This is a genomic window from Clostridium thailandense (assembly GCF_019207025.1).
Classification (GTDB): Bacteria; Bacillota; Clostridia; order Clostridiales; family Clostridiaceae; genus Clostridium_AM; species Clostridium_AM thailandense.
Genome location: NZ_JAEEGC010000049.1, coordinates 1 through 57,671 on the forward strand (window position 1 = coordinate 1; position 57,671 = coordinate 57,671).

Genomic DNA, 57,671 nt, shown 5'->3' on the forward strand with positions numbered 1-57,671 from the left:
AATGATAGGATTGACCTTGTAATAAAAATAAAAGCAAATTTAAAGAAATCTTTTCTTTAAATTTGCTTTTATTTAAAAATCAACTATAATTTAATATCAAAAAAACCTTTTTTCAAATCAAATTCAATTTCCTCTGGAGGAAACGGTTTACTGAAATAGTACCCTTGAATCCTATTACATTCCTTGTCTACCAATGACTGCAATTGGTTCTTAAACTCTACACCTTCTGCTGTAACATCCAATTCCATTTTATGTGCTAGCTTTATTATTTCACAAGTAATTAATTCTTCATAAGAATTGCTGCATAGACCATCTATAAAACTTTTATCTAACTTTAATGTATTAATAGGTAAACTCTTTAAATAATTTAATGAAGAGTAACCTGTGCCAAAATCATCTAAAGCGATTCTTAACCCCATATTTCTCAACTCATTAAGAATTCTTAAGTTAGACTCAATAGTTTCCATCATAACACTTTCTGTTATTTCTAATTCCAAATATTCTGGCTTTGTTCCTGTCTGTTCTAAAATTAATTTTACATTATCTAAGAAATCCCTATTTTGAATTTGTGTGACAGATACATTTACTGAAATAAAGTCATACGAGTATCCTTTACTTTTCCACTCTTTATTTTGTATGCAAGCCGTCTCTAAAACCCATTGGCCTATTGGAATAATCAATCCTGTATCTTCTGCTAGTTTAATAAATTCATAAGGAGAAACCCATCCAAACTTTTTACTATTCCATCTTAAAAGAGCTTCTAAGCTTACTATTTTCCCATTCTTTATATCCACCTGAGGCTGATAATGCAGCATAAGTTCATCATTCTTTATAGCATTTCTCAATTCTTTTTCCATTTCAGTTCTTCTTGATATCTGGTCATACAAGGATTTTTCAAAAAATATGTGAGAATTTTTACCTATATGTTTAGATTTATTTAATGCTATGTCTGCACTTCTTAAGATTTCCTCAAAGTTATCTCCATCATCTGGAAAAATGGCAATTCCAATGCTGCCAGATATGAAAAACTCCTTTTCATCTAGCTCCCATCTACTATTAATTAAATTGTATATTTTATTAATGCTTTCTAAAACATCTTCTTTACTTTCTACATTACGCTGTAATATTAAAAATTCATCTCCACTTGACCTAGAAACTATACAATTTTCCTTTAAATAATCCTGAAATGTTTCCCCTATTTTTCTTAACAGCTTATCACCACATTGATGTCCAAACCCATTGTTTATTCCTCTAAAGTTATCCAAATCCATGTAAATAATAGCTAACTTTAGTGAACTATCATCATACTTATTTAACTCTCTCTGGATAAAGTTCCAATTAGGTAATCCTGTTAATGGATCATAATATGCCATCTTTTCTAATTCATCATATTGAGTTCTAAGTTGATGCTCTGCACCTCTCAATTGCTGATAAACTGCTGAAAGCTCTATATAACTTTCGCTTAACTTTTTATTAACTTCCAGTTCATTTAAATGCCTAGATGCTATTTCTGAAACCAGTTTGGCTACCTTTAGAAGAAAATCTATAATTGGTTTAAGGTGTTCTCTTTTTATTACTGGAATCTCTTTAACAGCTTTTATGTATTTTTTTTCATCAAATCCAAATTGTGATCCCTGACTTCTAAAAAAATCTAAATTTGGTTCTTCTAAGAACATCTGGCTTGCAAAGATGTTTGCAAGATAACAACCATCGATCCTTATTGGGACAACTATTTGTGCTAAACCATTCTTACACTTATGAATAATATATTCCTTTTCTTCTGTCATTTTCTCTACAACAATTTTTTCATCGTTATAGCATCTTTGTCTTGTTGATTCATTTTTCATATAAAAATCTCTGCAAAGACTACCATGATCAATATTTACAAAACTTTCATCTTTAATCTCTTTAATTGTATATCCTATTCCAGTTATTGTCCCAAGACTTTCAATTAAACTATTTAAATGTTTTATATCTACAAGTTCAGAGAATTTATATTCCACAAAAACACCAGCCTTCATCCGTTCCATTTTCCATAAAAACTCCCAAATAAAAATAATTTCTAAATTTTTTACAGTATTAATTAACTTATAGACAATTAATACTTAAAAAATTAAATATTAGTACACTCATGTACATTTTACCATACTATATTATGTTTGCATATTAAAAATTTCGTTATTTTTTGTCAAATTTTAAAGGTGTTAATTGCGAATAATTATACACAATTAACACCCTAATTCATTTCAGTAATAAACTTCCAATAGCGCTTCGGCATATGGCTTTTTTGCAGATTTACATTTTTTCGATTTTCTATTGCAATAGAATTAAAATACTCTTTCCAGAGCTTTTCATAAATGCCATAGTCCTCACTCCTTGGTATTTTTTCTATATCAATAATTGACATTTCAGTAATTATCCACTTGCTTTTGTTATACAAAGCTGCTATTCCTCTTCTTCTGTCATGAATAATAAATTTTTCCGAAGAAAATCTTTGTACAAAGTGCGGCATAATTAGTTCAAGTATATTATAATCTGGTTCCATCTCTGCATAATATAAATTATTATTTAAAACTGTAAATCTTATAAAACCCAGCATTCTATGTGTTTCACTAATTATTTTTCGACTTACATTGTGAATATACATTACTGTATTATTATGCATATGCAAATCTATATCTCTGCCTATATTAAAAGCTAACTTTAAATATTTGTAAATTGCAGTATCACTTTCTTTTAATTCAGATAAAAAAACGTAAAAAATATTTTTCAACACTTCATGTGAAATCTTGTTTTTTATCGAATTATATACCTTATCGGCCTTTTTCTTGTCAGTTTTTATATATATAGTATCTATAAAAAAACTTGGAATAAAGTCTTGTTCCTTAAAAATTTCTTCAGGTTTCTCCTTTTTATAATAAGATTCATAAATGGCTGTAAGCAAACCTTCAAAACTTCCATCATAAATATAGCAAATCATACATATTTTTCCTTTACCAAAAATATTTTCTACCAAAAAATTTTAGCTTTTCAAACCTTTATATCTCACCAGTAATGCTTGTTATTGAATCTTGTGACTTATATAATATTGATTTTTCATCAAAAAATGATATTTGCGTATAATTATACCTATTAATTCCTGTTATTGCATCCTCCACCTGCTCTCTTATAAGTTCTTCTTTAAAAGTTATTTTACCATTGTATTTTCCTTTGCAAGTTATAAAATATTTTGCTCTCTTTAATGCTATACCAATCTTTCTTAAATCATCGAAATTTAAAAATTGAACTTTCCTTATCTTTACTATTTTCATAGCAGATCTTACTCCAATTCCAGGCACACGCAAAAGTAAATTATATGGAGCTAAATTAATTTCTACAGGGAAATGCTCTAAATGTCTTAATGCCCAATCAGTTTTTGGATCTAACTTCATGTCAAAGTTAGGGTTTTCATCATTTAGTAATTCACCTGCAGAAAACCCATAAAATCTCAAAAGCCAATCTGCCTGATATAACCTATGTTCTCTTATTAGAGGAGGATTTTTAATATCAGGAAGCTTCGAACTTTTTACCACTGGGACATATGCTGAATAATAAACCCTTTTCAGATTATAATGATTATACAGGCTTTCTGAAAGTTTCATAATCTGTAAATCACTTTCAGGAGTAGCACCAATTATTAACTGGCTACTTTGTCCTGCAGGCACAAATCTGTCTGCATTCCTATATATTTTTCTTTCTTCTTCTAAAATGGAAATTTCTCTTCCAATAAAAGACATAGGTTTCAGAATTTTTTCTTTATCTTTCTGTGGTGCTAAAAGCTTTAAACTTTTACTTGAAGGAAGCTCTATATTTACACTCATTCTATCTGCAAGTAACCCAGCTTTTTTTATCAAAATTTCATCTGCACCAGGTATAGCTTTTAAATGAATATATCCGTTGAACTTATGCTCATTTCTAAGTCTATCAGCTACCTCTATAATAAGTTCCATTGTATAATTAGCATTTTGTAAAACAGCAGAACTCAAAAACAATCCTTCAATGTAATTTCTTTTATAAAAATTTAATGTTAAATCTGCCACCTCTTTAGGTGTAAAAAAAGCCCTCTCAATATCATTTGAAATTCTATTTACGCAGTAAGTGCAATCGAAAGTACAATAATTTGTTAATAAAATCTTCAAAAGAGATATACATCTTCCATCTGAAGTAAAACTGTGGCATATTCCACTTTGATATCCGTTTCCTATTCCACCTTTGGTATTTTTCCTATTACTTCCACTAGATGAACATGATACATCATATTTGGCGGCTGCTGAAAGTATTCTTAACTTTTCCAATACATCCATATATACTCCCTCCTGCTATATAGTTATAATTATACCAAACATATGTTCTTATGTAAATAATATAAAAGTAAGTTTTAGTAAAATTAAAACTTACTTCCATATTAACTGTATTTTAATCAAATTTTAAATCTTTAAATTTATCTCCAAACAGTTCACCTAAGCTTACTCCTGATTCTTGAGTATCAACATATTTCTCAATATCTTCCTTTGGTTTTTCTAAAGCTTCTTTTATGCTTAAACTCATCTTTTTCGCTTCCCCATCAATGTCTAGTATCTTCACTTTTACTTTGCTTCCTATACTTAACACATCTGATGGTTTTAAAATGCGTTCTTCTGATATCTCTGAAATATGTACTAATCCTTCTATACCTGATTCTAATTCCACAAAAGCACCAAAATTTAAGAATTTTGAAATAGTTCCTTCTACTATGCTTCCTATTTTATATTCTTGTAAAACATTATTCCAAGGGTCTTCACTTACATCTTTTAATGCTAAAGAAATTCTATTATTTTCTTTATCTGTCTCCAAAACATATACTTCTACTTTATCTCCAACTGATACAACATCGGAAGGATTATTAACCTTTTTCCATGATAACTGTGAAAGATGTATTAAACCATCTACTCCACCTAAGTCAACAAAAGCTCCAAACTTTGTTAGTCTGCTTACTATGCCTTTTCTCTTTTCGCCTGATTTAATATCATTCCATAATGCTGTCTTTTTAGCCTCTAACTCTACATTTTCTACTTCTTTTCTAGACAAAACTATTTTTTCTTTGTTTCTATCAAATTCTATGACCTTTACTTCTAAAGTTTTATTTACAAATTCATTTAAATCCTTCACATAAGCTACCGAAAGTTGTGAAGCAGGTATGAAGGCTCTAATTCCTTTTATATAAGTAACTACTCCACCTTTAACCACTTCTTTTACAGTTATTTCGAAAGTAGTACCATTTTTAAATGAATTTTCAAGCTCTTCCCATACCTTTATTTTATCTGCTGCTTTTTTTGATAATAAAATATTTCCTTCTCCATCATTCATATTTAGTATGTAAACATAAATTTCATCATTTTCTTTTAAAACATCTTTAGGATTTACTTCTGGATCATCACTTATCTCATTCTTAGCTAATATTCCATCTGACATATAACCTAAATTTATTATTGCTTCGTTATCTGTTACCGATATAACCTTACCTTTTACAATTTCACCATTTCTAACTTTTTTCATTGATGCCTCTATTTCTTCCATAGCATCACTCATTGAGTTTGTTTCGTTTTCATTAACTGACATACAATTCATCTCCTTACCCAATTCATATATATAAGTTTTGTTTTTTACCTAATTTTATTCTACCACAAATAATATTTATTGGATAATTTAAGGATAAAAATTATGTTAAGTTACAATATCTCTATAAGCCTTATATCCTAAGACACCTTCTGCATTTTTAACAGCCCTTATTACTGCCTGCTCTACAACTCTTGCTGCTAATAGCCCTACAACATTAATATCTGCTTCTACTTTTCCAGTAGCCATAGTAAAAATAGTATCTCCATCGAACATTGAATGAGCAGGTCTCATAGCTCTTCCATAACCATTATGAGCCATGGAAGCCACTTTATTTATTTCTGATTTTGTGAATTTTCCATTTGTTACAACTACTCCAATAGTAGTATTTCCACTAAACAAATTTTTCTTTTCATCATACTGAGATATCATAACCCTTTCTGTATCTAAAAAAGTTCTTTTATCTTTATCTAAGGCTCCCGCAATAATCTTTCCTGTACTCGAATCAACAACATCACCAAGACAATTAACAGCAATAACTGCCCCGACCTGAAGTTCCCCAACCTGTAGTGCATAGCATCCAAGTCCTCCCTTCATAGAACTTTCAGGACCAAGTATCTTTCCTACAGTAGCACCTGTACCTGCACCTACATTACCTTCCATGCACTCATTAAATTCTGCATTTTTACAAGCTTCATATCCCATTTCTTTATCAGGCCTAATTCTATAATCTCCAATAGCTAAATCAAAAAGTACCGCTGAACATACTATAGGGACTTTGGTAACCCCCACATCAAAGCCTATGTTTTTATCTTCCAAGTACTGCATAACACCACTAGCGGCATCCAATCCAAAAGCACTTCCTCCAGCAAGAGTTACTGCATGGATTCTATCTACTAGATTCACCGGGTTTAACAAATCTGTTTCCCTAGTTCCTGGAGCTCCTCCTCTTACATCCACACCTGCCGAAGCTCCATCTTCACATATTACTACAGTGCATCCGGTAGGCCCATTTAAATTTTGTGCATTACCTATTCTTATTCCTTGTATTTCATTAAATAATATCTCTTTCATTTTATCCTCCTATTCTAGAATTTAATCTCTTAAACATTTTAATATTACAATTATCTTAAAATAAATAAAACCCTATAGAATTAGTAAAAATCAATTCTATAGGGTAAATCTCTTATTTATGTCTTATTTTATTAACAGCAGTTACTACTGCAACCGTTATTATTGTAGATATTATTGCTTCTGGAATACCATTCATTAAAGCAACTGTAGCTATTCCCTTCTTAGCAGCACTAATACTTAAATGCAATGTATTTGCATATGGTCCTAAATAGATTAAGTAAATCATTCCTAGAACCCCACAAGTATTAGTTAACGAACCAATCGCCGCTGCAACTGACATGTTGAACACCTTAAAATTAGTCTTTATAGCCTTATAAGTATAATAAGATGTCAAAGCAATAAGTACTCTTGGTAATACTGATACTATTGGATTTAAAAATACAAAAGATACTGGTGTTGGAGCTGTTATAGATTGTATTATGCTAAATATACCAAATATTAACCCAACCATACATCCTACAACTGGACCTTCTAAAATAGCTCCTATAATAACAGGAATATGCATTATAGTTGCCTTTACAGGTGGAATAGGTATAAAACCCAAACCAGTTACACCTAGTACAATTGAAATAGCTGACAGCATTCCAACTATGGCCATCTGTCTTGTGTTGAATCTTGCAGTTCTTAATCCTCTTTCCATGATTTCCTCCGTTCTTATTCCTACTTGGATATAATTCGGAATAACTTTAATAAAATATTTGTGTTCGGTTTCATAAAGGAATACCGACATTTTCATTGTATCACCTTGAAAAAAAATTTCAATATATAAATAATTAGTTTAACTTATTTAAATATACAGAATTGTGTGTAAAAGGCAAAAGGCTGTGTATCTATTAAATAAATACGCAACCTTTTATATTATTTACATAGCTCAGTAGCTATATCTGCTGCAAGCTTTGCATTATTGTAAACTAGTTTAATGTTTGATTCTAAGCTGTCTCCACCTGTTATATCCTTTATTTTAGCAAGTAAGAATGGTGTACTTTCTTTGCCTCTTATTCCTTTTTCCTCTGCTTCTTTTACTGCCTCATTAATTGCTTTAGTTATTACATCATAGTCCATTGCATCTTCTTCTGGTATTGGATTTGTAATTACCATTCCTCCATTTAATCCCAAATCCCACTTAGCTTTTATAGCGTCTGCTACTTCTTTTGCACTATCAATTCTATAATCTACGCCAAAACCGCTTTTTCTAGTATAAAATGCTGGTAATTCATTTGTACCAAAGCCTACAACAGGAACTCCATTAGTTTCTAAGTACTCTAAAGTTAATCCTAAGTCTAGTATTGATTTTGCACCTGCACAAACTACTGCTACATTTGTATGTGCTAATTCTTCAAGGTCTGCTGATATATCAAAAGTTTCTTGTGCCCCTCTGTGTACTCCTCCTATTCCGCCTGTTGCAAAAACTTTTATTCCAGCAAGAGCGGCAATTATCATAGTAGTTGCTACTGTAGTTGCTCCATCTAATTTTTTAGCAACTATGAAAGGTATATCTCTTCTGCTAGTCTTAATAACATTATTATTTTTACCCAAACGTTCAAGTTCTTCGTCAGTTACACCTACTTTTAGTCTTCCATCTAGTATAGCAATTGTAGCTGGCATAACACCTTTATCTCTTAATATTTGTTCAACCTTTTTAGCTGTTTCAACATTTTTAGGATATGGCATCCCATGAGATATTATAGTTGATTCTAATGCAACTACTGGTCTTCCTTCATCTAAGGCTTTTTTAACCTCTGGTTTTATATCTAAGTACTTTTCTAACATAATTCTAATTCCTCCATCTTTTTAATTACATTTTCATATGACATATTTGGATTTATAGTATTACTATGAGATAGTGCTAGTATAGAAGCACTCATAGCAAATTTAGCTGCATAATCTATTGAAAAATCTTTGAGTTTACTATAAGTAAGTCCTGCTACAAAAGCGTCACCTGCTCCTGTTGCATTTACCACCTTAACCTTTGGTGTCTTGATTATATCTTCATCTATTCCGTCGTTATAATAAATCCCCTCTTCTCCTAGCGTAATAAATACTCTTTTTACACCTTGGTTTAAAAAGTATTCACCACATCTTTTCAAGTCATCATTATTAACTATTTTTATGTCTGAAAGAATTTCAGCTTCAATTTTATTTGGTTTAATAGTATGAAAATTACCAATAATATTTTTTACCTTTTTTGATTTTGCTGTGGATACTGTATCCAAGAAAAATTCTGTATCTTTACTATTTGTAACAATATATTCGATAGTTTCCGCTGGTATATTGGTATCTATAATACATATATTGGAATTTTCAATTACATGCTTTTTCTTTTGGATAAATTCAACTGTCATTTTTTCAAAAACATCCATATATGCAATTGCTGCATGCATATCTCTTTCTTCATCTAATATACACAAATAAGTTGAAGTAGACTGTCCTTCAAGTATTAAAGAATGCTGCATATCCATTCCTAATACCCTTGCTTCTTCTAATATCTTATTTCCATGAAGATCATCGCCTAATGCTGTAATAAGTTTAGTCTCAGCTCCAAGTTTAGTAAGATTTTCTCCTATATTTCTGCCTACACCACCAAGAGATACCTTAACCACTCCTGGATTAGAATCTTTCATAAGTAACTTTTGATTAGGAAACCCTTGAATATCAATGTTTGCACCACCAATGATACAAACATATGGGTCTTCACTTAGTATATATCCTTTTCCTCTAATATAGCCTTTTTTCATCAAGTTAGTTATATGAACTGCAGCCGAGGAACGGGTAATACCCAAAGCATCTGAAAGATCTTTTTGTGATATCATGGGATTTTCCCTAATTAACTTTAATATTTCTTCTTCTCTATTAGTCATAAGATTCTCCTTAATACTAATATTTTTCTTAACTTTTGCTTATATTATTAATTTAAGCTTATAATAACATACTTTAATACGTTTTTCAAGCAAAAAATAAAAAGCCTAAGATATTTTATAGGCATATAATTACATAACTATTTTCTCTATAACTAATTGTATTATGTAATTCTCTTATATAAGATATCTAAAGCTTTTATAGAGAACGATACCAGAAAGTAGACTTATACAAAGGGATATGTTCTCGAAACTGAAAGCACATATAAAAACTTTTTAATCAATCTTAGCGAGGTATTTTAGAAAATCTTAGATCCTTTGATATGTCTGAGGTACGAGTTTATCAATGGTTCTTTGAAATATATGAAACTCCTCTTCCTTTCGTCCGAGGAGTAAGCGATTCGCACAAAATCAAAGATTTTGGCTCTCTGCTTAATTACTGAGCCTTAGATTGATTAAAAGTTTTTATAGTGCCGAAGTTTGGGAACATATCCCGGAGTGTAAGTCTACTTTCGGCCGTATTTCTCTATATTTGCAGTTTTAATCTCTATTAATAGGAAATCCCTCATTAAAATATTCTTTAGGATATATCAAATCTATAATTTTTTCTCTAGTACATTTACCGTCTTCCATAAATACACCTGGTATCCCCTTAAGTGACACTCTTACATTTTTAATATTAAATATGTCACATACATTTTCTATACATTCAACTACAGATTTATCCCTATCTTCTTTAACATACTTGTCTATGTCTTCACCTCTCAACCAATCAGCATCTCCTGTATAATTTTCATCAAAATTTATTACAGTGCATTTCAATTTATCTTTATCATTTCCAGATATTGAAGACATAAAAAAGGTTTTTACCATAATATCATCTAACGGCAGACTATATCCTGCAAAAATTATATGTTTAGCATTTTTCATAAGTAGTCCCATTTCAGTTTTTATTTCTTCTAATGGTGGTATACTTCTTTTTTTAGCTAAAGTCTGCATAATTAAAGGCATATCATAAGGATAAGTTATTTGACCACAATAAGGACATTCAATAGCTCCTCTTTTATGTTCACTTTCTTTTTTAGTTTTATATTTCCAATTTTTTTGAAGTCCACCCAATACCGATGGTCCAAAAACTTCAGTAGACAATCTATCCCATCTACCTCCAAAGGTAGTTATATATTTACCACATTCAGCACATATTCTTGATCCAAATATACCATGTGGAAATAATATTTTCCCTATTCTAATTATCCTAGATTGGTATTTGTAATCATTAACTCTCTTACATTGAGATTCATCCGATGTATACCATATCTCTGCTTCATCATTTCCGATTTCTGTCGACGCTATTCTAGTACCAAAATCATCAAATAGCCTTAAATTTAATCCATCCTTCATCTTCATAGGATTATCATTCTCTTCTTTATGCGCATTAAAAATATTCCACATAAGTATTGGGTCCCAGTTGAAAGACACTATTGCATAAGAATATAAATAAAACCTTCTAGTATCTCTCTTATATCCTCTTTCTTCAAAGCATTTCGATTCATCTTTCATAAGCTCTGTAAGTATTTTTGAAAGTTGATAGTAAGGCTCTACAAGATTTTTATCCATATAACCAGGTTTACTTTGTACACTAAGTCTTTCTAATTCCTCTATGAGTAAAATTAGACATCTCTTAGCACCTATTATTCTCTCAACTCTTAAAAATTCCGTTTTTCCATTACAGAATGCATTAAACCCCATACCATTATCTATAAGTTGATCTAGCATTGTAAAAAGCTCATGCATATTCAATTTTGTGTTAGTATCTATAATTGTTGTTAATGCCTTTAAATCATATATCTTAGATAACTTAGAATCCTTAATCAAATCTTCTGTTACAAGTTTTATGAATGCATTTTTCAACTTTTCATTCTTACTTTCTAAAAACGAAAAATCTCTTTTGTTTATTTTTATTACTAGTTGTATTAATTCCTTTGTTGCATATAGCCCAAGGGATTTAGTTGCTCCAGCACCCCATAATATTACCGTCTCTGGCCAATATTTTTCAGGCATTCTATCACCTCTAAAAAAATTGTGAAATACTCTTAGTTACAAATGTATGATAACCACTATTCATAATTATAATTCTACTTTCGTTCTAAAGTCTTAAATACATGTACATGCTTGTTTTCTTCATCAAGTATTCCCTCTTTAACTTCTATTACTTTCCACTCTTTTTCATCGTATTCAGGTAAAAAAGTGTCTCCTTCAATATCTTCATCTATTTCTGTTAGATACATCCTGCTTGCATAGGGAAAGAGTAATGAAAAAATTTCTTCTCCTCCTATTACAAAATATTCTTTTTCGTCTTTGATATATGACTCTAACTGTTCCTGGCTATTTATTATAGTTACTCTTTTATCATCTGACTTATAGTTTTTGTCTCTTGTTAATACTATATGATGCCTGTCTTTTAGTATTTGTGGAAGGGATTCAAAGGTTTTTCTTCCCATAATCATCGTCCTAGTTTTACTTGTAGTGACTTCTTTAAACTTTTTCAAATCATTAGGCAGATACCATGGCATTTTGTTATCTATACCTATAACATTATTTTTTGCTACAGCAACAACGAAACTTAACATTCCATTTCCTCCATTCTATATAGACACCTACGGCCGACACTTAACTTATTCTCTGGGATATATTGGCATTCTTCCGACACTATATCCCTGCGTATAAGTTAAGTGTCTAGTGTAGGTATCTATACTACAATTACATTTTTACATCCATTCCTAGTTGCAACACCCTTTAATTCTTCTATCATTTCATTATCTGGTTGAACAATTTCTATTTTTTCCGTGCGCACACCAATAGGTCTATATTTTATAAGCTTATATCTTATCTCGTTGTCTAATGATGCAATTAATTTGCTTATTTCATTTACATTATTAAAGTTATTTAAAACATTAGGCACCACTACAGTTCTAACTTCATATAGTTTATTTATACTGGCAAGATACCTTGCGTTTTTTAATACCATATCATTATCTCTTTCTGTAAGCTTTTTATGTTCATCGTTATCAAAAGACTTTATATCTAACATAACCATATCTGTTAAATCCACGAGCTCTTTATTTTTACTAAAATCTGTAGACCCATTTGTATCTACAAATATTGTAAGTCCTAATTTTCTTACCTCTTCAAATAGATCAACTAGAAATTCCTTTTGTAAAGTACATTCTCCTCCTGATACAGTAATTCCTGAAATAAAGGACTTAACTTTCGTAATCTCCTTTAATATTTCATCCACACTCATTTCTTTCGCCTTAGGGCCACAATCATTTGGGCAGCTCTTAATACATTCTCCACAGTCCTTACATTTCTCTTCATCCCATATAACTGAGCCTCCCACTATAGATATAGCATCAAATCTGCAAATAAGAACACAAGCTCCACATTGCCTGCATTTCTTAATTGTTTCTGGATTATGGCAATATAGACAGTTAAAATTGCATCCTTGGAAGAATATCGCTGTTCTGTTTCCCGGTCCATCTACCAAGCTAAAAGGAATAATTTTATTTACTAGACCTTTAAGCATCTTTTCTTACCTTTCTTTCAAGTACTCTCGAATTTTTAACTGCACCAAGTCCAAGTGCTACTGTATCTTGAAGTACTTGTTCTCCTCTATCTAGTTTCTCTATATCTGATCTTTTAACAAGATATCCTGTTATTCTTATTACATCGCTATCTGCTGAATATAAAGAAAAATATCTCATATCTTCCTTAAAGGCACCTTTTACTATATCCAATACAGCCTTGGGATTATTCTTAGCTGTAGTTTCAAATGGGAATATATCTCCAATACCCGATGGAAAATATTTATGGAATTTTGCACTTTGAGTTAAATGTATATATAATTCTGGTTCTTCTCCAATTGGTATTCTACATCCTGGGCTAGTGCCTTTATCTGTTTCAATTCCTACTTGAGCATGTAATAAAAAATGTCCTTCTGTCACTTCACAGTATGAATTAGTTCTATTGTTTACTACCTCATACATTTTTTCGATTATTGTAATTCCTAATTTATTAGCTTCTTCACTATGTCCAAATCTATCCTTTTGTTCTTCTGCTTTAAGTAAAGTGTTTACACACTCAGCGAGTCCAAACATACCAAACATAGCAGTAAATCTATCTCTACTTATTAATCTTTCCTTAACTAAAAAATTACTTTCAAAAAAACTACTTTCTTCTACAATAAATTTTATTCTTTCATCCATATAATCTGACATTTTTAACATTGTATCTGGAAGTATTTTATTTATAAATTCTTCTTTATCACTAGCTTTTTTAGCTAATGCTGCCAAGTTTAATCTAACTAAAGTATAACTTCCGCCCCCAATGTACAAACCATTATAGCAGCTTGCTATACCATAACTCTTGTACTTATCGAATTCCTTCGAAAATATTTCATCATTAGCAAAGCTTGGTTTTGCCGTAACTAGAGCTGTACTTACTGCATCTATAGCAAAATCTTCTGGAGTATTTTTACTATATTTTAATGTTATGTTAGGTATGGCTGTTTGAAGTTCCCTTTGAACCTTTAATATTATTCTTCCAGCTTTAGTTTCCATTGGTCCGATATTTGCATGGCAAAAGGAATCTGTTATTGTTCTATCTATATGCAACAAAAATAGTTTTATTGCTTTATAAGCTTCTTTCTCATCTTCTATAAAAGGATCAAGCAATGTATCAATATTGCCTATATATACAGGCATAGATGTAACTGATGGAACATGTTTGTACAAAATTAGCAAATTATTTGTTGCTTCCCATATATCCTTGGCTGATTCTAGTCCTAAAAATTCGCTGCCTTGTTTCATAAATTTTTCATAATCAGGTACTATATATCTTGGCCTATATGGAGCATTTCCTTCATTCAAGTCACATATTATACCTTCATCTCTTAACTGCTGCACTTCTGAGCTTATATTTAATACATTGAGAGTAGCCTCAGCCTCATGAGCAAGAGTTAAGACTTTTTGTTCATATGTCAACGTTTTATCTTTTACTACTTTTAAAATATTTTCCATATTGCTTCATCTCCAAATATAATTATTATTTATTATTATTTTATAATTGTTATCATATTTTTGCAAATTCTTTAATTTTCCTGAGAAGTAATTCCATAAAAATATTATTAAAAGATACAATTACACCTGTTTATAAAGCTTATAATAAAAACCTTTCTTCCTCATAAGCTCCTCATGATTACCTATTTCCTTTACTTCTCCTTTATTGAGCACTATAACCTTATCTGACTTTTTTACAGTTGACAATCTATGTGCCACTGCTATAGTGGTTCTGCCTTTCATTAATTTCTCTAATGCCTCCTGAATCAAAAACTCCGTTTCTGTATCAATATTTGAAGTAGCCTCATCCATAACTAAAATTGCAGGATTAAATACTAACGCTCTGGCAAAGGAAATAAGTTGTCTCTGTCCCATGGAAAGTGTTGTTCCTTTTTCATTTATTTTATGTTTATATTCATCATTAAAAGCTTCTATAAAATAATCTGCATTTATATATTCAGCAGCACTCTTTACCTCTTCTAAAGAAATATCTTTATTAAACAATCTTATATTAGTTTCTATATCACCAGCAAATAAAAATACATCCTGAAGTACTAAACCTATATTTTTTCTTAAAGCTTTCTTTTTTATATGTTTTATATCTATTCCGTCTATTAATATTTCACCCTTTTGATGTTCATAAAAACCGCAGATTAAATTTGTTACACTGGTTTTACCAGCTCCAGTTGCACCTACAAAAGATACTGCTTGCCCGGGCAATATTTTAAAGGAAATGTCCTTTAGTATCCAGTTTTCCTCTTCATAGGCAAACCAAACATTTCTAAACTCTATCTCCCCTGTTAATTTATCTAATTCACAAGCATCCTCCTGATCTTCTTCAACTTTTTCATTTAATATACCAAATATTCTTTCTGCAGATACCATGGAGCTTTGATAGGTATTATATTGATCTGTAAGTTCAATAATTGGTTGAAAAAGCCTGTTTATATAATTTATAAAAGCATAAATAGTCCCTACTTCTATAGTTCCTTTAACAAGTCTTATTCCTCCGTAGCCTAATATAAGTGCCAAAGATAAAGTCTTAACCACATCCATGAAGGGCCTAAAGATTCCAAAAAGAGCTATTTGCTTTAAATTTGCATTATAATATTCCTTATTTATATCTTCAAATTCTCTATATTTCTTGTTTTCCATATTAAAAATTTGAATTATTTTCATGCCTGCTATATTCTCAGACATAAAGCTATTTATTAAAGATAACTTATTTCTTATATCACTAAAAATCTTTCTTGCTTTTTTCTTAAATAAAAGGGTTACAATAAACATTAAAGGTGTTGCTAGTAAACATATAAGTGTAAGCTTTAAGTCTAAACTTAGCATAACAAAAAGTATTCCAACCATAATAAATAAATTTTGTATAAAACCTATTATAACGTCTGTAAACATATCATTTAAGGAATCCGTGTCATTAGTAGCTCTCGTCACAATTTTTCCAATAGGATTTTTATCAAAATAAGAAATAGGCAGTTTTTGTATATGAGTAAAAATTTTTTCTCTAAGGTTCATAATAATTTCCTTAGCTGTTCTCTCCAATATGTAAGTCTGAAAATAGCTCATAACAAGTTCTAAAAGCATAAATACAAAATACATTATTCCTAAAACTTTTATTCCATTTTCACATTGTTTTAAAGTCAAAGTACCAGTTATTCCTCTTTTTATATAATCATCAATAGCTATTTTTATTATATATGGTCTTGCAAGCTGAGAAGAAGATACTAAAAGAATTAAAAATAAAGACAAAAGGAAGGGCTTCCAATAGGGGCCTGCGTATTTTACAAGTTCTTTTGTTATTTCTCTATCACTATTTATAGAGGTTCTTTTATTATCCTCAAGCCTTTTGCCTTTAGAACCTCCAAAGTTAACTCCTTTTGCCATATACTCCCTCCTTATAATTCCTCAGATTCTTCCTGTGAAATCTGCTTTTTATACATTCTATAATATAATCCCTCAATTTTTATAAGCTCTGCATGAGACCCTCTCTCTATTATACTGCCTTTATTTAATACAATGATTTCATCAGCATGCTTTATGCTGGAAATCCTATGTGAAATTATTATACAGGCACTGCTTTTACAGATTTCTTTTAATCCATCTAATATATTCTTCTCTGTATTTGTATCCACCGCGGATAAACAATCATCAAATATAAGTATAGATGGCTTCTTGATTATAGCCCTAGCAATAGATATTCTTTGTTTCTGACCTCCAGATACATTTACTCCTCTTTCACCAAGTACAGTATCAAATTTATTTGGAAAATCCATAATATTATCATAAACCTGACTTATATGGGCTGACTCTTCTATATCTTTTATATCATAACTATCTTCTGAAAAACCTATATTATATTTTATTGATTGAGAAAATAAAAAATTATCCTGAGGAACATATCCTATATTATGACGAAGCTTTTCTATTGGAATTTCCGTGATATCTATACCGTCTATAAGTAATTGACCTTTCTGCTCAGGGTTATACAGCCTTAATATTAAACTCCCTAGCGTAGATTTTCCACTTCCTATTTTTCCAACTACAGCTGTGGTTTTTCCAGGTTCTATAGTTAAATTTATATTCTTTAATACAGGCTTAAACTTATTATTATAAGAAAAGGTTAAATCTCTAAATTCTATTTTTCCTCTAAGCTTAGAATTATTTAAATCAAGTTCCTCTTCTTTTTCATCAAATATTTCTGTTTTTTCATCAAATAAATTTTCTATTCTATCACTAGAAGCTTTTCCCTTTTGAATGGTGTTTACTATAACTCCTATAAATTTTATTGGTCTTACTAAAACCCCTATATAACTATTTACAGCAATAAAATCACCTATAGTTATTTGTTTTTTTAATACCAATGAGGAACCATAAACTAAAACAAATAAATATGAAATAGAACTTATAAACTCAATTAAAGGGTAAAATATTCCCCAAACTTTAACTAATTCAATATTTGTTTCATAATTTTTTTTATTTATAACTTTAAAGTTTCGGGCTTCCTCCTGCTCTTGTACAAAAGCTTTTATTACTCTAATTCCAGAAACATTTTCCTGAACCTTTTCTGTTAAATCGGAAAAGGACTCTTGAACCTTTCTAAATTTTTTATTTATTATAAGTCCAAATTTTGCAACTATAAATATTAAAATAGGTATAGGTATAAAAGCTATTAATGCAAGTCTCATATTTATAGTTTTACTCATTGCAATAATACTTAAAACCATTAGAAAAAATGTATCTATAATAAGGTTTGTACCTCTACTTAAAGCTACCCTTACAGCTTTAACATCATTTACAGATAAAGCCATCAATTCTCCTATAGTCTTTCTACTAAAAAAACTCATAGAAAGCTTTTCTAAACGTCTAAATATTTCCTTTCCCGTTTCATATTGAAATATTATTGATGCTCCCATTATTTGAAGTCTAGTAAAATAATTTAATATAAAAACAGCTGCAGCAATAATAAATATAAATAACGGATATTTACTTATATTGCTTATATTTATACTTCCAAATTGAATGCCATCAATAAGCTTCCCGGTAATTATAGGTATAGATATTTGCAAAAGATTTATAATTAGTAACGCAACAATTCCTTTTATATATCTTTTTTTATTTTTAAATACAAATTTTTTTATTCTTCCAGACATAGTCCCACCTGTCCTAGCATATTTATTTCTCTTATTAATACTTCTTTTGACATAATAATTGAATATCTAACTTTAATTATATTCTAAATAACTCAATATAGTAAATAAATAACGAAAATCAAAGTATCTTTGCCTCTTTATATTTTCTCTAAGATATATTTCAAACCTAAAAAATCCTCGTAACCATTTCATAACTACTTTTCAACGTATATGATTTATAATATTAATTATAGAAAAGTAACTTAAAGGAAGTGTATTATATATGAAAAAAGGATTATTGTCATTTTTTATTGTTTCTTCATTATTTTTTTCCTCCTGTATGGGATATTCAACGCCAACAGGACTAATTAAAGCTCCTCAAATTAATACAGGTGACAGCAATACCCAAGACCTAAAGGCCATTGTACAAAACTTTTTACCAAAAGATTCTGTATTATTAGCTCAAAATGATTTAGTTTCTGGAAAACCTATGTTAAATCTGGACTTAGATAATGACGGAGCTAATGAAATTATAGCTTTTTTCAAAATACAGGATAAGTTTGAAAAAGGATTTATTGTGCTCAAGAAAAAAAATAATAATTGGTCTAAAATATTTGAAAAAAAACAAGAATGTAATTCTATATCAAAATCTGATTTTATCAATATAGTAGATAAGGATACTAAGAGTCTACTGGTAGGTTTTCTTATTAGTGGTAACTCTGGCGCTCAATATTATTATTATACCCTTAAGGATGGTAAAATTAAGGAGTCAAGTTTAGGTTGGTGGAAACAATTTGAAATATTAAATACACCTCAGCAAAATAATAAAGGCTTTGTATTTGCTGCAATGAGTCGGGGAACAGGAAATATAGAAAATTGGGATGTAGTTAGTTTAAATGGTGAAGAAATTTGCCGTGACGAAGATGATTACCCTTCTTATGGATCAAAAATTATAGATTATTACAATAATCTTTTACAACAATATAAAGATAAAGTTAGCCCTATGTCTGGTTTGGCTTGGTACAACCTAATAGATGCACAAGTTAAAAGTAATAAGCTTAAGGAAGCTTTAACTTCTCTAGATAATTTCAATAAAATAGTCGGCACAGACACTACATCTTTTGAAATAGTTAGCCAGGACAAATTTAAATTTTTACAAGGAAAAGCCTTTAGTAAATTAAAAAGATATGAAGAAGCTTCAGCTATTTTTAATGATTTACAGACTAAATATGAAGAAAACTTATCAAATTTAACTAAAAAAAATGATAAAAATTCTTTATATTTAATTAAAGCAGCTAAATTAGACTTATTAAATATATATTTTGAAAAATATAAAATTGAGGGAGCTTTAAAGGAAAATGATAAAATTAACGAACTAAAAGCCAAAGCCTTAAATTTAAATATTTTGCAGGACTATAATAAAAATAATGGAGAAGATATAATTTATAATGAATTAGATATTAATACTGCCAAACTGCAGTTAGAAAAATTAAAACAATGATTTTGGAGTGTAATAGATATGAATGAAAAAGTTTTAGTGGTAGAAGATGAAGCTAGTATAAGAAGCTTTACCGTTATAAATCTCAGTATTAGTAATTTTGATGTAAAAGAATCCTCTTCTGGAGAGGAGGCTTTAAAAATTTGCGAAAATTATACACCAGAAGTCGCTATACTAGACATTATGATGCCTGGCATGGATGGCTACAAATTATGTGAACTATTGAGAGAAAAATTTCCTGATATAGCTATAATTATGCTTACTGCTAAATCACAAGATATGGACAAGATACTGGGCTTGAACACTGGTGCCGATGATTATATGATAAAACCTTTTAACCCTATGGAGCTTATCTCTAGGATAAGAGCTATATTAAGAAGAATAAAAAGATCTTCTGAAAATAATATGTGCAGTGATTTAATACAATGCAAAAACTTACTTTTAGATATAAACTCTCAAAAATTTTTTAAAGGTTCAAAAGAACTTCCCCTTACCCAAAGAGAATTTTCTTTAATAAAGGTTTTTATGAAAAATATAGATAAAGCTTTTAATAGAGATGAACTGCTTAACTTAGCCTGGGGCGAAGACTTTTTGGGAGATTATAAAACAGTAGACGTTCATGTGAGAAGATTAAGAGAAAAAATTGAAGAAGATTCTTCAAATCCAGAATTTATAAAAACAATTTGGGGTTATGGATACAGATTTTCTAAATCATAAATATCAGGATGTGATTATTATTGAAAAGCTTAAAAACAAGATTAATAGGCAGTCACTTTATTGCCATATTTCTTTCCATAGTTATAATAGAAATTCTTTGTTTTATAAGTATAAAAAATTATTATTATAATACCATTGAAGAAACCTTAAAAAAACAAGCTCAAACCTCTATTAATTTTTTTAATAAATACTCAGATAAAAATAATAAAGATGTTTTTTTAGAAGATATAATTGAAACTCTATCTTATACTACTAATGCACATATACAGATATTATCAAGGGATAAAGTACTAGTCGTTGATTCTTTAGGAATAAAGGCAGGCACTACTTTGAATTATCCGGATATAAACGCTGCTAATGAAAATAAGGAAACTAGATTTATAGGAGTTCCTTCCTACTCAAAGGAAAAATGTATGGGTGTATCTTATTTATTACAAAATGCAACTAGAAATAGCTCTTACATTATAAGATTAGAATCTTCTCTAAAAGATGTTGATAACTTTTTAAAAAATTTGATTATAATTTTTATTGTAATAGGTTTTTTAGTGATTGTGTTTATTTCACTTATAAGTGTGCTTATTTCAAATAGTATAATTAATCCTTTAAACAATATAATTACTACAGCTAAAGAAATGGCACAAGGAAAATTTTCTGTAAAAGCACAAAAAAAATATAACGATGAAGTGGGTACTTTAGCAGATACCTTAAATTATATGGCTAAGGAAATACTTAAAACCGACAAACTGAAAAATGATTTTATCTCTTCCGTTTCTCACGAATTAAGGACTCCTTTGACAGCTATAAAGGGTTGGGCATTAACTCTAAAAAGAAAAGAACTCATTGATGAAATTAAGAGAGAAGAAGGTCTAAATATAATCATAGAAGAAAGCGAAAGACTAACTGCTTTGGTGGAAGAACTATTAGATTTTTCTAGATTTCAATCCAATAGAATAACACTTAATATTGAAGACTTAAATTTAAGTGAGCTCCTTCATAATGCGTTAAATGAAATCCAGCCTAGAGCTAATAGAAGCAATATAATAATTATCTCTTATATTCCTACGCTTCCTTTAGTAAAAGGAGATAAAAATAGGCTAAAGCAAGTTTTTATAAATATACTAGATAACTCTTTAAAGTTCACCAAGTCAGGAGGTAGCATAACCTTGAAAGCATTTCTAGAGAACGAAAATGTAAAAGTATCTATAGAAGATAGCGGCATTGGCATAGAACCTGAACATCTTCCCCATATACTAAAAAAATTCTACAAAGGAGATACAAAAAAATCCGGAAGTGGAATCGGACTTGCTATCTGTGAAGAAATTATAAAACTTCATAATGGCAGCTTAGAAATAGAAAGTACGCTAGGGGTGGGCACTGTTGTAACTATTATATTGAAAGGTGCATAAATGGGGCTGTCGCACTTATGTAAGTACGGCAGCCCCATGGAGAGGACAGTGAATGAAAAATAATTAAAGCTTTTCTATAGCGATAGCAGAAGAAAATCAACCTTCACTGTCCTCTGTCAAATGTCCTCTTATAAAACTTTTCTTAACTGCTTTAACAAAAGTACTCCTACAATGGCAGGAATTATTTGTCCTACACATAAACTTATAGCAAGCACTTTATAAGGAACATGTATTAAAATAGATAGCCAAATAGGAACTACAAGCCCTGGTATGAAAATTATTGGAAGAATTGCAAACCAGTCATTTAGTTTCAATCTTTTAATTAGATATACAAGCCCTGATGCCATCATTCCAACTGCTGCACCTCCTAGCATATCAAAAACACCAAGTCCTCCCATTATTGTATTGCTTATAAGATTAGCAACGCCCATTGGCAATATTAAAAATGGAAATATTCCACTCAATGCATATAATGAAGTTGCTATTCTAATCTGATACTGACCAAAGGCAAAGCTTTGAGTAAAATACATAACTATTACATACATTCCGATAACTAAACCTGAAATAGCTAATTTTTTTACAGACGATATATTTTTATTTTTTGTTACATTAACTTCCATAACGACTCTCCTCTTATTTTAATAATTATTTTTTGCATACTTTACAGGATCTTCATATCCAGCTTCTTTAAAAGCCTTTAGCCTCAGCATACAACTGTCACAAACGCCACAAGCCAATTCTTCTCCTTTATAACAAGACCATGTTAGCCCATAGTCTACACCTAACTCTTTTCCGAGTTTTATCTCCTGTGATTTTGTCATATGAAGAAATGGAGCATGTATTTTAATTTTTCTTCCCTGCTCTACTGCACATACTGTTCCGTTATTAATAGCATTTTCCATTGCATTAATAAATTCTTCTCTGCAGTCAACATACCCAGAATAATCTACTTCACTTACACCAATAAATATGTCTTGAGCTCCTACTACTTCTGCATAAGATGCTGCATAGGATAAAAATATCATATTTCTTGCTGGCACATAAGTAACAGGGATTTCTTTGCTTTCTTCTTTTCCTTCTGGTACTTCTATATTTTTGTCCGTAAGAGCTGAACCACCCCACGCATTCATATTAGTAGTTACAACTATATGTTCCTTAACTCCCGCTTTCTCTGCTATATTCTTAGCACAGTTAAGCTCTTTGTCATGTCTTTGTCCATAGTCAAAGGATATTGCATAAACTTCATATCCTTCTTTTTTAGCTAAATAAACTACAGTACTAGAATCCAATCCTCCTGATAATAAAACCACTGCTTTTTTCATTATAATCCCATCCTTTCACCATAATAACAACAGCCTAAAGCTCCATTAAATTGTGCATCAGGCAAAGTGATTATCTCATCATAATCCTTCTTCAGATAAGTCTTTAAAGCATTATTTCTTGCTACCCCACCAGAAACAACAAGAGTCTTTCCATAAAACTTTTTAAGTAGAGGCTCTAGTCTCTTATATAAGGAGTAATTTACACCTGCACAAAGTCTATCTATGCTGATTCCTTCTGCAATTTTTCCAATAAGTTCTGATTCTGAAAAAACTGCACAGGTTGAATTAAGTTCCACTGGACTTTCATAATGTTCAAACATGTCATCTATTGGTATTTCTAAAACACTTGCCATGTTCTCTAAATATCTTCCACAGGATGCTGCACATTTTTCATTTAATTCTAAGTCAGTTATAATTCCTTTCTCAACCTTAACCACCTTTACATCCTGCCCACCTACATCTAAAAGAATAAAGTTTTTAAGGTTAGTTTGGAACAGCACTCCATATACGTGAGCTTTAATTTCATTAATTGGGTTAAAAAAATTTAAATCTGTATTATTTCGTCCATAACCTGTAGATACAGCCGAATCTACTTTATCTATTTCTAGTTTTTTCAAGTCTACTAGTATTTTCCCATCAAAACTGCAATAATCTCTATAAAAAGACATAGTGCTTATTTTAAACTTTTTTATTATATTGTTATTTTCCAAAAGTGCTACCTTCACTTCTCTACTACCTAAATCTATTCCAAGACGTCTCACATCTTCACCTTCTATTAATTTTCTATTGTTTATTAAATTTCTTCATATCCAAAATCATATCTAAAAATGCTTCCAATCTAAGCTTTGTTCTAGCATCCAAAAAATTCAACTTATCGCCCTCTATATTAAGAACTGGAACTTCTAGCTCATTTTTTATTACTATATCTTCTATTTGTCTATAACAAAATGCTTGTGTATAATGTATTATTCCATCTATTCTTCTGTCTTCTATTTGTTTTTTTACTTCTGCTAATCTAAATTTAATATCATAAGGATATGTGTAATCATAATATTGCTCATATATGTTTTCTGCTTTATATCCTCTTGGAAATGCAAATTCTCTTTGAATTTCGTTATACACAAAGTGTGCATCAAAATCTGAAACATAGTCATATATATCACAAGTCATTGGTGGAATCCCTATAAATCCAAGCCTTATTTTTTTATTTATAGGTTTTCTTTTTTCTATTTCTTCAATTTTATTTATAATTTCTTCTTCAAATTTTTCCACATTAGTATTAAAATCACTGCTGCTTACGTGATATAGATGATTTTCAAATCCACTTACTTTATTTGCCTCAAAAGTTAGTTCATCTAGTTTTCTTACTAAAGCTCTAGTTCTATTTAATCTTTTTCTTACCTCTTCAACTTCCTCTAGCTTTACTCCAAACATATCCATAAAACTATCCAGTGATCTTTTTATATCTTCAAGTTTATGAGTATGTGGATATGCAAAGGGATATATATTAACTCCATGCATAGACAATACTTCTTCTACTGCCTTTGTATTAGAACAATCACCTTCTGTAACTCCAACTATCTCTTTTATATTATGGTGAATACATACTCCATAAGTTCCTTTTTGCCAAGCACAACAGCTTTTCGGAAAACCTTCTTTTTCTGCTATATCAATATATTTTCCATAATCTTCTGATGTAATAAAAATATTTTTAAGATCAATAACCTCATACCCAGCTGCAATTAAAACTTCTATAGGCACCGTCGTTGTTATTCCAATCTTTTTCATGTTTCACCTCATTTAAAATTGCTTTTAATTTTTGATAATAAAAAAAGGGCATAGCCTGCCCATCAAAATACAAAACTAATTAAAAGTGCATTCAAAAATAAAAAAGAGCATGCCGCTCCCTTATATACAAAACACTTTAATTGATTAAATCCTAGTTTTGTTTATAGACAGGATGGTTACGAACTGTCTTATTTAATTTTACAAATTCTAATATATTTTAATACATCTATTTAAATAAGTCAAGAATCTGCTCTTGCTGGTTAAAAGCCTAAACGACTTTTAACCAGCTATGTTTCCTAATTTTTAAAAGATTCTGCAGAGTAAAATTGAACTGTAGTTCCATCTCTATATATTAATTGAAACTCATAAAATTGATTTATACTCGTGTCATTATATCTAATGTTTTCTACATCTTCATATTCAATTGTAAAACGTCCTTTTTCATCTGATATACATACACTGCTATACTTAATAAAGCTGTCACTAACCTTGCTTTTTTTCACTCCTTGAGAAAATTCTACAGACTCCAACTTCATCGATATTAAACAACTACAGTACATTGATTGCATTTTAATAACAATTTTTTTGCCTATAAAAGAATTTAAAAGCTGTTCTATATGTTCTCGCACCATATTATTCCTCCTATCGAATTAAAAACTCTATTCACTCATCAAATTTAATCTAATAAAAACAAAATTTATTTAAAAATTGAAAATCAATTCATTATACCACTATATTAATATAGTTTAAAATTATATTACATATAATTTTATAAAAAAGGAGCTAAATAATAGCCCCTTTACTTAACTTTCTCCAATTTCACCTTCAAATCAATGGCTTGCTTTGCTTCTGTTAAAGCATTCTCTACTTCTAGTGTATATTTCTTTTTCTGTTCCCCATCTTTTACTATGTCACTTGCCAAGCTCTCTAGTATATTTATCTTTTCTAGTTCTATCTTATAAAAATTATACCGATCTAAACAGTCGTTTATTATTTTATTTTGAACTTCAATTAATTCGTCAATAGCTCTCCTTCTAAGGTCTTTTCTATTAATTTCTTGTAATATGTCCATTCACAACTTTCCCCCTTTATTATTAGAGTTAATGTAAATTTCAAATTATTATATAATTTATTTATTATGTTATGAATTTGTGATATACTTTCGCCTCTACACATAAAAATATTTATTATTATTTTATATTCAAAATATTGCTTAGATATTCTTCTAAATTTACCTATAAAAAAAGAGGGATACTCCCTCTTTTATATATAGATACCCAAACCAGACACTTAACTTATACGCAGGGAGATATTTACATTCTGGAAGACACATTAAATACTTTTGTTATAAGTCTTAGCTCAGTATTTTAGAAAGTCTTAGAATCATTTATATGTTTGAGGTACGAGTTTATAAATGGTTCTTAGGCTTTCAAAATACTGAGCTTTAGACTTATCAAAAGTATTTATGGTGTCGGAAGAATGTAAATATCTCCCGGAGAATAAGTTAAGTGTCGGCCGTGGTTATCTATAACTATAAACTAGATTTTCTAACTATAGCATCCGTCATAATTGCAGCTCTTTTATTTTCTTTTACATCATGTACTCTAACAAAATCATATCCCTTCATAATTCCTATGACTGTAGTTGCAATAGTTCCTTCAACTCTTTCTTCTGATGGTAGATTCAAAGCATTACCAATCATTGATTTTCTTGAAGTACCTAACAATACTGAATATCCCAATTTATTTAGATCTTGTAAGTTATCCATCACAATTAGATTCTGTTCATAATTCTTAGCAAAACCTATACCTGGATCTAAAATTATGTTTTCAGGTTTTACTCCTGCTTTTAATGCTATATCTATACTTTCTTGCAAATCCTTTAAAACGTCTTCCATAAGGTTATTATAATCTCTGTTATCCCTGTTATGCATTAAGCAGCATGGGACATTATATTTTGCTGCAACTTCTGCTATATAAGTATCTTTTTTAAATCCCCATACATCATTTATCAATGCAGCACCTGCCTTTACTGCTTCTTCTGCTACTTTTCCCTTGTATGTATCTATCGAAATAGGCACATCTATTTCTTTTGATAAAGCTGTAATTATTGGAACAATTCTCTTTATCTCCTCTTCTTCTGGAACAGGTACGTGATTAGGTCTTGTAGATTCTCCCCCTATGTCAATTATGTCTGCTCCCTCTTCTATCATTTCTTTTGCATGCCTTATAGCTGCTTCTAAATTATTAAATTTTCCACCATCTGAAAAAGAGTCTGGAGTAACATTAAGTATACCCATTATATAAGTTCTTTTACCAAGTTCAAAGTCTTTTTTTCCAATTTTCATTATTTTTGTCATAGCATTTCTGGCTTTGCTTTAATATTGTATGTTAAATAGCAATTACGCCAGCTTCCCTCCTTAATTAATAATTTTCTTTTATATAATTTTCATAATATTCTTTTATATTTTCTATAATAACGTTATCATCAAGCTTCTTGTCACACAGAGTTGAAACCTTCATAACACCCATAACACTATTAGTTAGAAAAATTCCATCAGCATTCATCAAAGTATCTTTATTAAACTTTCCTTCTACGACCTCAAAATTATTTATAATAAACTTTCTCACTGTTCCGTTAAGTAGTCCACATTCAATGGATGGAGTATATATTTTATTATTTTTTATAAAATACACATTAGAAACACTGCCTTCTGATAAATTGTTTTCTACATTAAAGAATAACACCTCGTTGTATCCTTCAGTAATGCATTTATCATGTTCTAAAATATTTTCAAGGTAATTTAATGATTTTAAATAAGTAAGCCTAGAATATTGATTTCTTTTTACAGAACTTATTTTTACTTTAAAACCTTTTTCATATTGTTCCTTTGTATAATTATTCTTTCTAACAGTAAAAATAATATTTTTTTCTGTAACAACCAATTTTAAAACACAATCCATACATTTTAGCTTACTTACTGCATTTATTATATCATCTTCCTGAACTTTTCTGTTAATACCAATAACCTTTAATCCAGCATTTATTCTATTCAAATGCTCCTCAATAAATAGAGGCTTATTTTTAACTAATATGGTTTCAAAAAGGCCTCTTCCAAAATATAATCCTTGATCTAAAAAAGCACTTTCGCCATCTGCTATTTCCCCATTTAAAATTATCATAGTATTTATCACACCTTCTTACCTATAGAACCCTCATTAATGCTCTAGCTTTATCTAAGGTTTCTTCATATTCATCTTCTTTTATAGATTCCCAGGTAATTCCTCCACCTACCCCTAGATAAGCCTTTTTATCCTTCATAAGTATCGTCCTTATTACTATATTAAAATCAGCATTTCCATCAAAACCCAAATATCCTATGCATCCCGTATATATATTTCTCCTTGTAGGTTCTAACTCTTCTATGACCTCCATTGATCTAACCTTAGGAGCCCCTGTAATAGATCCACCTGGAAAACAAGCCTTTATACAATCTACTGCAGCATATTCATCTTTAAGTTCCCCTACTACTGTAGATACTAAATGAAACACAGTACTGTATTCTTCTAACTTAAACAACTCAGTAACCTTTACAGAGTAAGGCTTACAAACCTTACTTAGATCATTTCTCTCTAAATCCACAATCATTAATAACTCTGATTTATCCTTTTCGCTATTTATAAGTTCTAATTTATTTTTTAAGTCTTCCTCAGAATTTTTTCCTCTAGGTCTTGTTCCTTTTATAGGTCTTGTTTCAACGATATTATTTCTTATTTCTAAAAATCTCTCTGGTGATGATGATACAATACTAAATTCTTCAACATTCATAAAAGCAGCAAAAGGTGCTGGATTTATATGCCTTAAGTTTTTATAAACTTCATAGGGCTCTTTCGTTGTTTCACAACAAAATCTCTGTGTTAAATTTGCAATATATATATCTCCGGTTCTTATATATTGCCTAAACCTTTCAACGGTCTCTATATATTCATCTTTACCAAAGTTTGAATCAAACTCTGTATTACTTTCAATTAATTCATCATATTTAACCTTATCGCCTTTTAATATTATACCTTCTATTTCTCTAACACTATCTTCCTTTGACTTTAATATTCCTAAACCAGTAATATATGTTTTCTTCTCTAAGTTATCCATCACTACTGCGTTATCATAGAAATAAAAATAACAATCAGGTATTTTTACTTCTTCCAAAGCTATAACAGGTAATTCTTCTAATTTTCTTCCTAAATCATAGGAAAAATATCCTATGGCTCCAGCTATATATGGGAGTTCAGTATCATTTTTAACTTTATACATATCAATAAGTTTTTTAAGCTCTTCAAAAGGATCCGATTTAATTTTCTTTTCATTTATAACACAAATATCTTCTTCATACTTAAAAGTAGTAAAAGAATTTAAACCAACGATTGAATATCTTCCAAGATTTTCAGCCCCCATACCACTATCTAAAATAGAAACTGTTCTATCACTTTTAAATAATGAATAGATATCAAAGGCATCTAACTCCGTCTTTACTTCTTTAACTAAAGCCTGCATAATAAATTATCCTCCAGTTTTGTTATTTTTCTATTTAAGCTTATTGAATTCTTTTGCTTCTTCTAAAAAATTTTTAAGCATTTGATGTCCACATTCTGTTAACTCTGCTTCAGGATGAAATTGTACACCTTCAAGAAGATATTCCTTATGTCTAACTCCCATAACAACTCCCTCAGAAGTCTTACAAGTCACTCTAAGGCACTCTGGAATAGTTTCCTTATCTATTATTAGTGAATGATATCTTGTAACCTTAACTGGATTTTTAATTTTTTTAAATACTCCTGTATTTTCATGGTAAACTTCAAATACCTTTCCATGAACAGGTTCTTTTCCTTTAATTATATTTGCATTAAAAGCATATCCAATACTTTGATGCCCTAGACAAATTCCTAAGATAGGAATTTTACCACTAAACCTTCTAATTACATCCACACAGATACCAGATTGTTCAGGCGATTTAGGTCCCGGTGAGATTATAATTCCTTCTGGTTCCATTTTTTCTATATCATCTAAAGTTAGCTTGTCATTTCTACAAACTTTAACATCCTCTTTTAATTCTTCTAAATATCTTACTAGATTGTACACAAATGAATCATAGTTATCAATCATTAGAAACATAAAATCCCACTCCTATTGATATCTAGCGTATATATTTTATACACTGATTGGTTTTACTTATTATTAATGCAAATTCCCCCCTTTACAAAATACTTTTATTATATTTAAAAACAACAAAAAGCATATAGTATATTTAGTTTATCCAATTCGCAGCCACATAACTCACGTGCACTCCATAAAAGCACTTAACATCAAATCAACATTCTGCGTAAGCGGATCATCCCCAAAGCATATGTTGGAGATATCTACTATAATTTTGGATGCCTAATTAAGATTTGAGTCCTCTGCTCTTTGGAAGTGGCGAGTTACCAGAATTTCCTAACCCTACCTAGTTAAGAATTCTCATACTGTGTATACCAAAACTCTTTGACCTTCAAGGTTATTCGAGTTTTTGGATGTACATAAGCTTGTTAAGCCCTGGATAAGTCCAACTAAAATTTAGTTGTTTATACACTATATGCCTCTATTTTTAAATATCATTATTAATTAAAATTTTAATTAATAATGATATTTAACAATCTATGAACAAAGTATAACATACCATAATAAATTATATCAAGCATGAAACTAACTTATTATTAAATTATTATAGAAAATAATTCAAAAAAAGTGCTAGATAAAATTTCATCTAACACTTTTTTTAATAATTAAAATCTTAAATCTCTTTCACCCTTCTCTATTCTTTCAAGTTTTGCTATCGTTTCTCTGCGAACTCTCTCATCTGGAATATCCAATAAGTTTTTTTCTATAGTTTGAGCTCCCACGACTTTTAATTCCTCATCTGCATAATCTATTAAATATTCTTTAAAAGTTAATATTGCATTAGGCAAACAGAAATTATGGATTGTCCCACTCTTTGCAAATTCCATAAATCTATCTCCAGTTCTTCCAGCCCTATAACATGCAGTACAATAGCTTGGAATATAACCAGATTTGCAGAGATTTTTAATAATTTCAAATGGTGTACGATGATCAGCTACTTCAAATTGAGGCTTTTCATCAGAATGCTTGAGTGCATTGTTCTCTGAGTAGCTTCCAACCCCTACACACGAACCAGCACTTATCTGTGATATACCTACATCTATAACCTTATCTCTAAAGCTTGACTCTTCTCTAGTAGAAAGAATCATTCCAGTATATGGGACTGCAAGCCTTAAAACTGCTACTAATCTTATAAACTGTTCATCTGTAAGCAAGTGAGGGAACTCTTTAATATCCACTCCATCCGCTGCTCTTAATCTTGGAACTGATATGGTATGTGGACCAACTCCAGTTGCTTCCTCAAGGTGTTCAGCATGCATAAGCATTGCTACAGTATCATAATGATGATCATATAATCCATAAAGGACTCCAATTCCTACATCGTCAATTTCTGCCGCTCTTGCTCTATCCATAGCCGTTGTATGCCAATTATAATCATGCTTTGGTCCAGTAGGATGTAATCTTTCATAAGTTGACTTATGGTAAGTTTCTTGGAAAAGAGTATATGTCCCTATTTCTGCTTCTTTTAATCTTTTGTAATCCTCTATGGTAGTTGCTGCAATGTTAATATTTATACGTCTAATACTGCCATTTTTAAATTTCATCGAATAAATAGTTTTAATACAATCAATTATATAATCTAATGAACAGTTTTTAGGGTCTTCACCTGCTTCCATTACAATTCTTTTATGACCTAAAGATTCAATGTGCTCTATTTCTTGTTTTATTTCGTCCATAGTTAACTTTCTTCTTGGAAAGTCTTGGTTTGAACACTTATATCCACAGTATTTACATGAGTTAACGCAGTAATCGCTTACATATAGAGGAGCAAATAGAACTATTCTATTACCATAAATAGTTTCTTTTATCTTTCTTGCAGCCTTGAACATTTCATCCAATATATCCTTGTCTTCAATATTTAATAGGATTGCTGCTTCCCTATGTGTAAGTCCCTTACATTCTTTTGCTTTTTCTATAAGTCTCTTAACATACTCTCTGTCCTTTGCTTTCTCTTTTCCTTCTTCTATAGACTCCCTTATTTCAGAATCAATAATAAATTCTTCTGCTAAAAATTCTTTCACTTTCACTTCCTCCTCTTAATTCAAAAAATAATTTTTCTTTCCAAAAACATTAAACTTATCTTTAACCTTGGACGTGGAGTTTATAGAAATTTATCGCAAAAACAAAAGCTTTCCATAAAATACTTACATTCCAAATAAAACTTAATTTGGACGCATAAAATTTTCTTTTAAAATTATGCATAAAAGAAAATTTTTATAGTATCTTTAAGGAAAGCTAGATTATCATGCAAATTATAGATATATAAATTATATACCAACTATCTACTAAACAAATCCACATTCCCTCCAGATTAGATATTTCCTTTCTGTTAGGTTAATACGAGTATAGATAGTGTTGTTTATAAAACAAGTATCTCAGAACTACTCCAAAATCACTGAATTCATAAGCAACTAACATGGATATAATTTTATCATTAAATTTGTTAATAATCAAATTTATTATTTTACATCTAATAATATTATCTATTCATATTGTTCTCCATCTTTATTGTTGTATCCACTTTCATTATAAGCTCTTTTTTCTATAGTTTGCTTTATCTGATTTTTAGGAAATCTTGTTCCTTCTCTGAATCCTTTTTGTTTATAATTTCTTTTGTCACCTATCTTCATATATGGAACACCTCCATTATTTATCAATTTAAACTTGTTATTTGCATTATCTATAATCTCCTATTGTAATAATTATTATACTTGTACATATTACCTGTATCCATACTCCAAAATCTACATATTTTATTGCACTTTAATTCCATTTCTTACTTTTAACATAATATACTCTTAAAAGTAAAGTCGTAATAAAAGTAATTGCTAATATAAAGACAATGCTTCCTATGATGTGGTGTGGAAAATAAATCCACACAAAAGTTAAAGGTACGCATATAACAAAGTCACATACTATAAATGCCATTAAAACCATTCCCGGCTTTTTCATAAAATAATAATAATAAAATGCTATATCCCAAATTGCCAAGGAAATCATAAATATTAAATACGAAATGTTTTTAAATCCATTTTTGACTAAATCTCCGCTAAAATATTGAATATCTTCACCATTGCATATCATCCCAATAACCTGGAATAATACTCCTATGGCAAAAATAACAATGCCAGCTTTTATTAGCATTTTTGTAAACACATTACGATTTTTAAATATACCATTCATTTCAGCTACTACAGAGTTCTCTTGACCAAATTGTTCTATTGTCTTTTGGATGCTCTCTTCTTCACTTAATCCTTGTTTTTCTAAATCATCAACTTTTTCATAAAGATGATTTCTCATTTCCTCCTTCAATATTTTTGTATCTTTATCTGCATTATCAAAGTTTCCATAAATATTATCAATGTATTCATCAATTTTTGTATATCTATCAAACCTATTCATCTAATATAACCTCCATAAAATTATTCAATAAAGATTTTAAAAGCTTCCATTCTTTTACCTTATCAGAAAAAAATTTTTTTCCTTCTTCAGTAATTTTATAATACCTTCTTCTTCCACCTCCGGATCCTTCATTGTCATTCCAATATCCTTCTAAAAAATTCTTCTTTTCTAATCTTTTTAAAGATACATATAAAGTAGCCTCTTTTATTTCAAATTCTTCTTTTGATTTTTCTTTTATTTTTTTAGCAATCTCATATCCGTACATATCTCCATTTTGCAAAACACATAGTATAATCGTATCAATATAGCCCTTCAGTATTTCTTTATCAAATTCCAATAGCTAACCCTCCTTAATAAATTATTTTACTTTATCAACTACTTTATAATGTTAAGTACTATTATACTATTTAATAATGCAAACTACTATATTATGCAATGTAGTTTTCTAAAATTTCGTAAGACATATTTATGAATTTTTTGACAAAAATCCATACTTATTTTTTTTACATACTTAATTTGTTAGCAAAAATATTAATAAACCAAGTTGATATAATATACTTTAAGTGGTATATTTATTTTACAAGTGTATATACACCTGTAAAATAAATATATATTTGTGAGGGAAATTATATGGAGATTAATTTTAAAAATGAGATATTAAGATTAAAAAAAGAAAAAAATTCTATAATTTTAGCCCATTATTATCAAAGACCTGACATTCAAGACATAGCAGATGCAGTTGGTGATTCCTACTATTTAAGTAAAATAGCTAAAGATTGTGAAGAAAACACAATAGTATTCTGTGGTGTGAAATTTATGGCTGAAAGTGCGAAAATACTTTCTCCAAAAAAAACAGTTTTAATTCCAGTTATAGAAGCCGGATGTCCAATGGCTGATATGGCAGATGCCGATGGAGTACGGGAATTAAAAAGAAAGCACCCTTCTGCGAAGGTTGTTTGTTATATAAATTCCTCTGCTGAGGTAAAAGCTATGTCTGATATATGCTGCACCTCTTCTAATGCCCTAAAAATAGCAAAAAATTTAAAGGAAGAGGAGATAATATTTTTACCCGATAGAAATTTGGGACAATATATATCAGAGCAAATTCCAGAGAAAAAGTTTATATTATGGAATGGTTTCTGTATAACTCATAAAAAAGTTAAACCTGAAGAATTAACCAAAGCTAAAAATTTGCACCCTGATATATTAATTGCTGCTCATCCTGAATGCGAAAAATCTGTTAGAGATGCTGCAGACTTCATTGGAAGTACAGGAGAAATTATAAGTTTTGTTAATAAAAGTTCTAATAAAAGATTTCTCATTGCTACTGAAGAAGGAGTCCTCCATAAAATGAAACTAAATGATCCTGACAAGGAATTTTACATTCCTGGAGGAGGAATGAGTTGTATTAATATGAAAAAAACTTATTTAAAAGACGTGTATAATTGTCTTTTAAATATGGAATATAAAATAGAATTAGATGAAGATCTAAGACAAAAGGCCTTCAATGCTTTATCAAACATGCATAAACTTGGAGGTTAACGGATATGGATATAATTACTGATGTTTTAATTGTTGGTACTGGCGTTGCAGGACTGTACTCAGCATTAAACCTAAATAAAGACTTAAATATAACCATGATTTCAAAAGGAAAAATAGATGAATGTAATACAGCTCTTGCTCAAGGAGGGATTTCCGTGGCAAGAGGCTATGACGATATCAAACTTTTTGTGGAAGATACTTTAAAAGCTGGAAAACATAAAAACAATACTGAATCAGTTAAAATTTTAGCTAAAGAATCCATAGAAAATGTAAATAAGCTTTGTGAACTTGGTGTTGATTTTGAAAGAAACCAAGAAGGATTAGTTTTTACTCGCGAGGGTGCACATAGCATTAATAGAATTGTTTATTATAAAGATATAACTGGTAAAAGAGTAGAAGAAGTCCTTTTAAATAATGTTAAACTCCAAAATAACATTAATATATATGAAAACTTTGAATTAATAGACATGCTAAAAATAGGAAATAAGTGTATTGGTGGAGTTTGTACAAAAGATAATGAAATAGTAAATATTTACGCAAAAGTTACTATTTTAGCAACTGGAGGAATTGGAGGAATATTTAAAAATTCTACTAATCAACGCCTAATTACTGGCGATGGTATATCAATAGCCCTACGCAATGATATAAAAGTAAAAAATCTAAACTATATTCAGTTTCATCCTACTGCATTTTTTACCGAAAACTCTAATTGTAGAAAATTTTTAATTTCAGAATCTGTAAGAGGTGAGGGCGGAAAACTTATAAATAATAAAGGAGAAAGATTTGTGGATGAGCTTCTTCCAAGAGATGTTGTTACCAAATATATATGTGAAGAAAAAATTAAAACTAATTGCAAACATGTTTATTTAGATGTTAGTTCTATGTCTAAGGATTTTTTAACTAAAAGATTTCCCAATATATATAAGGAATGCTTAAAAAATGGTATAGACATTTCAAAGGATCCTATTCCGGTGTCTCCAGCTCAACATTATTTTATGGGTGGAATAGATGTAGATTTATACGGACAAACTTCTATGGATAACTTATATGCTTTTGGGGAGGTTAGTTGTACAGGTGTTCATGGTGAAAATAGATTAGCAAGTAATTCTTTATTAGAAGGATTAGTCTTTTCACAAAGAGGTTCCCAAAAAATAAATAATGAAATAAAAAACAAAAAAATAGAAGTAGCAAAAAAATTTAATTATAATCTAGATAATTATAAAGATTCAAACAAAAAAATATTAATTGATACTATTTCTAGATTGAGAGGAGATATAAAGAATGAATTGGTTACTTGCTGATGATATTATAAAAAGAGCCCTTAATGAAGATCTACAATATGGAGATATAACAACTGATTCTATAGTAGAAAATACTTCTCAAGCTATTGTAGATTTAATAGCTAAAGAAGATGGAGTAATCGCCGGCACTGAGGTCTTTAAAAGAGTCTTCTATATTCTTGGAGACGCTAAAGCTAAATTTTACACTCATGATGGTGAAAGAGTTAAGAAAGGCGAAAAATTTGGTGAGGTTTCAGGCGATGCTAAAACCTTACTAAGTGGTGAAAGAGTTGCTTTAAACTTTCTTCAAAGAATGAGTGGAATAGCCACTATTACAAGAGCTTTTGTAGAAAAACTTGAAAATACTGATGTTAAACTTCTAGATACAAGAAAAACCACTCCCAATTTAAGGCTATTTGAAAAATATGCTGTTAAGATTGGTGGAGGAATGAATCATAGATTCGGACTAAATGATGGAATTTTAATAAAGGATAATCATATAGATGCAGCAAGAGGAATAAATCTAGCTATAGAGTTAGTAAGAAGAAATACTTCTTTTGTTAGAAAAATAGAAATAGAAGTAGAGAACCTTCAACAACTCAAGGAAGCTTTAGAGGCTAAAGCTGATATAATTATGCTTGATAATATGGATGTAGAAACAATGACAACTGCAGTTAAAATAATAGATGGAAGAGCGCAAACGGAAGCGTCTGGAAACGTTACTTTAGATACAATAGAATCTATTGCTAAAACCGGAGTAAATTTTATATCTACCGGTGCACTTACTCATTCCTTTAAAGTATTAGATATAAGCATGAAAAACTTAAGATATTTATCTCAATAGTATATTGCAATTTTAGAAAATTTAAAAGAAAACATCGACGATACAAAAGAATATATAGAACATTTTGGTTCAAAGATGGATGAAGAAACTTTGCAAAATATAAAAGAGGAACAAAAAAATAGAGAAGAAGCTTATGATGAGCTAAGATTTCGTTAGAACTATATAAGTAAAGGAGATGTTGTACACACCCCCTTTACTTATATATATCTACATTCCTTTTGGGGCTGCTCTTCTAACAGCTGCATTTAGAGCATTAAATAATATAAATGCTGCTACAGTATTTATAAGTGTTGCAGGTATAACTACTGATATAAATAATATCTTAAAGCTTGTAGGCAAACCTACTGTTATTAGTGCTGTTAATAAAAATGCTGATCCGCTAATAATAGTGCCAATTATTGATGTAAACATAATTTTTATTTGATTATTATTAATTATTGTTTTTAAAGGAATTAATGCAAAATACATTATATTTGTTGTTATAAATTTATCTATAACATTTGCTAGTTGTCCTCCTGGAAAGGTTGTTGTTGCCGCTGCTAATAATCCAGCTACAATTCCTGCACTTAGACATGTTTTATAATCATCATTTAAAAGCAAAATAATAAACAACATTACTAATGAAAAATCTGGCTTCATTCCAAGCAGTATAGGTGGTGCTATTTGGTGCAATACTGCACCTATTCCTAAAAATAGTGAATTTATAATTATTCTTTTTAAATTGATTTTTGAATTCATAAATGATCTCTCCCTCATACAATTATTTTTGATATTTTGTATTCCATGGAAAATTAAGCGCGCTCTTAAAAATTTATAAATAAAAAAACTCCATCCTAAAAAATTAGGACGGAGATATCCGCGGTACCACCTAAATTGTGTTTAAATATTAAATAATAAACACCTCTTAAATTCAAGCACTAACATGCTCTATCCATTGTAACGTATGGCTAACGGTAACCACTACTCTTCAAAGCAAAAACTATGAATTTCGATTTACTCCTACTAGGTCCATTCACTATTAGTTATTATACTGAGATTCCACCATCCTCAGCTCTCTGTGATTAAACATTATAGCTACTATTCCTAGTCAAAGGATTTATATTTTTGACTTATTGAGATAATACCATAGATAATATGCGTTTGTCAACTACGAACAAATATTTTTTATAGAATTACAAAGTATCTTTGTAAATAGAATACCCTTTTCCGGAATATCCCCCTCATTAGCCTCTATTCTTAATAATAAAGGTAGTTCTATGTGATAGCTAATCCATCTTTCATCAATTATAGTAGATGATTTAGCTGCCTTATAATATATTTTATCAAAGTCTGCATTTATATTTAATTCTTTAAGTTCTTTCAGGCTTTTATTGGTTTTATCTTTATTTATTTCACTATCAATAAGCTTTAATATTTCGTTTTTTAATTTTAATGCATAATTTTCCTGTTCTTTACATCCTGAAGATATTTCAATATCGTCACCACAATGTTCGACTCCATGCCCATGAATTTCAACTAGGTATCTAGGTCTGCATTTTTCTAATGCTGTATAATAATCGCTATAATTATCATAATAATTTTTGTTTGAATCTATAAAATAATTACATGCACATAAAAAATTACAACCGAGTTTTTTAGCAATGTTATATCCAATATAGCCCGTATTTTGATCTCCATATATGTGGCTTTTACACGGCATCATGAAAGTTCCACTAGGAGTGTGATGTGGTACACCTATTACTATATCTGACTTTTGGTTTATTTTTGAAATTAATATACTTGTATCCTTTATCTTTAGTATATCTGTTATACTTGAACTCAACTTAAGCACCTCCAGATATAGTTTTATATATACTTATTATGCCTTAAACTCTTAAAAATGTTTCTTTATACATAATTCCATTAAGTCCATTAATTTCAAAGTAGTTTTCATCTATTTTAAAGTTCACTTTATCCAAATTAGTAAACTATTAATATAGAATAAAACATACTATACGGGAGAAAATAACTCTTGAAAGGGGAGTTATAAATGGTTAAGAAAAAATCAGAAATACTAACAAAAAACAAAGAATATAATTATAAAGACAAAAATCAAGAAACAAGAAGAGTTTCTAAAGAAACTCCTGGGATGTCTGGCAAACTTTCAGGTAAATAATAAGTAGAAATACCACATAAAATCACTTATCATATAAAAAATTACGTAATAAAGGTGAGGTTAATATGAATAATAAAAAATTATTAGAAAAAACCAATTCTAAAAGTGTAATGAATTCTAAAGAAGAATCTATGAAGGATCATAGCCAAAATAGTTTAGATTCTAAAACTGGATATATGGATCACGGTAATGAATCCGTTTATCAAGCAAAAGGAAGAGTTATGCGCAATAATGATAATGGTTCACACTTCTAAAATAATCCCACTAGATATTATTTCTAGTGGGATTTTAATTCTATGTTATATTATATTTTTATTAAAAAAAGTAGTGTAAAAATAATTAATTATATCACTTCTTTTAATTATTCCAATAAATGTCCTGTTATCATCTACTACTGGAACAAAATTTTGATTTGCTGATAGATTTAATAAATCTTCTATATTCGAATCAATAAAAACAGATTTATTATTTACATTTCTAGGAACGTCTTTTACTAGGATACCATCTAAACTATCAAAGTCTAGTTTTTTGCTACTCTTTAGTTTCCAAAGTAAATCTCCTTCTGTTAAAGTTCCTACATACTTTCCCTTATCATCAATAATTGGAATTGCTGTATATCTTGTATTTTCCATATATTCTAATACTTGTCCTATTGTCATGCTTAAAGTTGCGTATACTACCTCATTCTTTGGTGTAAGAAAAAATGCTATATTCATACTCTTCACTTTCCTTTATTACTTCCTTAGTTAATTATATGTAAATAAATTTAATAATATTTTTGGATATATAACCCCAAAACTTAACTTATACTTTAAAATGTATTAAAATCCTTTAATTCTTAACTGAAAAATTTTCTTTAAAAATTAAATATTATTATTACCTCTAACTTATAAGTTAAGCCTAGGAATTTTAAATATCATATTTTAAGTTTTCTTAGTTAAAAATCTCTCTGATCACCTTTTAATAAATTCTCCACTTGAGTTCCTATCTCATGTCCTTTCTTATATGAGTCCATATGTTCATAGGGAATCTTTTCTTTAAACACATCCTCACCTAATAGACTATCAATGATTCCTTTTTTGGCAGCTGGAAGATCACCCACATGAATTTCCTTTATATCATCTAATTCAAATCTATCCATTACTTAAAATCCTCCTTGTATTCTTAAATAACCTACAAATATATTTTACCTAATATATTTCTTTCTATACGACTGCCAAAACTAAGTTAACTACCTTAGAATTAAATTCCAAGGCAGTTAAGTGTTGATTTCAATCAGCTTTGTTTGAATATTCAGTTTTAACATACAAAAATTTTTTTAACATATCATTTATATTTTTTTCAAGTTTTTCATCTATGCTTGTTCTATTTTTATCCATATGCTCCAATGCTATTTTTAACCCTTGAATTGTGCTTTCCATTTCTTCTAAACTTAAAAGCATTAATATATTTTCTTTCATTTTTATAGCCCCCTCTTCTCCCTTAAATTTTTAGTCACATTTTAGTTTTAAGCTAAATTTTTGATTATGAGCTTTTCAAATTAAAGATATATTAAAAATAATTTTCAGGCTTTATATTTATTGCAATTTACAAACTATTGAAAAAATTATATTGCTGATACTTTATATGTACCACAAGTTATAGAAAATGACAAGTGACTTTTCAAATTTTATCACTTGTCATTTTTTCATCTGTATATATCCATATATTGAAATATTTTTATTACTGTTCAATTTTCAAGTTTCATAATAAAAGATCTTTAAATTTAACTTACTAAATTAAATATTTAGAACTTCACTTAAAAATTCGCTATAAAATCATAATATTCTTCCAACATATCTTCTGTATATATTTTCTTACCCATAAGTCTATATATAATATCTGTCTTTTTATATCCTTCTTTATATATCTTGTAATCTTTTAAAAGTCTTCTCAACATTCCCTTGTTGATTTCAATTAAACATACCAGTTCATCTATTGTATAATAATCCTTACATAATAAATCATTCAATTTTTTCTGCAGTTCAATTTTAAATTCTACATCCAGTTTCCTGCTTTTATGCGGTCCGTTCTTCCCTCTATGATGTTCAGAACAAAGATATTTAAAGTTAAGCGGAAAATCTACTCCACCTTGGCTCCTGTACACTATATGATGTTTATCCGCTTGTTTACCACAGACTTCACATTTAAGCAATTTTTCCCCTCCCATTAATAAAATAAGCTAATATGTATTTTAATTATACCACAGCTTTATTATGATTTCACTTGTCAAAAACCGTAAAATTTGTCTGTTTTCTAATGTTTAAATAGTTATTGAATTAATTTATATTCATTGTTATTATATTTTATAATGACTATTATACATATTTATTCGTAATTTTATCATGTGGGGTGGTTATTCTTGAATTCCTTATTCAAAATTATTATATCTATGATCATATGGGGAAGCGTAGGTCTCTTTGTAAAAAATATTGATTTACCTTCAATGGAAATAGTATTTTTGCGAGCAATCATTGCAAGTATAATACTTATCTCATATGGACTTATCTTCAAAACCAATAGGAAAAATAGTCTAAATGAATACCAAATAAAAACTAGAAGAAAAAATATTTGCTTTCTTATTGCTTCAGGAACAGCTATTGGACTAAATTGGATATTCCTTTTTCAATCTTACAAATACACTACTATCTCTAACTCTACTTTAAGTTATTATTTCGCACCTGTATTTGTAATACTATTATCACCTTTTATTCTAAAGGAAAAATTAACAAAATCTAAACTAATTGCGATTATGGGAGCAATGCTTGGTTTATTTTTGATATTAAGCAATCAATCATCGAGTACTTCTATCTCTTATAACCACACTAAAGGTATTACCTTTGGACTTATTGCTGCTATATTTTATGCTTCAGTAATCTTGTTAAACAAGTACATCAAAGATTTATCTGGATACGAAATGACAGTTATTCAAATTTCTACTGCGGCTTTACTACTTCTTCCTATTATAATTTACAGGAATAGCATTCACATTTCTAGCATTAAAAGCCTAGTTTTTATATTAATTGTAGGAATAGTTCATACCGGAATTCCTTACCTAGCATACTTCTCTGCTATCAAAGACTTGAAGGCCCAAACAATAGCTGTAGTGAGCTATATTGATCCAATATCTGCTGTTATATTTAGCACAATATTTTTAAAAGAAAAATTGACTTTATTTCAGTTATTAGGTGGATTTCTGATTTTGCTTTCAACATTTCTTGGTAATTATGAAAAGAATACTAATTCTCATGTAAATAAATAAGCTTTATAGCCCCCCATAAACACTGTTTTATGGGAGGCGCTGAATATAAAAAATTTATTTAACTATATAGCGTACCGACATTGGAACCCTATATGCTTACTTAATATTAGATTTTATCTTCAACAGCTTTTCCCTTAAGTTATCAATTCCATTATTTCCGTCTCTTAAATCTTCAACGTTCTCTATTTTATTCTTATTAATATCCTCTAAATCTTTAAGTGCTGCATCAAGTTTACTTTCTTCAGCAGAGTCAACTGCATCTTTGAATGTGACGAATGTATCTATGTATGAACCAGTTAAGTTAATTACTTTATTTACTGATTGTATATCAGAATTTATGCTATTTAGATACAGCTGTTTACCACCTTCAAGTGTCTTTGGACTTTCAATTTTACTAACTTCATCTCTTAAGCTAGTTAGGTTTTTCTCATATGTTTGTAAATAAGACTTACAATCTTTAAATAATTCTATAAATTTGTCTAATGCATCCATCATTGTATTAGGATTCTCAAATTCCGCTACTATATCTTCTGAAGTAAATTTATTCATAGTATCATGGAAATAACTTTCAGCCTTTACATTCTCAGTATTAAAGCTATAACAATAATCTAGCAGCTTATTAATGTAATCCTTCTCTTCTTGTGTTATAGTTGACGGATCTTTTAATTCGTACTCAATTGAAAAATCTATAGATGAAGGTCCTCCAAGTAAAATTATATTTTTAAAATTACCCTTGTCTATAAATTCTTTTTGCTTAGTTATATCTGAGCCATCTGTCAACACTATCGGAGCATTTAGTTTAGCAGCTAGCGCACTTCCTGATAATGCATCTGGAAAATTTTCGCCATTAGCAATTACGGCTGTATCTGAATTTACATTAAAATATTTACATATACTTAATGAAGTTTCATATCTATCATCTCCTGCTAAGCTTATCAAATTATCACTTTCTAGAGATGGAACAAGTTCTCTTATTTGATTTTTAACATTATATCCTACAGATGCATATCCACCTATTATATATACCTCTTTTGGTTCAATATTTTTAATCATATCCTTGGCTTCATCAGTCAAAGTTGAGTTTGATGTCATTATTATAGGATATCCATTTAATGCAGCAACACTTGAAGCACTCAGAGCATCAGCAAAACCATAAGCATTTACTATAACTATAGGGGTTCCCTTCTGTACATTCATAGAATTTACTATATACTTATTGGTATCAAATCTATCTTGTCCTCCCAACCTTACAAAACTAGTATATCCTTGCTGCTTTACATAATCTACAAGTTCATTACTTATAGAAGCTGCTCCTCCTAATAAATATATAGTCCCATCTTTATCCAAATGATCCTTAATATACTGTATACAATCCAAGCTCTCTTCTATACTATCGCTAGCTAATATTATAGGCGCATTTAACTTTTTAGAAAGTACACTTCCTGCTAAAGCATCTGGAAAATCTCTTCCACTAGCAATTATTATATTTTTTAACTTACCATTACTAAAACTATTTGATATGCTGATAGATGTTTTGTATCTGTCATCTCCATACAATCTATTTATATTATAGACGCTCTTTGCATGTACTGAATTTGAAATTCCTAATGTAACAACAGCAGCTGCAACCAAACTTATTACTTTTTTCATTTAATTAGTTCCCCCCTCCAAACATGTTAATAAAATTTTAGCATGTTAAGACAAAATATACACTATAAAAATTTAATAAGACATTATAATCTAATGCCTTATTAAATTTTTATAGCAATCTCATGTTTTTAATTCCTTATGGCCACTATACTCTCTATATCTATTTTAACTGAATTTCTGTTTCTATCAACTGATAACACCTTATTTTTTATGAAATCTTCTAATTTTCAATAAATTATTTCATAGAATCATAGTAAAACTTAAAATTGTTTCTTCCACTATTTTTTACGTTATACATAGCAATATCTGCTTTTCTGATTAAAGTATGAATTTCCCTTCCATCTTTAGGATAGATGCTTATTCCCATGCTCAAAGTAATACTAAAATTAATGCTTTCCACATAAAAGCTTTTCAATGCGATATTTTTAATACTATCTGCTAATTTAGCTATATCCTTTTCCTTTGTTCTATCCATTACCAAAACAACAAATTCATCTCCACCATTCCTGCACATAATATTTTTATTACCAATTATACTTTTCATTTCGGCAGAAAAACTTTTTAATAATTTATCTCCTATTTCATGTCCAAAACTGTCATTTATGTTTTTAAATCTATCTAAATCTATAAAAAATACAGCCATAAATTTATCATGTTTTTTAGATACAAAATTAAAATTTTTTTCTACTACACACATTTTAGGCAGACCTGTTAACAGGTCATGATATGCCATATATTCAATGGTATTTCTAGTCTGCCTATTCTCTGTAATATCCTCAATATTAAATAGAATACTAAACAATTTTCCATCATCATCTACTATAGGATCTATCTTCACCATATGCCAACAAAATTCACCATATTTATTATTCCCTTGTAATTCTCCTTGCCACTGTGTCCCACTACTTATATGTTCAATAATTGATGGATATTGATCATTAAAGGTATAATAGCAATCTAGATTTCCAAAGTTTTTATTTCTTATATCATCAAAACTTCTATTTACAAAATTTAAAAACCTTCTGTTAGCATACTTTATATTAAATACATTGTCTGTTATAACCACTATCCCAAAACTTTTATTTATAGAATAAATAAGTATTTGCAGTTCTTCTTCTATTATTGTCATCTTATTTTTTAGACTTTCATTTATTTCGCTCATATCACCATCCCCTTTTGATAGAAGACTATAATATATAATAATATGATTGCTTTAATTGTGTGTTATTAAAATATAAAATAGCATCTATACAATTTGTATAAATGCTATTTCATATAATACTATTTTCTATTTTTCTTTATTTGTTTAATAAGAAGAATCATTATAAAAATAAATAGTAATACAAAAATTGGTGTTGAACCATAATATATTATCTTATCGAGTTCCATTATATATCATCCTCTCAAACAATTATGTTTAAATTTATTATCATAGGCATATTCTATAAATATAAAATATTCTATATTCTATTGGAAAATCCTTTATTTTCTCCAATAATAATAGTATTATTTTTATTATATCCCATACTTTACGAATACCAAAGTTAATAATTTCAAGTTTATTTATAATACTTTAGGAGGTGAATACGCTATGAAGACTACTCTATACTGGATATTTGCATTTAATGCTATGATCTCTATTATATTAATAGTATTGGAAAGAAAAAATCCCGAAAAAACTATTGCTTGGCTATTAGTTTTTATAGTGTTTCCACCAGTAGGTTTGTTTTTATATATTTTCTTAGGAAGAAATTGGAAAAAACATAAATTACACGATGAAACAACCATAAATATTGAAAGACTAGTTTATGAAGTGATGAAACATGTAAAAGATCATACTTACTCTCCCTTAATAGAATTGCTATCAAAAAATAGTGAGTCTCCTCTTTTTAACAATAATAGCATAAAAATTTTTAAGGATGGCAGCGAAAAATTTTCTACTTTAAAAGAGGAACTTTTAAAGGCTAAAGCTCACATTCATATGGAATACTATATACTAAAAAGTGATGGAATTGGTAATGAAATAAAAGATATTCTTATAAAAAAATCTTTAGAAGGTATTGATGTAAGAATAATTCTTGATAGGGTAGGCTGTATAAAATTAAGTAAAGAATATATTAATGAACTAAAAGAAGCAGGAGTAGACGTAGTACAATATTCCTATTTTCTAGCTCCTCTGCTCAGAAAGATTAATACCCAGATTAATTATCGCAATCATCGAAAAATAGTCGTAATTGATGGAAAAGTTGGATTTATAGGAGGTATAAACATAGGTGATGAATATATAGGAAAAAGTAAATTGGGATACTGGCGAGACACGCATATAATGGTTAAGGGTGACTTCGTATATGGACTTCAAGCAGTATTTTTAGATGACTTTGCTACAATAAAGGAAGCTAATAAAGAATTTTTTTATTATGGAGACAATTTCGAGGGATTTTTTCCAGAAACAGAAGATACTGAAGGGAAATTAATGCAACTTGTGAAAAGTGGACCTGACTCAGAGTTTCCAGCTATTGAACAATCCATTATAAAAATGATCAACATGGCAAAAGAACATATATATATAACGACTCCATATTTTATTCCTAGCGAAACTATATTAAATTCATTAAAAATTGCCGCTCTAAGTGGAGTTAAAGTTCACATACTGTTCCCATCAAGATATGACCACATCATTGTTCATTTTGCTTCTAGAACATATCTAGAAGATTTAGTTAGAAACGGTATAATGATTCATCTTTATAATCCTAAAGGTTTTATACATGCGAAAACCACCTCTGTAGATGGAAAAATATGCACTATAGGTACTGCAAACATGGATATCAGAAGTTATGTACTCAATTATGAAATAAACGCAGTAATTTATGATGAGGAAACTACAGAGCAGCTTGAAAGTTTATTTTTTGAAGATTTAAAGCAAAGTAAGAGAGTAACAGAGGAATATTTCAATAACATTTCTCCTTTAATTAAATCATTAGAAGCATTCTGTAGAATTTTTTCATCTATGCTATAGTAAAAAAATTGGAGTTATTGCACTATATAGTGCAACAACCCTAATTTTAATTTGTAGATGTCTGTCCATTGCTTTGAGAGCCTTGTCCATTATTTTTACGGTTAAAATTTCCTCTCACTTTTTGCATAACTGCATCAGCTTGGGCTTGTGTGATTGTCCCATCACTTACTAACTTACTTAAAGGATTAGTTCTTTGTCTATTTTGATTATTGCCCTGCTGATTATTCTGATTGTTATTTTGTGTATTATTCTGAGATTTTCCTTGATCATCCTTTTTTCCAGTATTAGTTGTAAGTGCTTCTAAAATTTTATCAGACTGAGCTTGTGTTATAGTACCCGCGGTTACAAGTGCTTTAAGGTTATCCTGCATCCTTTGTTTCATTTGGGCAGGATCAGGTTTTTTACTATTTTGTGTAGTATTATTAGCTGCTTGAGCTGTATTGTTATCATTACTCTTACTTTGACAACCCGCAAACAAAAATACAGACATGCTAACAGCCACTAAAGTAACCATTGTTTTGCTAAAAAAATTACTTTTTTTCATTCTTACTAACTCCTTTTAGATTAATAATAAAATTATAATTCATTTAAATTAACTCGTAACACCTCTTTTTTAAATATTAACTTCCATAATTATATAATTGGTTTGTGACAATCTTGTGACAACTTCATGACTACAATGTTACTATTTTTCAGACTTCGGTAAGTTTTACAATTAAATAAAAATAAACCTTTATAAAACTTCTAAACTTTATAAAGGTTTATTTTTTAACTAATACATTCAAAGTTATGCAGACATTTTTTAAAATAGCATATATAGGTACTACTGCAAAAGCAGCAAAAGGCCCTCCTATTCCTATTGCTCCTATTACCAAAAAGATATCTGTCAAAGGGTGTATTTTCATAGATTTAGACATTACTGCAGGTACTATAACTCTTCCTTTTAAAGTCTGTACAATAATGAACATAATGAAAAACTTTAAGGTCACACTTACTCCCATACTTAATGCTATAACTCCTGGAATTATCATTGATATAAAAAAACCTACAAAAGGTATAAATGCAAGAATGAAAGTTATCATAGAAAGTAATAGAGCATCAGGTATTCCAATAATTTTATAACCTAAAAGTATCATTAAACTTAAATATAGCGCTACCTTCGCTTGCCCATTAACATAATGGCTTAATATATCATCACTTTCATTCAATATTTTATATGCCTTATTTTTATATTTTTCAGGAATAAAAAATAATATTCTGTCTTTAAATTTATTACCATCCTTTAACATATAAAACACTATAACTATAATAAGAAATACTATGGAAAAAGTATTCATAAAATATCCTAAAATCATTTTAAAGCTTTTACCTATTTTTCTGACATAAACCTTAACCATATCAGCTAATAAAGAATATATCTCATTAACATTTACAAATCTATTAACCCAATTTATAAATCCATCTACTTGATCTTTATCGTTTATAATAGTCATAAGCTGATTAAATATATCATTAAACTGCTTGTGAGCATATTTTGAGAAATATGCTAGCAGTCCAGTCAATATAAAAGTACATATGGTAAGAGAAAGCAAGCTTGCTTTTCCTCTACTAATACCTTTTTTAATAAATATGTTGTTAAGAGGTCTTATTAGATAAAACAAAAGTACAGAAACAATTAATGGAATTATAAATGCTTTAGTTAGTACTATCACAAGCTTACATATAAATTGAATTTTCCCCAAAAGTATAAATGAAATTAGTATTAAATTTATTGTAATCAGAATACAAATTAATCTGTTATTACTTATAAATATCAACTCCTTAATGACTAAAAAAATTATTTTGTTACCCCTATTGTAAACATGTTTGTAATCATTTATTCTGTAAAAGTTTCGTTAATTGAAAAAACAGACAGAAAACTCTCTGCCTGTTTTTTTATATTATTCTATCTTTACTTCCCTCTTTAATTAACCCTTTGCGATATGCAATAAGAAGTTTTTCTAAATCCGCTATTTGCTCTCTAAGTTCCTTCCCTATGTCTGTATCCTCAACTCTTTTTCTTCTTGTTACATGCTCTAATATTATTGTGGATGAAAGTATATCCTTATCTTCCTTTATAGCATTTTTAATAGCAGCAAAAGGCTCATGTGAGGTAAGAAGCAGTCCATAAGAGTTGTAAATCAAGGTATATCCAGCAATACCTGTTTCTGGTTGATAGGCTTTGCAGAAACCTCCGTCTATTACAAGAAGCCTTCCATTGGCTTTTATTGGACTTTCCCCTTCTTTTGTCTTCACAGGAATATGACCATTTATAACGTGATCAGTTTCAGGATTCAAATTAAACTCAAGTAATACATTTTTACACACTTCAACATCATCTACATATTTATAATAATAATCTTTTTTCTCGTAATGTGTTGATTTATCATCAATAAAATATCTTTCAAAAGTAGTCATTCTTTCCTTACCGAATACTGGGGAATAAGGGCCACACCATAAATACCACATCATGTCCATTCCATATTTTTTGCACTGTATATCATCTTTAAAGAAATATGAATCTCTCGCCACACGGTCTATTCTATCTAACAACGCTTTTCCACTATATTTAATGCTTCCTATTTTCACTTCTTTAAAGCTTCCATCTTCATTTAACGGAATACATCCGTGAAATAAAACATTAGAATTACAAACTAAATATATGCTTCCTTTGCTATAAAGAAACTTTATATGTCTTTGAAGCTTTTCACTATTAATAAAAGAGCGGGTCAACTTTTCTAACAAATCATTTTCTCTTTCAGTTAGTTTATAAGGGTCATTCCAATCAACAGTCGGGAAACTTATATCATTTAACTTATAGGTTTTTCCGTATAAATTGATTTCTCCTTTTTCTATATCTATTTTATCTAAAAGTAGCCTATCGTCCATTTGACATTCAGGATGCCTTTTAATTATGTCTCCTTCAACTTTAAACTGCAATATAGATATAGCTTTATGCATTTTAGCAAGAAGAAGCATTTCATTTTCATTTATATTTTTATCCAAAGTTCTAGGCATAAATTTTTCACAAGGGTCGTCCCCATAAAACTCTATGGCAAAAGTAGCCAGTGGAAGAAGATTGATTCCATAGCCATCCTCTATCGTCCTAAGATTTGCATATCTTAATGCTATTCTAAGTGCATTACAAATACATGCTTCACACCCTGCAGCAGCACCCATCCATAGAATATCGTGGTTTCCCCATTGAATATCTACAGAATGATGTTTCATTAAAGCATCCATAATAATATCCGCACCTGGACCTCTATCATAAATATCCCCTATTATATGAAGCCTATCAACTACAAGTCTTTGAATAACACTGGCTATAGCTACGATGAACTCTGCTGACCGATCTATATCTATAATAGTTTTTATAATTCCATTATAATATGCTTGTTTATCAACTCTATCATCTTGTTCATGAAGCAATTCTTCAATTATATATTCAAAATCATCTGGAAGAGCTTTTCTAACCTTGGAACGTGTATACTTTGAACATACATTTTTACAAAGCTCTATAAGTTGATAAAGAGTTATCTTATACCAATCTTCAAGATTTTTTTCCTTTTGTTTAATTATTTCTAACTTTTGTTCTGGATAATAAACTAAGGTAGCAAGGCTTGCCTTCTGCTCTTCTCTCAGTGAGTTTCCGAATACATCATCTATTTTTCTCTTTATTACTCCAGAGGCATTTTTTAGCATGTGAGTAAAAGATTCATTTTCACCATGAACATCGCTTATAAAATGCTCCGTTCCTTTGGGTAAGTTTAAAATAGCCTGCAAATTTATTATTTCTGTACTCGCACTTGATATTGTTGGGTATTGATGTGCTAATAATTGAAGATATCTTAAGTCTTTTTCTATTATCTCTAAGTTATTTTCGTCATAGAAAATCATGTTAACCTTCTCCTTTAAGAATATTAATATAACCAGCATTAATGATATACTATATTGTCTTTTTCTCGAAATAACATATATTATAATAACTATTATACAATTAGTATAACACATATGTGTCTAATAAAACAATTTACTTTTTTGAAATATAAGCCTAATTTTAAGCGACTTTTTTGCTTATTCATATTATTTTAGTTCTTATACTAAAATAGTTAACTAAACATTTATTTAATTAAATCTCACTATACAATAACATATTTTCAATTATATTAAATATAATTGAAAATATTCATTTAATTACAATTTAAAAGTTATATAGTTTATTTCAAAACAAGTATATCTAAATATTATTAATCACCTGTTTCTTCTAATATAATTTTCAGAAAATTTTAAATAAATATTGATTTCCGACATTTGTATGCTATAATAAATATATACAAATTAAAGTTTGTTTTTTACTGGTTTTATCAAAATTATTTTAGGACTCTCCCCCTAAAATATAAGAATTTTTTTCAATATTGCAAAGATACTTATGCACGTTATATTAATTCTTGAATATTAACAGAGTAAAAATTGCATTTAGATCATTTTTGTTTATAAAAGAGTTTCCAGCTGGATTAGCTAGAAACTCTTTTTATTGAATTCATGGTATTTTCCCCATTAGTCTCTTTTAAGTTAGCCCTGTTTATTTGGTCTCGTGTTGAAAAAGTCAAATTATAAAAAAAGAGACTGTCTCACAATGAATAAATACACATCATGAACAGTCTCTAATAATTTACTCTTCCATAATTTTTTCTTTTAATATTTTTTCCAACTTACCAATATCTCCTTTATCCATAGAGTCTACGTCCGTTAACTTGTAATCTAATCCCATTCTCTTATATTTCTCCACACCTAGTGTATGATATGGAAGCAGTTCAATTTTTTCTACATTTTTTATATTTTTGATTATTTGAGCGAGTTTTCTTATGTGTTCCTCAGAAGCTGTTATTCCTGGAACAACTACATGTCTTATCCATAACTTAGTATTAGCCTTCTGAACTGATTCCAAAAATTCATCAAATCCATTTTTACTTTGTCCAACTAAATTCTCATATCCTTTGTTATCTACATGTTTAATATCTAGTATAACTAAATCCACATTTTTCAATATTTCATCATAGTATTTTTTAATTCCGTATCCTGCAGTGTCAATAACTGTATGAATTCCAGCTTCTTTACATAACTTTAGCGTTTCTCTGAGAAACTCTGGCTGCATTAAAGGTTCTCCACCTGAAAAAGTAACGCCTCCATTATTCTTAAAATAAGGCTTAAATCTAATTATCTTTTTAAGCAGCTCCTGTGGTGTCATCTCAGTTCCACCGCTGAAAGCCCATGTATCAGGATTATGACAATATGCACATCTTAAAGCACATCCCTGCATGAAAACCACACATCTAATTCCAGGACCATCAACCAATCCCATGCTTTCAAATGAATGAATCCTTCCTATGGTCATATCTATCTCCACCTTTTTATTTATTAATAGTATTTGCAAATATGGGGCTGTCGCACTTAGTGAAACACGGCCCAAAATATACTTATTCTTCGAGAGATGTTTCCAAGCTTCAGCACTATAAAAAGTTTTTATATGTGCTTTCAGCCTTGGGAACATCTCTCTGCATATAAGTATATTTTCTAATGTAGTTCTTTAAGTGCAACAGCCCCTATTGTTTAATTCTTTATTACATTTTTTCGTGGAATGTTCTGCTTATAACTTCTTTTTGTTGTTCTTTAGTTAATCTGTTAAAGTGTACAGCATAACCAGAAACTCTTATTGTTAAAGTTGGATATTTTTCTGGATGCTCCATAGCATCTATTAAAGTTTCTCTGTTAAATACATTTACATTTAAGTGGAAAGCACTTTGTGCAAAATATCCATCCATTAAGTTTACAAGGTTGTTTATTCTACTTTCTTCATCTTTTCCAAGTGCATCTGGTATTATTGAGAAAGTATTAGAAACACCATCCTGGCAGTATTTTCTATATGGTATTTTAGCAACAGAGTTAAGTGATGCTAAAGCTCCATTTTTATCTCTTCCATGCATTGGATTTGCTCCTGGTGCAAAAGCTTCTCCTGCTTTTCTTCCGTCTGGAGTTGATCCTGTTTTCTTACCATATACTACATTTGATGTTATCGTTAATACTGATAAAGAGTGATCTGCATTCCTGTAAGTTCTATGCTTTTTAAGCTCTACTGAGAATTTCTTTGTTAATTCTACAGCTAAATCATCAACTCTATCATCATCATTTCCGTATTTAGGGAAATCTCCTTCTATCTCGAAATCAACTGCTATTCCCTGTTCATTTCTTACTGGTTTAACTTTCGCAAACTTTATAGCACTTAAAGAGTCAGCTGCAACAGATAATCCTGCAACACCAAAAGCCATAAATCTCTTTACTCTTGTATCGTGAAGCGCCATTTGTCCTGCTTCATAAGCATATTTATCATGCATAAAGTGGATTGTATTCATTGTATCCACATATAGTCCCGCCACATATTCAAGAACCTTATTGTAGTTTTGCATTACTTTATCGAAATCAAGAACTTCGTCTGTTATTCTTTCTATTCCTGGAACTACTTCTATTAAGCTGCCATCCTTAGATTTTTTCTTTTCATCTACTCCACCATTTATAGCATAAAGCAATGATTTAGCTAGGTTTGTTCTTGCTCCAAAGAACTGCATTCTCTTTCCCATTTCCATAGCTGATACACAGCAAGCTATAGCATAGTCATCTCCGTATATTGGTCTCATTATGTCATCATTTTCGTATTGAATAGAATCTGTCTTTATGGACATTTCTGCACAATATTTCTTAAAGTTCTCTGGAAGCTTATCTGCCCAAAGTACTGTCATATTTGGTTCTGGTGCTGGTCCTAAGTTTGTTAGTGTGTGTAAAAATCTGAAAGCTGTTTTAGTAACAAGTGATTTTCCATTCACACCAACTCCACCTATAGATTCTGTTATCCAATTTGGATCTCCTGCAAACAAATCATTGTACTCAGGAGTTCTTAAATGTCTTACCATTCTTAGTTTTATAACAAACTGATCTATTATTTCCTGTGCTTCGGCTTCTGTTATAGCTCCATTTTGAAGATCTCTTTCTATATATACATCTAAGAAAGTAGTATTTCTTCCAAGAGACATTGCTGCTCCATTATTTTCTTTTACTGCTGCTAAATATCCAAAGTATACAAATTGAACTGCTTCAACAGCATTTGAAGCTGGTTCTGACATATCTATTCCATAGGATGCAGCCATTTCTTTTATTTCTTGTAGAGCACGAATTTGCATTGAAACTTCTTCTCTTATTCTTAAAGTTTCATCACATGAGCCTTTTATTTCTTTTAAATCTTTTTTCTTTTGTGCTGCTAAGAAGTCTATTCCATAAAGAGCTATTCTTCTATAGTCACCTATTATTCTTCCTCTTCCATAAGCATCTGGTAGTCCTGTAAGTAAACCTACAGTTCTAGCTTTTCTCATTTCATCTGTATATGCATCAAAAACTCCCTCATTATGAGTTTTTCTATATTTCTTGAAATCTTCGTTTAACTTTTCATCCATCTTAAAGCCATATTCTTCAAGTGATTGTTCAACCATTCTCATTCCACCGAATGGATTCATTATTCTCTTCAATGGGGCATCCGTTTGGTATCCTACTATAACCTCTTTGTCTTTATCTAAATATCCTGGTTTAAAGTTGTTTATACCAGAAAATATCTTGGTTTCAACATCCATAACACCTTTTTTAATTTCTTCAACAATAAGAGTTTCAGCTTTGTCCCATAATGCTTTTGTTTTATCTGTTGGATTTGCTAAAAAGCTTTTATCTCCATCATACATTGTATAGTTCTTTTGTATAAAATCTCTTACATCGATTTCTTCTGACCATTTTCCTGTTTGAAATCCTTGCCATTGTTTTTTCATTTTACATCTCTCCTCAATAAAAGCTATATTTTAACTATATATTAGATTTAATTACAATAATTTTAGAAATTTAAATCTGTTATTTATTTATGTTTCTATTATATATTGTTTTTCAAACTGTATCAATATGTTTTTTGTCTTGATTTTAAGCGAATTATCGCAAATAAATTAGTACAGTCATTTTTACTGTACTAATTCTTTTCTTTTCTATTTAATTCAACAAAATTTTTTATTTTTTTCATTTAGCGAAATTTAGAAGACCCCTAAAGCAATACTTAATGCTTTAAGGGCCTTACTAATTAAATAGACCTGGCAATCTCTTACCAGGTCATTCCATGTGCTTCTTTATCAATTAACTCGAGTCTAAATAACACTTCTTTTAACTTTTTCATATCTATAGGCTTCCATGCATATGCATCACAGCCAATTTCATAAGAATCTAGAACTAGTTCTTTATCATTTAGTGCTGTAGTCATAATTATCTTTACCCTTGAATCTCCACTTATATCTTTCTCTTTTTCTATATTCCTTATTGTTTTTAAAACCTTCATGCCATCTAACCTTGGTATCATAATATCAAGACATATGAGATTGTATGGTTTTTTTTCTCTATGCGCTGTTAAGAATAAATCCAAAGCCTCTAACCCATCAATAGTCATATCACATTCACCGTATTGCGAAAGGAATTTTTGCAACAGTTTCCTTGACACTGGGTCATCTTCTACTATTAGAAACCTCATCCTACCACCTCCTTTAAAAAAATTCATTATACAAAACAATGTATTATTATGTTATCTATATTTAGTACTAATATATGAACATATAACTTCAGGTATTTTATTTAAAGTCAATTGTTTAGTTACAGCTCCTATATTAAAAGCTACCATCGGCATTCCATAAACCACACTGCTTTTCTCATCCTGTCCTATAGTAAATGCATTTTTCCTTTTCATTTTTAACAGCCCTTTAGCACCATCATAACCCATACCTGTAAGTATAACTCCTATTGCATCTTTTCCTGCACATTCTGCTACCGAATCGAACAATACATCTACCGATGGACAATGTCCATTTACTTTATCACCCTTAATACATCTCACATAAAAACTATTTTTATCTTTTGCAATACTCATATGAAAGTCTCCAGGAGCAATTAAAACTCTTCCTTCTTTCACAGCATCTCCATTTTCAGCTTCTTTTACCTCCATAAGACACGATTGGTTTAACCTATCAGCATACATTTTTGTAAACTTTGGAGGCATATGCTGAGTAACTACTATACCCGGCATATTTCTGGGAAATGATTTTATTATTTGAAAAATTGCCTCTGTCCCACCAGTAGACGCTCCTATTGCTATTATTGGGTCTCCCCTACGGTTTCTGATATCTGTATTTATTTGTTGTGAATTATAGTAATTTTTCATCAAACTTATTTGAGCTGTAGACGCAATTTTTATTTTTACGATAAGTTCATTAAAAAATGTATTCATCGAACTTGGATTTTTAGCTTCAGGTTTAGTGACAAAATCCACTGCACCAGCTTTTAAAGCATCAAAAACATTGCTACTTACTGCACTTACTACAACTACGGGAAGTGGGTATTGCGGCATAAGTCTTTTTAAGAATTCTATACCATTCATCTTAGGCATTTCCACATCCAACGTTAATACATCTGGTTGAAGTTCAATTATTTTGTCTCTTGCATCAAAGGGATCTGATGCTGTACCAACAACCTCAATTCCCAAATCTTGTCCGATAGCTCTTGCTAAAGTCTCTCTAAAAAGTAGGGAATCGTCTATTATAAGTACAGTGACTTTTTTTCTGGTTTTCATAATATCTATCCTTTCTGATAAACAGCTGGCATTATATATTTATAACCTGTATCATTTTTATTAATGAATTCTGAATGTCCAATAAAAAGATATCCTCCCGGTTCAGTAAACTGATAAAACTTTTCAATAAGCTCTTTTTTCGTCTTTTCATCAAAGTATATCATAACATTCCTACAAAAAATTATATGAAACTTTTTCTTAAATGGAAAAACTGGCTCCATTAGATTAAATACCCTATAAATAATTTCATTTCTAATTTTATCAGATACTCGATAGCTTTTGCTATCAATTCTATTAAAATTATTGTATTTCCAAGAGGTTGGTAGATTTTCGATTGCCTCTAAAGAATATATTCCTTCTTTCGCCTTTTCAAGTGCATTTACAGATATATCTGTGGCAAGAATTTTTGTGTCCCA

54 protein-coding genes and 1 other annotated feature (1 of these 55 running past the window's edge) are annotated in these 57,671 nt (G+C 29.6%); of the genes, 10 read left to right on the forward strand and 44 right to left on the reverse strand.

Annotation, left to right across the window (positions count from 1 at the left end; genetic code table 11):
• Positions 1 to 83: 83 nt before the first annotated feature.
• From I6U48_RS11425 to I6U48_RS11490, 14 genes are all read right to left on the reverse strand, one after another.
• On the reverse strand, positions 84 to 2,030 hold the full coding sequence (locus I6U48_RS11425; protein WP_218320592.1) for an EAL domain-containing protein: 1,947 nt from the start codon (positions 2,028 to 2,030) through the stop codon (positions 84 to 86).
• A 206-nt stretch (positions 2,031 to 2,236) separates the two neighbouring features.
• Positions 2,237 to 2,980: a TIGR03915 family putative DNA repair protein gene (locus I6U48_RS11430; protein WP_218320593.1), complete on the reverse strand. Its 744-nt coding sequence runs from the start codon at positions 2,978 to 2,980 to the stop codon at positions 2,237 to 2,239.
• 58 nt (positions 2,981 to 3,038) lie between these two features.
• Positions 3,039 to 4,343 (reverse strand): putative DNA modification/repair radical SAM protein, encoded by a 1,305-nt coding sequence (locus I6U48_RS11435; RefSeq protein ID WP_218320594.1) that lies wholly within the window; start codon positions 4,341 to 4,343, stop codon positions 3,039 to 3,041.
• A 112-nt stretch (positions 4,344 to 4,455) separates the two neighbouring features.
• Positions 4,456 to 5,637 (reverse strand): 30S ribosomal protein S1, encoded by a 1,182-nt coding sequence (gene rpsA, locus I6U48_RS11440; protein ID WP_218320595.1) that lies wholly within the window; start codon positions 5,635 to 5,637, stop codon positions 4,456 to 4,458.
• A 105-nt stretch (positions 5,638 to 5,742) separates the two neighbouring features.
• Complete coding sequence (locus tag I6U48_RS11445) at positions 5,743 to 6,708, reverse strand: P1 family peptidase (protein ID WP_218320596.1); 966 nt, start codon at positions 6,706 to 6,708, stop codon at positions 5,743 to 5,745.
• Positions 6,709 to 6,820: 112 nt separating this feature from the next.
• Entirely contained in the window at positions 6,821 to 7,408 is a 588-nt protein-coding gene (locus I6U48_RS11450) for an ECF transporter S component (RefSeq protein WP_218320597.1), read from the reverse strand.
• A 218-nt stretch (positions 7,409 to 7,626) separates the two neighbouring features.
• Positions 7,627 to 8,538 carry a pseudouridine-5'-phosphate glycosidase gene (locus I6U48_RS11455; RefSeq protein WP_218320598.1) on the reverse strand — a complete coding sequence of 304 codons (912 nt, stop codon included), beginning with the start codon at positions 8,536 to 8,538 and terminating at the stop codon, positions 7,627 to 7,629.
• Positions 8,532 to 9,626, reverse strand: coding sequence for a PfkB family carbohydrate kinase (locus I6U48_RS11460; RefSeq protein ID WP_218320599.1), 1,095 nt, complete (start codon positions 9,624 to 9,626; stop codon positions 8,532 to 8,534). The genes I6U48_RS11455 and I6U48_RS11460 overlap by 7 nt, the downstream gene beginning before the upstream one ends.
• A gap of 537 nt (positions 9,627 to 10,163) precedes the next feature.
• A complete protein-coding gene (locus I6U48_RS11465) occupies positions 10,164 to 11,684 on the reverse strand; it encodes a hypothetical protein (RefSeq protein WP_218320600.1) in 1,521 nt (506 codons plus the stop codon).
• A 74-nt stretch (positions 11,685 to 11,758) separates the two neighbouring features.
• Positions 11,759 to 12,253 carry a dihydrofolate reductase gene (locus I6U48_RS11470; RefSeq protein WP_218320601.1) on the reverse strand — a complete coding sequence of 165 codons (495 nt, stop codon included), beginning with the start codon at positions 12,251 to 12,253 and terminating at the stop codon, positions 11,759 to 11,761.
• Between the two features lie 119 nt (positions 12,254 to 12,372).
• The gene (locus I6U48_RS11475; protein WP_218320602.1) at positions 12,373 to 13,209 is read right to left on the reverse strand and encodes a YjjW family glycine radical enzyme activase; all 837 of its coding nucleotides are present in this window, start codon (positions 13,207 to 13,209) and stop codon (positions 12,373 to 12,375) included.
• Positions 13,202 to 14,701, reverse strand: a complete 1,500-nt coding sequence (locus tag I6U48_RS11480; protein WP_218320603.1) for a YjjI family glycine radical enzyme — start codon at positions 14,699 to 14,701, stop codon at positions 13,202 to 13,204. The genes I6U48_RS11475 and I6U48_RS11480 overlap by 8 nt, the downstream gene beginning before the upstream one ends.
• Positions 14,702 to 14,821: 120 nt before the next feature.
• Positions 14,822 to 16,636, reverse strand: a complete 1,815-nt coding sequence (locus I6U48_RS11485; protein ID WP_218320604.1) for an ABC transporter ATP-binding protein — start codon at positions 16,634 to 16,636, stop codon at positions 14,822 to 14,824.
• Between the two features lie 11 nt (positions 16,637 to 16,647).
• Positions 16,648 to 18,402 carry an ABC transporter ATP-binding protein gene (locus tag I6U48_RS11490; protein WP_218320605.1) on the reverse strand — a complete coding sequence of 585 codons (1,755 nt, stop codon included), beginning with the start codon at positions 18,400 to 18,402 and terminating at the stop codon, positions 16,648 to 16,650.
• A gap of 262 nt (positions 18,403 to 18,664) precedes the next feature.
• Here I6U48_RS11490 and I6U48_RS11495 point away from each other — a divergent pair, with 262 nt between their 5' ends.
• The 3 genes from I6U48_RS11495 to I6U48_RS11505 are packed head-to-tail and all read left to right on the forward strand — an operon-like array spanning position 18,665 to position 22,002.
• A complete protein-coding gene (locus tag I6U48_RS11495) occupies positions 18,665 to 19,882 on the forward strand; it encodes a tetratricopeptide repeat protein (RefSeq protein WP_218320606.1) in 1,218 nt (405 codons plus the stop codon).
• A gap of 18 nt (positions 19,883 to 19,900) precedes the next feature.
• Positions 19,901 to 20,596, forward strand: coding sequence for a response regulator transcription factor (locus tag I6U48_RS11500; RefSeq protein ID WP_218320607.1), 696 nt, complete (start codon positions 19,901 to 19,903; stop codon positions 20,594 to 20,596).
• A gap of 20 nt (positions 20,597 to 20,616) precedes the next feature.
• Positions 20,617 to 22,002, forward strand: coding sequence for a sensor histidine kinase (locus I6U48_RS11505; RefSeq protein WP_218320608.1), 1,386 nt, complete (start codon positions 20,617 to 20,619; stop codon positions 22,000 to 22,002).
• Positions 22,003 to 22,130: 128 nt separating this feature from the next.
• Here I6U48_RS11505 and I6U48_RS11510 read toward each other — a convergent pair whose 3' ends face one another.
• From I6U48_RS11510 to I6U48_RS11575, 14 genes are all read right to left on the reverse strand, one after another.
• Positions 22,131 to 22,622: a QueT transporter family protein gene (locus I6U48_RS11510; RefSeq protein WP_218320609.1), complete on the reverse strand. Its 492-nt coding sequence runs from the start codon at positions 22,620 to 22,622 to the stop codon at positions 22,131 to 22,133.
• Between the two features lie 18 nt (positions 22,623 to 22,640).
• A complete protein-coding gene (gene queC, locus I6U48_RS11515; RefSeq protein ID WP_218320610.1) occupies positions 22,641 to 23,324 on the reverse strand; it encodes a 7-cyano-7-deazaguanine synthase QueC in 684 nt (227 codons plus the stop codon).
• Entirely contained in the window at positions 23,324 to 24,085 is a 762-nt protein-coding gene (locus I6U48_RS11520) for an acyl-CoA dehydratase activase (protein WP_218320611.1), read from the reverse strand. Before I6U48_RS11520 ends, queC begins: the two co-directional genes overlap by 1 nt.
• Positions 24,086 to 24,107: 22 nt before the next feature.
• Positions 24,108 to 25,112: a 2-hydroxyacyl-CoA dehydratase family protein gene (locus I6U48_RS11525; RefSeq protein WP_218320612.1), complete on the reverse strand. Its 1,005-nt coding sequence runs from the start codon at positions 25,110 to 25,112 to the stop codon at positions 24,108 to 24,110.
• 296 nt (positions 25,113 to 25,408) lie between these two features.
• Positions 25,409 to 25,744, reverse strand: a complete 336-nt coding sequence (locus tag I6U48_RS11530; protein ID WP_218320613.1) for a hypothetical protein — start codon at positions 25,742 to 25,744, stop codon at positions 25,409 to 25,411.
• A 167-nt stretch (positions 25,745 to 25,911) separates the two neighbouring features.
• Complete coding sequence (locus I6U48_RS11535; protein ID WP_218320614.1) at positions 25,912 to 26,184, reverse strand: hypothetical protein; 273 nt, start codon at positions 26,182 to 26,184, stop codon at positions 25,912 to 25,914.
• Between the two features lie 459 nt (positions 26,185 to 26,643).
• Positions 26,644 to 27,459, reverse strand: a complete 816-nt coding sequence (folP, locus tag I6U48_RS11540; protein WP_218320641.1) for a dihydropteroate synthase — start codon at positions 27,457 to 27,459, stop codon at positions 26,644 to 26,646.
• A 76-nt stretch (positions 27,460 to 27,535) separates the two neighbouring features.
• On the reverse strand, positions 27,536 to 28,294 hold the full coding sequence (locus tag I6U48_RS11545) for an aminotransferase class IV (protein WP_218320615.1): 759 nt from the start codon (positions 28,292 to 28,294) through the stop codon (positions 27,536 to 27,538).
• Between the two features lie 22 nt (positions 28,295 to 28,316).
• Positions 28,317 to 29,666 (reverse strand): aminodeoxychorismate synthase component I, encoded by a 1,350-nt coding sequence (pabB, locus tag I6U48_RS11550; RefSeq protein WP_218320616.1) that lies wholly within the window; start codon positions 29,664 to 29,666, stop codon positions 28,317 to 28,319.
• A gap of 30 nt (positions 29,667 to 29,696) precedes the next feature.
• Entirely contained in the window at positions 29,697 to 30,284 is a 588-nt protein-coding gene (locus I6U48_RS11555; RefSeq protein WP_218320617.1) for an anthranilate synthase component II, read from the reverse strand.
• A 647-nt stretch (positions 30,285 to 30,931) separates the two neighbouring features.
• Complete coding sequence (gene hydG / locus I6U48_RS11560) at positions 30,932 to 32,347, reverse strand: [FeFe] hydrogenase H-cluster radical SAM maturase HydG (RefSeq protein ID WP_218320618.1); 1,416 nt, start codon at positions 32,345 to 32,347, stop codon at positions 30,932 to 30,934.
• 462 nt (positions 32,348 to 32,809) lie between these two features.
• The gene (locus tag I6U48_RS11565; RefSeq protein WP_218320619.1) at positions 32,810 to 32,956 is read right to left on the reverse strand and encodes a hypothetical protein; all 147 of its coding nucleotides are present in this window, start codon (positions 32,954 to 32,956) and stop codon (positions 32,810 to 32,812) included.
• Positions 32,957 to 33,089: 133 nt separating this feature from the next.
• Positions 33,090 to 33,728 carry a permease prefix domain 1-containing protein gene (locus tag I6U48_RS11570; protein ID WP_218320620.1) on the reverse strand — a complete coding sequence of 213 codons (639 nt, stop codon included), beginning with the start codon at positions 33,726 to 33,728 and terminating at the stop codon, positions 33,090 to 33,092.
• Positions 33,721 to 34,065 carry a PadR family transcriptional regulator gene (locus I6U48_RS11575; RefSeq protein ID WP_218320621.1) on the reverse strand — a complete coding sequence of 115 codons (345 nt, stop codon included), beginning with the start codon at positions 34,063 to 34,065 and terminating at the stop codon, positions 33,721 to 33,723. Before I6U48_RS11575 ends, I6U48_RS11570 begins: the two co-directional genes overlap by 8 nt.
• Before the next feature lie 293 nt (positions 34,066 to 34,358).
• Here I6U48_RS11575 and nadA point away from each other — a divergent pair, with 293 nt between their 5' ends.
• From nadA to nadC, 3 genes are read left to right on the forward strand one after another with little or no spacing between them, the layout of a single operon-like run.
• Positions 34,359 to 35,270, forward strand: coding sequence for a quinolinate synthase NadA (gene nadA, locus I6U48_RS11580; RefSeq protein ID WP_218320622.1), 912 nt, complete (start codon positions 34,359 to 34,361; stop codon positions 35,268 to 35,270).
• A gap of 5 nt (positions 35,271 to 35,275) precedes the next feature.
• Positions 35,276 to 36,571: an L-aspartate oxidase gene (locus tag I6U48_RS11585; RefSeq protein ID WP_218320623.1), complete on the forward strand. Its 1,296-nt coding sequence runs from the start codon at positions 35,276 to 35,278 to the stop codon at positions 36,569 to 36,571.
• A complete protein-coding gene (nadC, locus tag I6U48_RS11590) occupies positions 36,552 to 37,394 on the forward strand; it encodes a carboxylating nicotinate-nucleotide diphosphorylase (RefSeq protein WP_218320624.1) in 843 nt (280 codons plus the stop codon). Before I6U48_RS11585 ends, nadC begins: the two co-directional genes overlap by 20 nt.
• A gap of 207 nt (positions 37,395 to 37,601) precedes the next feature.
• Here the strand turns inward: nadC and I6U48_RS11595 are convergent, their stop codons facing one another.
• Complete coding sequence (locus I6U48_RS11595) at positions 37,602 to 38,132, reverse strand: tryptophan transporter (RefSeq protein WP_218320625.1); 531 nt, start codon at positions 38,130 to 38,132, stop codon at positions 37,602 to 37,604.
• A 101-nt stretch (positions 38,133 to 38,233) separates the two neighbouring features.
• Positions 38,234 to 38,494 (reverse strand) — a binding site (T-box leader).
• Between the two features lie 47 nt (positions 38,495 to 38,541).
• Complete coding sequence (locus I6U48_RS11600; RefSeq protein ID WP_218320626.1) at positions 38,542 to 39,216, reverse strand: hypothetical protein; 675 nt, start codon at positions 39,214 to 39,216, stop codon at positions 38,542 to 38,544.
• A 207-nt stretch (positions 39,217 to 39,423) separates the two neighbouring features.
• Here I6U48_RS11600 and I6U48_RS30080 point away from each other — a divergent pair, with 207 nt between their 5' ends.
• Complete coding sequence (locus I6U48_RS30080; RefSeq protein WP_281421814.1) at positions 39,424 to 39,549, forward strand: hypothetical protein; 126 nt, start codon at positions 39,424 to 39,426, stop codon at positions 39,547 to 39,549.
• A gap of 65 nt (positions 39,550 to 39,614) precedes the next feature.
• Positions 39,615 to 39,803, forward strand: coding sequence for a hypothetical protein (locus I6U48_RS11605; RefSeq protein ID WP_218320644.1), 189 nt, complete (start codon positions 39,615 to 39,617; stop codon positions 39,801 to 39,803).
• Between the two features lie 45 nt (positions 39,804 to 39,848).
• Here the strand turns inward: I6U48_RS11605 and I6U48_RS11610 are convergent, their stop codons facing one another.
• The 4 genes from I6U48_RS11610 to I6U48_RS11625 all read right to left on the reverse strand — a co-directional run bounded on the left by I6U48_RS11610 (position 39,849) and on the right by I6U48_RS11625 (position 41,743).
• Positions 39,849 to 40,265, reverse strand: a complete 417-nt coding sequence (locus I6U48_RS11610) for a CBS domain-containing protein (RefSeq protein WP_218320627.1) — start codon at positions 40,263 to 40,265, stop codon at positions 39,849 to 39,851.
• Between the two features lie 221 nt (positions 40,266 to 40,486).
• Positions 40,487 to 40,690 carry a hypothetical protein gene (locus I6U48_RS11615; protein ID WP_218320628.1) on the reverse strand — a complete coding sequence of 68 codons (204 nt, stop codon included), beginning with the start codon at positions 40,688 to 40,690 and terminating at the stop codon, positions 40,487 to 40,489.
• Positions 40,691 to 40,820: 130 nt separating this feature from the next.
• Complete coding sequence (locus I6U48_RS11620) at positions 40,821 to 41,009, reverse strand: hypothetical protein (RefSeq protein ID WP_218320629.1); 189 nt, start codon at positions 41,007 to 41,009, stop codon at positions 40,821 to 40,823.
• A 338-nt stretch (positions 41,010 to 41,347) separates the two neighbouring features.
• Positions 41,348 to 41,743, reverse strand: a complete 396-nt coding sequence (locus tag I6U48_RS11625) for an HNH endonuclease (protein WP_218320630.1) — start codon at positions 41,741 to 41,743, stop codon at positions 41,348 to 41,350.
• 207 nt (positions 41,744 to 41,950) lie between these two features.
• On the opposite strand from I6U48_RS11625, the gene I6U48_RS11630 reads away from it, so the two are divergent.
• Positions 41,951 to 42,850: a DMT family transporter gene (locus I6U48_RS11630; protein WP_218320631.1), complete on the forward strand. Its 900-nt coding sequence runs from the start codon at positions 41,951 to 41,953 to the stop codon at positions 42,848 to 42,850.
• A gap of 96 nt (positions 42,851 to 42,946) precedes the next feature.
• On the opposite strand, the gene I6U48_RS11635 is transcribed toward I6U48_RS11630, so the two are convergent.
• Both I6U48_RS11635 and I6U48_RS11640 read right to left on the reverse strand, forming a co-directional pair.
• Positions 42,947 to 44,500, reverse strand: a complete 1,554-nt coding sequence (locus tag I6U48_RS11635; RefSeq protein WP_218320632.1) for a cell wall-binding repeat-containing protein — start codon at positions 44,498 to 44,500, stop codon at positions 42,947 to 42,949.
• A 235-nt stretch (positions 44,501 to 44,735) separates the two neighbouring features.
• Positions 44,736 to 45,662 (reverse strand): diguanylate cyclase domain-containing protein, encoded by a 927-nt coding sequence (locus I6U48_RS11640; RefSeq protein WP_218320633.1) that lies wholly within the window; start codon positions 45,660 to 45,662, stop codon positions 44,736 to 44,738.
• A gap of 429 nt (positions 45,663 to 46,091) precedes the next feature.
• Between I6U48_RS11640 and cls the strand changes: the two genes are divergently transcribed.
• On the forward strand, positions 46,092 to 47,516 hold the full coding sequence (gene cls / locus I6U48_RS11645) for a cardiolipin synthase (protein WP_218320634.1): 1,425 nt from the start codon (positions 46,092 to 46,094) through the stop codon (positions 47,514 to 47,516).
• Between the two features lie 46 nt (positions 47,517 to 47,562).
• Here cls and I6U48_RS11650 read toward each other — a convergent pair whose 3' ends face one another.
• From I6U48_RS11650 to I6U48_RS11685, 8 genes are all read right to left on the reverse strand, one after another.
• Complete coding sequence (locus I6U48_RS11650) at positions 47,563 to 48,060, reverse strand: hypothetical protein (RefSeq protein WP_218320635.1); 498 nt, start codon at positions 48,058 to 48,060, stop codon at positions 47,563 to 47,565.
• Positions 48,061 to 48,277: 217 nt separating this feature from the next.
• Positions 48,278 to 49,228 carry an AI-2E family transporter gene (locus I6U48_RS11655; protein WP_512699246.1) on the reverse strand — a complete coding sequence of 317 codons (951 nt, stop codon included), beginning with the start codon at positions 49,226 to 49,228 and terminating at the stop codon, positions 48,278 to 48,280.
• A 223-nt stretch (positions 49,229 to 49,451) separates the two neighbouring features.
• Entirely contained in the window at positions 49,452 to 51,455 is a 2,004-nt protein-coding gene (locus tag I6U48_RS11660) for a fructose-1,6-bisphosphatase (RefSeq protein WP_218320636.1), read from the reverse strand.
• 775 nt (positions 51,456 to 52,230) lie between these two features.
• Complete coding sequence (pflA, locus tag I6U48_RS11665; protein ID WP_218320637.1) at positions 52,231 to 52,953, reverse strand: pyruvate formate-lyase-activating protein; 723 nt, start codon at positions 52,951 to 52,953, stop codon at positions 52,231 to 52,233.
• Positions 52,954 to 53,179: 226 nt separating this feature from the next.
• The gene (gene pflB, locus I6U48_RS11670) at positions 53,180 to 55,423 is read right to left on the reverse strand and encodes a formate C-acetyltransferase (RefSeq protein ID WP_218320638.1); all 2,244 of its coding nucleotides are present in this window, start codon (positions 55,421 to 55,423) and stop codon (positions 53,180 to 53,182) included.
• A 320-nt stretch (positions 55,424 to 55,743) separates the two neighbouring features.
• Positions 55,744 to 56,163 carry a response regulator gene (locus tag I6U48_RS11675; protein ID WP_218320639.1) on the reverse strand — a complete coding sequence of 140 codons (420 nt, stop codon included), beginning with the start codon at positions 56,161 to 56,163 and terminating at the stop codon, positions 55,744 to 55,746.
• 51 nt (positions 56,164 to 56,214) lie between these two features.
• Entirely contained in the window at positions 56,215 to 57,255 is a 1,041-nt protein-coding gene (locus I6U48_RS11680; RefSeq protein WP_218320640.1) for a protein-glutamate methylesterase/protein-glutamine glutaminase, read from the reverse strand.
• 5 nt (positions 57,256 to 57,260) lie between these two features.
• Positions 57,261 to 57,671, reverse strand: partial view of a CheR family methyltransferase gene (locus I6U48_RS11685; protein ID WP_218320643.1) — the 3' portion only. The gene runs 402 nt beyond the window's last position; 411 of the gene's 813 nt are visible here — the last part of the coding sequence; the start codon falls outside the window, past its right edge; its stop codon occupies positions 57,261 to 57,263.

Coding starts and splice junctions, on each gene's coding strand:
- I6U48_RS11425 (WP_218320592.1), bottom strand. CDS start 2,030: ATGGAACGGATGAAGGCTGGTGTTTTTGTGGAATATAAATTCTCTGAA.
- I6U48_RS11430 (WP_218320593.1), bottom strand. CDS start 2,980: ATGATTTGCTATATTTATGATGGAAGTTTTGAAGGTTTGCTTACAGCC.
- I6U48_RS11435 (WP_218320594.1), bottom strand. CDS start 4,343: ATGGATGTATTGGAAAAGTTAAGAATACTTTCAGCAGCCGCCAAATAT.
- rpsA (WP_218320595.1), bottom strand. CDS start 5,637: ATGTCAGTTAATGAAAACGAAACAAACTCAATGAGTGATGCTATGGAA.
- I6U48_RS11445 (WP_218320596.1), bottom strand. CDS start 6,708: ATGAAAGAGATATTATTTAATGAAATACAAGGAATAAGAATAGGTAAT.
- I6U48_RS11450 (WP_218320597.1), bottom strand. CDS start 7,408: ATGGAAAGAGGATTAAGAACTGCAAGATTCAACACAAGACAGATGGCC.
- I6U48_RS11455 (WP_218320598.1), bottom strand. CDS start 8,538: ATGTTAGAAAAGTACTTAGATATAAAACCAGAGGTTAAAAAAGCCTTA.
- I6U48_RS11460 (WP_218320599.1), bottom strand. CDS start 9,626: ATGACTAATAGAGAAGAAGAAATATTAAAGTTAATTAGGGAAAATCCC.
- I6U48_RS11465 (WP_218320600.1), bottom strand. CDS start 11,684: ATGCCTGAAAAATATTGGCCAGAGACGGTAATATTATGGGGTGCTGGA.
- I6U48_RS11470 (WP_218320601.1), bottom strand. CDS start 12,253: ATGTTAAGTTTCGTTGTTGCTGTAGCAAAAAATAATGTTATAGGTATA.
- I6U48_RS11475 (WP_218320602.1), bottom strand. CDS start 13,209: ATGCTTAAAGGTCTAGTAAATAAAATTATTCCTTTTAGCTTGGTAGAT.
- I6U48_RS11480 (WP_218320603.1), bottom strand. CDS start 14,701: ATGGAAAATATTTTAAAAGTAGTAAAAGATAAAACGTTGACATATGAA.
- I6U48_RS11485 (WP_218320604.1), bottom strand. CDS start 16,636: ATGGCAAAAGGAGTTAACTTTGGAGGTTCTAAAGGCAAAAGGCTTGAG.
- I6U48_RS11490 (WP_218320605.1), bottom strand. CDS start 18,402: ATGTCTGGAAGAATAAAAAAATTTGTATTTAAAAATAAAAAAAGATAT.
- I6U48_RS11495 (WP_218320606.1), top strand. CDS start 18,665: ATGAAAAAAGGATTATTGTCATTTTTTATTGTTTCTTCATTATTTTTT.
- I6U48_RS11500 (WP_218320607.1), top strand. CDS start 19,901: ATGAATGAAAAAGTTTTAGTGGTAGAAGATGAAGCTAGTATAAGAAGC.
- I6U48_RS11510 (WP_218320609.1), bottom strand. CDS start 22,622: ATGGAAGTTAATGTAACAAAAAATAAAAATATATCGTCTGTAAAAAAA.
- queC (WP_218320610.1), bottom strand. CDS start 23,324: ATGAAAAAAGCAGTGGTTTTATTATCAGGAGGATTGGATTCTAGTACT.
- I6U48_RS11525 (WP_218320612.1), bottom strand. CDS start 25,112: ATGAAAAAGATTGGAATAACAACGACGGTGCCTATAGAAGTTTTAATT.
- I6U48_RS11530 (WP_218320613.1), bottom strand. CDS start 25,744: ATGGTGCGAGAACATATAGAACAGCTTTTAAATTCTTTTATAGGCAAA.
- I6U48_RS11535 (WP_218320614.1), bottom strand. CDS start 26,184: ATGGACATATTACAAGAAATTAATAGAAAAGACCTTAGAAGGAGAGCT.
- folP (WP_218320641.1), bottom strand. CDS start 27,459: ATGAAAATTGGAAAAAAAGACTTTGAACTTGGTAAAAGAACTTATATA.
- I6U48_RS11545 (WP_218320615.1), bottom strand. CDS start 28,294: ATGATAATTTTAAATGGGGAAATAGCAGATGGCGAAAGTGCTTTTTTA.
- pabB (WP_218320616.1), bottom strand. CDS start 29,666: ATGCAGGCTTTAGTTAAAGAAGTAAAGACGGAGTTAGATGCCTTTGAT.
- I6U48_RS11555 (WP_218320617.1), bottom strand. CDS start 30,284: ATGTTTCTAATGATTGATAACTATGATTCATTTGTGTACAATCTAGTA.
- I6U48_RS11565 (WP_218320619.1), bottom strand. CDS start 32,956: ATGAAGATAGGTGACAAAAGAAATTATAAACAAAAAGGATTCAGAGAA.
- I6U48_RS11570 (WP_218320620.1), bottom strand. CDS start 33,728: ATGAATAGGTTTGATAGATATACAAAAATTGATGAATACATTGATAAT.
- nadA (WP_218320622.1), top strand. CDS start 34,359: ATGGAGATTAATTTTAAAAATGAGATATTAAGATTAAAAAAAGAAAAA.
- I6U48_RS11585 (WP_218320623.1), top strand. CDS start 35,276: ATGGATATAATTACTGATGTTTTAATTGTTGGTACTGGCGTTGCAGGA.
- nadC (WP_218320624.1), top strand. CDS start 36,552: ATGAATTGGTTACTTGCTGATGATATTATAAAAAGAGCCCTTAATGAA.
- I6U48_RS11595 (WP_218320625.1), bottom strand. CDS start 38,132: ATGAATTCAAAAATCAATTTAAAAAGAATAATTATAAATTCACTATTT.
- I6U48_RS30080 (WP_281421814.1), top strand. CDS start 39,424: ATGGTTAAGAAAAAATCAGAAATACTAACAAAAAACAAAGAATATAAT.
- I6U48_RS11605 (WP_218320644.1), top strand. CDS start 39,615: ATGAATAATAAAAAATTATTAGAAAAAACCAATTCTAAAAGTGTAATG.
- I6U48_RS11610 (WP_218320627.1), bottom strand. CDS start 40,265: ATGAATATAGCATTTTTTCTTACACCAAAGAATGAGGTAGTATACGCA.
- I6U48_RS11615 (WP_218320628.1), bottom strand. CDS start 40,690: ATGGATAGATTTGAATTAGATGATATAAAGGAAATTCATGTGGGTGAT.
- I6U48_RS11620 (WP_218320629.1), bottom strand. CDS start 41,009: ATGAAAGAAAATATATTAATGCTTTTAAGTTTAGAAGAAATGGAAAGC.
- I6U48_RS11635 (WP_218320632.1), bottom strand. CDS start 44,500: ATGAAAAAAGTAATAAGTTTGGTTGCAGCTGCTGTTGTTACATTAGGA.
- I6U48_RS11640 (WP_218320633.1), bottom strand. CDS start 45,662: ATGAGCGAAATAAATGAAAGTCTAAAAAATAAGATGACAATAATAGAA.
- cls (WP_218320634.1), top strand. CDS start 46,092: ATGAAGACTACTCTATACTGGATATTTGCATTTAATGCTATGATCTCT.
- I6U48_RS11650 (WP_218320635.1), bottom strand. CDS start 48,060: ATGAAAAAAAGTAATTTTTTTAGCAAAACAATGGTTACTTTAGTGGCT.
- I6U48_RS11660 (WP_218320636.1), bottom strand. CDS start 51,455: ATGATTTTCTATGACGAAAATAACTTAGAGATAATAGAAAAAGACTTA.
- pflA (WP_218320637.1), bottom strand. CDS start 52,953: ATGACCATAGGAAGGATTCATTCATTTGAAAGCATGGGATTGGTTGAT.
- pflB (WP_218320638.1), bottom strand. CDS start 55,423: ATGAAAAAACAATGGCAAGGATTTCAAACAGGAAAATGGTCAGAAGAA.
- I6U48_RS11675 (WP_218320639.1), bottom strand. CDS start 56,163: ATGAGGTTTCTAATAGTAGAAGATGACCCAGTGTCAAGGAAACTGTTG.
- I6U48_RS11680 (WP_218320640.1), bottom strand. CDS start 57,255: ATGAAAACCAGAAAAAAAGTCACTGTACTTATAATAGACGATTCCCTA.